We start from the raw sequence: 56,086 nt of genomic DNA on the forward strand, positions 1-56,086 counted from the left end.
CAGCGCCTGCTTCACGCCGTTCAGGTCATAGCGGACCAGCAGCGGCTTGCCGGCGCGCGACAGGTTGTGGACGGTGTCAGCCTCGTACCGTTCGCCGGTGTAGGCGCATTCCAGATGGGTGACGAAGGTCGGGCGCTCGACCGTCAGATTGGAATCGAAGCGCACCGGATTGATGTCTTGGAAAGCCATTTAGCGGACCATGCCCCATTTGCGGACCGTGTGGACCTCGATCCAGCGGAAGACGACGTTCTCGACCAGCAGGCCGATCAGGATGACGGTGACGAGGCCGGCGAAGACCTTGTCGATGTACAGCTCGTTGCGGTTCTGGAAGATGAACCAGCCGAGCCCGCCCTTGCCGGACGACACGCCGAACACCAGCTCCGCCGCGATCAGCGTGCGCCAGGCGAAGGCCCAGCCGACCTTCAGCCCCGTCAGGATCGCCGGGAAGGCGGCGGGGATCAGCAGCGTCACGACATAGCGCAGGCCCCCCAGCCCGTAATTCCGCCCGGCCATCCGCAGCGTCTCCGACACCGAGGTGAAGCCGGCATGGGTGTTCAGCGCCAGCGGCCACAGCACGGCATGGACCAGCACGAAGATCAGGCTGACCTCGCCCAGCCCGAACCACAGCATGGCGATCGGCAGCAAGGCGATGGCCGGCAGCGGATTGAACATGGAGGTCAGTGTGGACAGCAGGTCGTTGCCGATCCGGGTGGAGACGGCGACCGTGGTCAGCAGCACGGCCAGCACCACCGCCACCGCATAGCCCTTCAGCAGCACCGACAGGGACGTCCAGGCCATCGACAGCAGATTGTCGCGGCGGATGCCGTCCCACAGCGCCGCCGCCGTGTCGGTGAAGGTCGGGAACATCAGCGGGTTGTTCTGCCAGACCGCCGCCGCCTGCCACAGCGCCGCGACCGCCGCCAGGACCAGCAGACGGCGCAGGACCGTGACGTTGCGGAGCCGCTCCCACGGGGACAGCGGGCGGGCGACGTCGCCGATCGGGCCGGTTGCGGTGACGGCGCGCTCGTATTCGGGGCGCCGCGGCGGCTCGCGCCGGACGCCGGGGCGAAGGGGGCGCGGGGAGAAGGACAGGTCGGTCATGCGTCCGGTCCCTTTCCGCTTCCTTCCACATCCTCGGCGAACAGCATGGTGTGGATGCGGCCGGCGAGGGCCTGGAACTCCGCCCCGCCGACGGCGCCATGGTCGTAGCCGTCGCAGTTGACCTCCGCCTTGACCTGTCCGGGATGGGGCGACAGCACCAGGATGCGCGAACCGACGACCAGCGCCTCCTCGATGGAATGGGTGACGAACAGCACGGTGAAGCGCAGGTCGTCCCACAGCTGCAGCAGTTCCTCCTGCATCTTGCGCCGGGTCAGCGCGTCGAGCGCCGCGAAGGGCTCGTCCATCAGCAGGATGTCGGGCTCCATCGCCATGGCGCGGGCGATGGCGACGCGCTGCTTCATGCCGCCGGACAGCATGTGCGGGTGGACGTCGGCGAATTTCGACAGGTTGACGCGGGCGATGCAGTCGAGCGCCTTTTCCTCCGCCTCGCGCCGCTTGGCCTTGCCGCTGGCGAGCAGGGGGAACATGACGTTCTCCTTGACCGTCTTCCAGGGCGGAAGCTGGTCGAATTCCTGGAACACCATCATGCAGTCGGGGCCGGGCTTCGTCACCGCGCGGCCGTTCAGCCGGATCGTTCCCTCCACCGGCTGGAGGAATCCGCCAACCGCCTTCAGCAGGGAGGACTTGCCGCAGCCCGACGGCCCCAGCAGGACGTAGCGTTCGGCCTGGAACACCTGGAAATCGACGCGGTAGGTCGCGGTGACCAGATGCCGGGGCGTCTTGTACTGCAGCGTGACGCCGGAGACGTCCAGCAGCGGCCGTTCGGACAGGCCGTCGCCGTCGATGCTGTGCGGGTAGGTCAGGGCGTTCATCCGCTCAGCTCCCGGCGCCGTCATGCAGGTCGTCGAAGAAATAGTCCTTCCAGGAGGCCGGCTTGTTCTTGATCGCACCGACCTTGTGCATGAAGTCGGCGAAGGCCTCCGTCCGGTTCGGCGTGACGGTGAAGCGGATGTCGGGGTCCTTCAGCAGGCGCAGAATATAGGCCTTGTCCAGGCTGCCCTTGTTCTGCGCCAGATAGGCGTCCGCCGCCGCCTCATGGTCGGCGTTGATGCTGTCCATCGCCTCGCGGAGCGCGTTCAGGAAGGCCCGGTAGGTCTTCGGGTTCTCGTCGCGGAAGGACTGCTTGCTCCAGATCAGGTTGAAGCTGTGCGGCCCGCCCAGCACGTCGTAGGAGCTGACGACCTTGCGGATCTTCGGGTCGTCCAGCTGCTGGTACTGGAAGGGCGGGCTGGAGATATGGGCGGTGATGCCGCCGCTGCCCGACAGCAGGGCGGCCGTGGCGTCGGGGTGCGGCATCGACACGGTCAGCTTGTCGAGCGCGTCGTATCGGCCCGCACCCAGCTCCTTCTCCGCCGCCATCTGCAGGATGCGGGCCTGCACGCCGACCTTCACCGCAGGCAGCGCGATCCTGTCGGCGTCGGTGAAGTCCTTGAGCGATTTGACCTTCGGGTTGCTGGTGGTCAGGAACAGAGGCATGTCGTTCAGCGATGCGATCGCCTTGACGTTGGCGCTGCCCCTGGTGCGGTCCCAGATGGTCAGCAGCGGCCCGACACCGGCCGAGCCAAGATCGATGCTGCCGGACAGCAGCGCGTCGTTCATCGCCGCCCCGCCGGACAGCTGGACCCATTCGACGGCGATGTCGAGGCCCAGCGCCTTGCCGTGCTTCTCGATCAGCTGGTTGTGGCGCAGCACATGCAGCGGCAGATAACCGAGCCCATATTGCTCGGCGATGCGGATGCGCCCTTCGGCAGCCGCCGGAGCCGCGATTGCCGACGTCATCAGCAGCCCCATCACCGATGCGGCGATGGCCGCGAAGGCGCGGCGGCTGGGGCGTCCTGACTGTCGCATGGTGGTGCTCCCCTTATCTCCGTAACTCTAGTAGGATTTAGGGGAACATGATTCCGCTGTGGCGTCAATGTTGTAAAATATTAGCGATCTTTCCTGAAATTGCACATCTTATTTATGTAATTTTATTAGGCGCGTCCTCCAACAGGCCTCAGGCGGCGGGACTCGCCCGTCAGTTCAGCTGCGCATCGCGCACGCCCTGGACGACCTCGGCAATCCTGTCCGGATCCATCGTCTCCCGCCGCGCGCCACCCCGGCACAGGGCGCCGCGAAAACCGAGGATCGATGGTCCGAGCGCCGCCAGGGGAGCGATGTCGGCGATCCTCAGCGAGCCTGCCAACCCTGCCCACAATCCGGCATCGCGCGCCTGCCCGATGAAGCCTGCCAAAGCGTCGGCCGGCAGATGATCGCGCAAGCTGCGGCCGTCCTTCAGGCCGGTGTCCAGCATCACGCCTTTGAATCCGGCGTCGGACATGGCGCGGACCAGTTCGGGAGCGGGGCCAGTCAGGTCGACCAGGATGACGCCGACCAGCGGAACGGTGCCGCCCGCCCCCGAAGCGGCGGCGATGCATGCTTGCGGATCGCCGCCGGCGAGGATCCCCATCTTCACGATGTCGACACCCGCGGCCGCCATCCCGGAAACCGCGGCCGCCACCGTGGCGGGGTCCATCGGCAGGTCGCCGATGGTGGCGCTGACCGGCTTCCGTCCGGAGACCGCCGCCAGACAGGCGCGGATCGTGCCGGCCGGCAATGCGCCCAGCGCGCCGTCGCTGGGGTTCTTCAGGTCGATCAGGTCGGCCCCGGCCTTCACCGCAAGGTCGGCCTCTTCCGGATTGGTCACGCTGGCGAGCATGCGGATCATGAGAGCACCTGCGGCTTGGCCATGTCTGGAACTAGGGGTTCCGTCTTGGACCCTTCGGCCCGGAAGGCCGCCACGCGGTCGCACAGCCAGCCCCAGGCTTCCCGCTCGCGCGGTCCGGCGGTCTTCTCGATGGCGATGGCAAGGTAGGCCATTTCCCGCTCCACCTTCTCCCACGGCAGCAGGTGCAGGCGGCTGCACAGGATCGCCGCCTCGATCACGGCGGCGGCGGCGCGGTTGTGGCCGGCGAAGGGCCGGTGCGTTTCCTCATGGACGCTCCGGCAATGGAAGCGCGGGCGCACCGGATCGGCCTCGACCCGGACCACCTCCAGCTCCCAGTGGGCGAGGCTGTCGGCCAGACGCACGCCGTCGATGGCGGTTGCCGGGACCAGCGGCCAGTCCCGCCGTCCGGTCAGGCAACCGGCGAATAGCTGGGCGTCGTCGGTGAGGTTGACCACGGCTCGGCCGGTCGCCTCCAGCGCGTTGAGCGTGACGGAGGGGCGGAAGGGCGCGATCACCAGATCGTCCCCGGTCCGGGTGATGCCGAAGGGGGCGATGTGCGGGGTGCCGTCGGCGCCCAGCGTGGTGACGATGGTTTCAAGGATCATGATGCCTTCCCGCAGACCCGGCGGCGCTCCTGCAAGGTCGTGCCCGCCGTCTTGAAACCGTGCGCGTCGCTTTCCTGTCCGGCCGCAGCCTCCACGGCACAGCCCCAGGAAAGATCCTCGTCCTGGACATAGCGTTTGCCGAGCTGCCAGGCGAGGAAGGCCTTCTGCAGTTCCACCCCCATGTAGAAGGCATGGCCGCCGTCCTCCGCCAGCCCGAGCAGGGGGTAGAGGCGGTAGGGATCGGTCGCCACATGGTGGCCGTCGCGGTTGTAGACATGGACGCCGTCCTCCGCCACCTCCACCCGGAAGGAGGGGTCGCGGATGCTGCGGGCGGTCTCCGCGATTTCGGCCGGGGTGCCGGCGAAGGGGCGGCGGTCGCGCAGGGCCATCAGCCCGTCGTCGATGCCCTTGGGCAGGCTGCCGCTTTCCGCCGCGGCATGCATGATCCGCCGCGCCCGGTCGGCCTCGCGCACCGCGGTGCGGGCGTGCGGGCTGACCTGAAGGGTGAGGACGGCGCCGATCGACAGTTCCGACACCATGCCCATCAGCAGCGCCGTGGTGCCGGTGGTGTCGGCGTCGGTCAGTTCGGTCAGGTTGCCGATCCCCATCAGGATTTCGATGTCGGGATAGCGCCGGCGCAGGGCGTGATAGCGCACCACCGAGTCCGTGAAGCCGTAATGGATGGGGTCGAGCACCGGATCGGCCAGGAAGCGGCGGCCGGTGGCCTTCAGCCGGTCGACGGCGCGGCACAGGGAGTCCAGGTCGCGCGGCTTGGCCGGGATCAGGATCGGGGTCGCGTCCGTCCGGTCCAGCACCCACAGCGTATCCTCGCTGAGGCTGAGCAGGTAGGAGGCGCCGGCGGACGCGCCGCGCAGCAGCTCCTCCGGATCGGCGCTGTCGACGCTGACGGTGTGGCCGGCGGCGACCAAGGCGGCGACCGCAAGCTCCAGCCCATCGAACCGTTCGCCTGGGTGGCAGCCGATGTCGATCACGTCGGCACCGTCGCGGCGCAGCCTCGCGGCGGTCTCCAGCAGATTGTCGACGGAGCGGTGGGGGGCATCGACGATCTCGGCGAAGATCGTCACCGCATGGCCGGACAGGTCGGTCCGTGCCGTCCGCCCGCCGAGATAGGCGGGGATGTCGCGCAGCTCTTCCGGCCCGCGTTCGAAGGCGACACCGAAATGCCCGGACAAGGACGCCAGATCGCAACGGGTCCGGCCGGGCAGGATCACCCGCGATCCCGGCGGCGGCGGCGGAAGGCGGCGGCGGATCAGCTCCTCGGTCATCAGGGCGGCGACGCTGACGCCGATCTGCACCACCTCGGCGCTGAAGGGGGAGGACGCCATCCCGTCGAGCACCGCCCGCAGGCGCGGCTCCGCCAGCTTTCCGGTCACGAAGACGAGGTGGTCAGGCATTCGAGACGCGCCTTCAGCGCCGCTTCGAGTTCGGGAACGGTTTCGACGACGGTCGTCGCCTCGAACCCGCGCAGCCGTTCGACATTCTCCAGGTCGATGCGCCGGGGATAGACCGGCACCATGCCGTGCGGCGCCTCGGTCATCATCTCCGGCGCGGTGTCGCAGGCGAAGACGATGCAGGGCACCCGGCATTTGCCGGCCTGGGCGAAGGCGTTGGTCGGCAGCGTGTCGGAGATGCCCTGCACGCATTTGGCGACCGTGTTCGAGGTGGCCGGACCCACCACCAGCGTGTGGTATTCGCCGAAATAGAACCGCCCGATCTGCGGCGCGCTGGCGGCACGGTCGCGGAACAGGCGGGTGCCGGGAGGAAGTTGCCGTCGCGGCGGCGGTACATGCGCATGACCTCCTCGGCCGCCTTGCTGAGGAAGACGTCGAGCGGTGCGAACCGCGCCATCAGGTCGAGCGTCTCCTTGATGTAATGGCCGGATCCGGTCAGCGCCCAGGCAAGCCGCGGCGGGGCGGGAGGACGAGCGATTTCGTTCATGCCCGCACGCTCATGCCCGCACGCTGGGCAGAGGTTCGGCCTCCGGGCAGCGCAGCAGGGCGCAGCCGGGAGTGCCGCGGCCGGCCAGCGCCTCCGCCATCAGGATGTGGTTGTCGCGATGGATGCACCAGCTCTCGCCGGCGAAGCGCGCGCGCCAGAGCGGGAAGGCCGCGTCGACCAGACCGTCGCGGGCCAGCGCCGCCGCGTCGGTCGCAACGCAGGGGCAGGGTCCCGACTTGACCAGCACCAGCGCCGCCGCGTCCAGCTCCACCGCCAGCCAGGCCGCGAGGCTGTCGGAGGTGACGTCCCAGCTTTCGGCGATCTCGGGCTGGTCGAGCGCCATGGCGGACGGCAGCCAGACCGCCGGCATCCGCGCCCGGATCAGCGAGCGCAGCCGCTCCCGCGTCGCCGCCGTCTGCAGGGCCGGGCAGATGCCGTGCAGCATCAGCCCGAACTGCTCCATCGCCAGCAGGGCCATGCGGTGGGCGAGCCGGTCGTCGAAGCGCCAGTTGTCCTGGGCGTCGCGCACGGCATCGGCGAAGGGTCCGCCGCCCGGCACGATGACCAGCGGGTGGAGATGGCCGGGGCGGGCGATCAGATCGAGCCAAGTTCCCAGCCGGTGCCAGTCCGACAGGCTGCCGCCGATCTTGATGACCCAGGGCCGCGCCGCGACGTTCCCTGCGGTATTCCCTGCAGGGTCCGGCGATCCGTCTTCAGGCGATGCGTTGGCCGCCATCGGGTCAGATCCGCCGGTCGGCCATGCGGTCGGTCATGACCATCAGGCGGCGCGACGCCGGCAGGGACGGCCCGGACAGCTGGTCGCGCGTGCGCTCCAGCCGGATGCCGGGAACGGCGACGCCGTCATAGATGTCCAACTTCGCCACCGACACGCGGGCCGACTGCACCTGTTCGTGGGCGAGGCACATGCGGGCGATCTTCTCCGCCAGCATCTCGACCAGATTGGTGTGCTCGTCCATCAGGATGCGCTTCAGCCCCGACAGCAGGTCGTCGTAGGACAGCACGTCGCCGATGTCGTCGGAGAACTGCGCCCCGTCCTGGCGCACCTGCAGCAGCAGGTCGATGCGCACCCGCTGGGGCGCGTCGCGCTCGTAATCGAAGACGCCGATCCGGCAGGGCAGGACGACATTCTCCAGGAACAGCTCGTACAGGCCGGCGGGGATGGCGGACAGCCCGGTATCGGCGGCCGTGCCGCGAGCGCATTGGGCGGAAAGGATCGTTTCGAGCATCGGTGCCGTCCTCCTGGCTGTTCTCCGGCGGGGCCGGACGCGGATCGGTGTCAGGCAGGCCGTTTTGTACCTTACCGGCATCCCGGAGGCGGCACCTGTTTGGATGCGACACCGATTTGGCGATTTCCGCCGCCCCCCGCATGGTGCCCTGCCGCCGCTGCCCTCCGCCACCTTTTCGGCAGGTGCCGTTTCAGCTCAGGCTGGCGAACTCGTGCGCGGCGGCCAGCGGGCTGTGCCGCTGGTTCTGCCGGTCGCTGCGCGGGGCGATGCCGAAATGGTCGCGGTAGCATTTGCTGAAATGGGTCGCGGAGATGAAGCCGCAGCTGATCGACACCTCCATCACCGACATGCGGGTCTGGCACAGCAGCTGCCGGGCCCGCTTCATCCGGAGGCCGAGATAATACTTGGCCGGCGAGCAGTTCATGTATTTGCGGAACAGCCGCTCCAGGTTGCGCCGGGACTGGCCCAGCTCCTCGGCCAGCGTCAGCAGATCCAGCGGCTCCTCGATGTTGGCCTGCATCACCGCCACGGCGGCATTGAGATCCTCGTGGTCCAGCACCGGGTTGGACTGCAGCTCCTCCTGCTGGCGGATGCTGCCGGCGCGGATCTTGGTGTGCAGCAGTTGCTCGGCGATGTCCATCGCCAGCTTCTCGCCATGGCGGGCGGCGATCAGGTGCAGCATCATGTCGGTGGCGGCGGTGCCGCCCGCGCAGGTGAAGCGGTTGCGGTCGATGGTGAACAGCTCGCCGGTCGCCTCGATCTCGGGGAAGGTCTCGGCGAACCCGGCCATGTTCTCCCAATGGATGGTGCAGCGGTAGCCGTTCAGCAGGCCGGCGCGCGCCAGGATGTGGCTGGCTGTGCACAGGGCGCCGAAGGCGATCCCCTGGGCGGCCGAACGCCGCATCCACGAGAACATCGCCCGGTCCTCGTACCAGTGGCCTCCGACGCCGCTGCACACCATCACGGTCGACAGCGGGGGAGCGTCGGCGATGGCATGGTCGACGCAGACCCCGATGCCGTTGCTGGCCCGCTGGACGCCGCCATTCGGGGAGATCAGCACCCAGCGATAGAGTTCCTTGCCGCTGATGTGATTGGCAAGACGGAGAGGCTCCACCGCCGCGGTGAAGGCGATCATGGAGAAATCGGGAACCAGGAGAAAGCCGATGGTGTCGATCCTGGAAACGCCGGATTGCTGTTCATTGCACTTCATTGTCCCGTGCCCCTCTTCCGCTTTCCTGCTCGTGTCTTCGTGGGTCGCGAATGGTCGGCGAACACGCTGTTTTCCCGCGGCCTTGTTTGTTTCGGCGGCCGCGTTCGGATGGGCGGGCGGTCGTTCCATTTCCGCACCATCAAGTTTTTATGACAAGCAGCCTACGCAGGATGCGGCCCGGTCACATTGAACAAAGCGGACATAATTCTTGAAGGAGCGCGACGTTGATCGAGTCGGGATTGTTTTTGGGGCGGATCATCCGGTTGCGCGGACGATATCCTCATCCCGATGGGGTAGCCCCGCAGCCCACCTGTGGTGGGCTTTCGGATCAATTCGGGGGCGGGAGCTTTCAAAGACAGGCCAGCAGCTCGCCGCGTCCGCCGAAGCCGCGGTCGCCCAGCCAGCGGCGCGCCCGCCCGGTCATGCCCCGGCAGGCGGGTGGAACCCCGTCCAGTTCGGACAGGTGGTTGTCGAGAAGCGACAGGAAGGGCAGCTGGTTGAGGCCGCAGTCGGCGAACCCCGGCAACGGATCGATCTCGCCGCGGAACAGGATGGTGCCGTTCCGCATGCCGTGGCCGGTGGCCGCCCCCGGCTTGCCGCCGATCAGCAGGCTGCCGGCGTTCATGTGCAGGGCGGCATAGGCGCCGGCATCGCCGCCGACGGCGATCAGCCCGCGGCGCATGCGTTCGCCGGCGCGTTCGCCGCAACTGCCCCGGACCATGATCCGCCCGCCGGTCATCCCGGTCCGTTCGCCGGGCAGGGCGCCGCCCAGCCCGTCGCCGGCATCGCCGCCGATGGCCAGGACCCCGCCGCGCATGGCGGCACCCGCCGCCAGCCCGGCCGATCCTTCCACCAGCAGGGACCCGCCGCTCATGCCGGTGCCGGCGCGGTGGCCGACGGGGCCGGCGACCCGGACGGTGCCGCCGGCCAGTCCCGCCCCGATGAAGTCGAGCCGCTCGTCGCCCTCGATCTCGACGGTGTCGCCGGGGCTGCCCGACAGGTCGAACAGCTCGCCGACCGCGACATGGCCGCGGCCGAGCCGCAGCGGCAGGGCGGCGATCTCCGCCGCGGTCAGCGCCGCCAGCCGGTGCGGCAGCAGGGGAGAGGCGTCGACGCGGCCGGTCAGCGGGCCTTTCAGACGGAAGCTCAGCACGCTCATGGCAGCAGCTCGTGAAGGTGGAAATGGTGGCGGCCCAGCTTGCCGCCGTAATTGCCGGCGGTGACGCCCCAGACGCCGGAGCCGCGGCCGCGCTCGATCAGGCATTTCAGCCCGGCCGTGGTGGCCGCGGCGACGTCGGCGGCGGTCAGCCCGTCGATGACGATCTCCAGCACCGATTCGACCTCCGCCGGCAGGCGGGAGCGGGGCAGGCCGCGCAGGGTCGGGCAATAGGCGTCGTTGGTGGAGGCCGGCATCCCCTTGTACTTCGCCCCCACCTTGGAGCCGGAACGGACGACCCCGCCGGGGAAGGGCAGCACGACGTTGGGCACGGCGCGCATGGCGTCCGCCGCCGCTTCCGCCGACTCCAGCGCCGCCATCCGGGCATCGGCCAGGATCAGCAGGTTGCCGCCGCCGACCGCCGGGACGCTCCAGCTCGATTCCTCGCACAGGAACTCGCCGTCCATCACCGGGATGCGCCAGTAGCGCCGGCCGCCCAGCAGCTTCGACATCTGCTGCCCGTCGCCGAAATAGCGCAGCTTCCGGCCCAGCGGGATCAGATCCTCCTTGGCCCCGCGCGGCACGCCGGAGAAGCAGGCGGTGCCGGGACAGGTCAGGATGCATTGGCCGAGCCGGGTCTCCACCTGCTTGCCCAGCACCGTGCGTCCGGTGGCGAAGAACAGCAGGGACACGCCGGGGCGCCCGTCCGGGGTTTCCTCCGGCGCCAGCTCCCGCTCGATGCCGGATTCGCAGCCGCAGGCGATGACCGAGGTGGCGAAGCCGGTGGCCGCCATGCCGGCATGGCGCGCCCAGGCCAGCGTGTCGGCGGTGACGATCAGCCGGGTCGCCTTCATGTCGAAGGCCTCGGCATAGGTGTTCTCGATATGGATGCCGTTCAGAAGCATGAGTCGGACGCCGTCAGGGTCGGAACGATGGACAGCCCGCCGCGGCCATGGTCGAGGATCTCGCCGTCGGCGATGCGGAAATTGCCGAGCCGCACGGTCTGGTGATCCTCGAACCACGGCTTCAGCCGCCGTTCGATGGCGGGATCGAAGTCCGGCCGGACGACGATGGTGTCGCCCCAGCCGGTGGCGGTCAGCCGCCCGTTGCGCGCCACCAGCCGGCCGTTCTTGAACACCAGGGCGGGGGCGGCGAACATCGCCTCGCGGTCGGGCAGGTCGTCATACACCACCACGTCGGCGACGGCGCCGGGACGAAGGTGCCCGCGGTCGCGCAGCCCCAGCACGCGGGCGGGGCCGGCGCGGGTCATGATGGCGATCTCCTCAAGCGTGTATTCGCGGTCGATGGAGCCGAGCCGGCTGTGCGCCGCCACGTCGGGGTTGATCCGCGCCAGCTGCTCGTTGCGGAAGCTGCGGTCCATCAGCAGCCGGATCAGGTGCGGGTAGCTGGTGAAGGGGCCGCCGTTCGGATGGTCGGTGGTCAGATACACCCGCCAGGGGTCGTCGATCAGCAGGAACAGCTCCAGCCCGATCGCCCATTGCAGGGCGTTGACGAAGGCTTTGTCACGATAGCGGAACGGCACCAGCCCGCAGCCGCCGTCGCATTCGATGTCGGTGCACAGCCATTTGCGCGGGCTGGCGAGGCCGCTGTTGCGGAACTGCGACATGATGTCGGCCGACGCGGTGATGGTCTGGCCGAAGACGATCTGGCCGACATCGACCGAGATGTTCGGGCTGCGGTTGACCGACTCCGCGATCTCGGCGGCGGCGGAGGAGAAGCGGCGATCGCCCTCCGTCCCATAGCTGTGGAATTGAAGGTGGGTCAGGTGGGCGGGCAGCCCGTCGAGTGCGGCGATGGTGTCGCGCGTCACCGATTCGTTGCCGGGGATGCCCAGGTTGTTGCAGTGGATGTGCAGCGGGTGCGGCACCCGCAGGTCGGACAGCGCGGTGGCCAGCGTGGTCAGGATGCGGCGCGGCGTGATCCCGTAATGGGGATGTGCCTCGTCCAGGTCGAGCCGGCGCTGGTTGAACTTGAAGGCGCTGATGCCGCCGGGATTCACCACCTTGACGCCGACCGCCTGGGTGGCGTGCAGGATCCAGGCGACATAGTCGTTGACCTCCGACTGCGTCGCCCCGGCGGCCAGCCGTTCCAGCAGGAAATCGTCGTTGCCGAGGACGGCGTAGCAGCCCTTGTCGATGATCGGGACGTCGGCCAGTTCCAGATGGGTGTGGCGCGCGTTGGAGGGCAGCATCGCCGGCTCAAACGCCGCCGTGTAGCCCATCTCGGCATAGCGGTAGCCGGAGACGAAGCTGGACGGGGTGAACAGGCCGCTGCCCGACCGGCGCAGGCCGTCCGGGCCGCTGCCGTGTTCGCGATGTTCTTCAGGAAGCAGCAGGCGGGCGAGGTTCACCTTGCCGCCGCCGATGTGGCTGTGGATGTCGATGGCGCCGGCCATGACGATGCGGCCGTCGAGGTCGATGACCTCGCCGATGCGGGCATCCTCCCGAGGTGCTGCGGCGATGCGGCCGTCCTTCAGGTAGAGGTCGCGCAATTCGCCGCCGTCCGCGGTGCCGGTGGGATCGCAGACGCGGCCGCCGCGCAGCAGGGTGTAGGCGTCAGACATGCGCTGTCTCCCGAACCAGGGCGGGAAGGGGGAAGGCGGGAAGCCGGTCGTGCAGGGCGGTCAGCACCGCCGCTGCCGTCGGCAGGGCGGCGGCGGTCGATGGCGGGGAGTGCCGCAGCCGACGCAGTGGCAGGGCGGCGACGCCGTCGCCGCGGTGGATGCTGCCGGCATGGTCGAGGCCGGGGATGGCGACCGGGATCAGCACGTCGGGGTCGTAGGGCAGGGGCTGCCCCGGGCGGGCCAGCACGATCATCGGCGTTCGCGTGTCCGGCACCTCCGCACCGTTCAGCGCCGACAGCCAGACCAGCGCGTCGATCTCGCCCCCGGCCAGCAGGCTTTTCAGCCGATAGCGCAGGGGATCATGCTCCGGCGGGCCGGCCCCGAGGCGGGAGCGCAGCGGCACGCCATACTGCCAGGCGCACACGTAATTGGCGCCCAGCGCGTTGCCCTTGCCGCCAAGGGACAAGCCGGCGCAGCGGGTGGCGGCGTTGGCGGTCACGACCAGCCGGTTGATGGCCTCAATGGCGATGTCGCCGGCCGCCGGGTCCAGCGTGGCGGCGATCCAGCCGATGACGCCGAATTTCGCTTCGCGCAACGCCGTGGCGACGCGGGCGAGATCCTCCATCGCGATGCCGCCGACCCGGTCGCCACGCGGCCTTTCGCCGGCAACCAGCTGCGACAGGGCGGCGGCGATGGCGGGGGCATGGACCAGGTCGGCGGTCAGCCGCTCGAACCCCTCCGGCGCCAGGCCGTCGCCGGGACCGATGAGGAAGCCGCGCGCGGCGCCGGCATCGCGGAACAGCGCCGACGGCGGATGGACGATGCGGTCGAACAGGCGGGGGGCATGGCGATCGAACTCCGTCCCGAACAGCACGAACAGGTCGGCGCGGTTGCGCAGCTCGCCGAAGGTGGCGGTCATGGCGCCGGTCACCTGCAGGGAGCGCAGGCCGTGGAACAGGCTGTCCGACGCGGCGTGGTCGACCACCGCACCCAGCCGTTCCGCCAGCGCCAGCGCCGCCGAAATCCCTGCGGTATCGGCGGCAAGCCCCCGACGGCCGGAGAGGCGGCGTTCCGCAGCAGCGCAGCCGCCGCGTCCAGCGCCGCGTCGAGCGGAACGGCGCGGCCTTTTATGAAGCAGTGGGCCGGCAATGCCGGAAGGGCGAACAGGGTGCGCGCCCGTGCACATCCGTTGGCGGTCACCCTGAGCTGGCCGGCCCGGTCGCGTGCAACCGTCAGGTCGTCGCAGGCCATTGCGCAGAACGGGCAAACGACATCGCTCATGAGAGGCGGAAGATCGCTCCCGCCGAGTTCGCTGTCCATGTCCTATACCCCGCGCGTGATGTCAAGAAAGAGGAGTGCCACAGAAAGCTCATAGAAAAACGCGTCCCAATTCATCGGATGAATGAGATTATCGGGTCGGTAAAAGCGATAGTTATTTGGTTTATGTAAATTTTTATTTTTGAACTCGTTGATTTTATCGCCGTCGATTTTATTATGTCCGAAAGGCGGCTGGTCGCCTTGGCTTTTGCGACAGGTAGGCCATGATTTGCGGCGAACAGCGAATGACGGTCGACGCGGTGCGGGTGGAGGTGCCCGCCCGGCTGCATCTTGGATTCCTCGATATGGAGGGCGGGCTCGGCCGGCGCTTCGGCAGCCTGGGTCTGACGCTCGACGGGCTGGGGACGGAACTGACGCTGATGCGGGGCGACCCGGCGGGCGACGGTCCGGACCGCCCGACCGACCGGGCGCGGGGGTATCTCGACCGGTTGTGCGGTGCGCTGGGTCTGGAGGACCGGTATTCCCTGCGCCTGGGCCGGACGATCCCCTCCCATTCCGGGCTGGGGTCGGGCACCCAGCTGGCCCTGGCCGTCGGGGCCGCGTTGTCGGCGATGACCGGCCGCCCGCTGCCGCCGCGCCGGGTCGCCAGCCTGCTGGACCGCGGGGCGCGGTCGGGCATCGGGGTCGGTGCCTTCGAACAGGGCGGCGTCATCCTGGACGGCGGCAAGGGCGCGCTGGATGAGCCGCCGCCGGTCATCAGCCGGATGGCCCTGCCGGACGCGTGGCGGATGCTGCTTGTGTTCGACGACGCCAACCGCGGCCTGTCCGGCACGGCCGAGACGGTCGCCTTCCGCGACCTGCCGCCCTTTCCGGCGGACAAGGCGGCCTATCTGTGCCGGCTGGCTTTGATGGTCGGGCTGCCCGCGCTGGCGGAGGGGGACGCGATGCGCTTCGGTGCTGCCGTGACGGAACTGCAGAGCGTGGTCGGCGACCATTTCGCCCCGGCGCAGGGCGGGCGCTTCAGCAGTCCGGATGTGGCGGAGGTGCTGCGGTGGCTGCCGTCGGTCGGCGCCGCCGGCGTCGGGCAGAGTTCCTGGGGGCCGACCGGCTTCGCCATCTTCGGCGACCCCGGATCGGCGGAGCGGGCGGCGGAGGGCGCACGGGCTCGCTGGCGGACGCGGACCAACCTGCGCTTCGTCGTCTGCCGGGGGCGGAACCGCGGTGCGGTGGTGGAGACTTTCTCCGGAAGAAGCGCGGTCGCTGCCGGATATGAAACAGTCGCAAAAAAGACAGCGTGAGCGTGTGAGGTGAAACACAGTGCCATGAAGCGAACCAAGGACTTCGTTTCATGGAAAAGCCCTATATCATTCACGCCATTACTCCGGTAAAGGCGGTCAGTCCATTCGACATCAACATGGCTTGCGATGCCGGATACGGCGTTGTCGTGCCGTATACCAATGTCGAGACTGGCGAAGTTCCGGGTCTTGTCCAGGACATGATCTTCTCCCGCGCCCCGGGCGATGCCAAGCGGACCGGCCTGTTCATCGCCGGGCGTGACATCCTGAAGGCGCTGGACATGCTGGAGGAGGCGCGCCGGGCCATGGTGCCGCCGTTCGAAATCTCGGTCTTCGCCGACCCGTCGGGCGCCTACACCACCGCCGCGGCGATGATCGCGAAGGTCGAGGCCCAGCTTGAGAAGTCCGGGATGGCTCTGGCCGGGGCGCGGGTCGCGGTGTTCGGCGGCAAGGGGCCGGTCGGCGGCGTCGCGGCGGTGCTGGCCGCGCGTGCCGGCGCGTCGGTGCGGCTGGTCGGCCATGACGGCGCCGCCTCCGTCGCCGAGCGGGCGGAGTCCTACCGTCAGCGGTTCGGCGTGACCTTGGGTGCGGTGGACGGTTCGACCGACGCGCACAAGGCGGCCATCCTGGCGGAGACCGACGTGGTTCTGGCCGTCGCCCGTGCCGGCGTGCAGGTGCTGAGCCGCGCGCAGATCGCCGCCGCCCCCTCGGTGCGGGTGGTGGCCGACGTCAATGCGGTGCCGCCGGCCGGGGTGGAGGGGGTGGACGCCTTCAGCGACGGCGCTGCCATCGAGGGGACCGATGCGGTCGGCATCGGCGCGCTCGCCATCGGAAACGTGAAGTTCAAGACCCAGCATGGCCTGTTCAAGGCGATGCGCGAGGCGGCGAAGCCGGTCTATCTGGCCTTCGACGACGCCTTCGCCCTGGCCCGCGCGCAATGCCGGAAAGCGGCGTGATCCTGGTCGCCGCCCTGTCGGGCCGCGCCATCGCCCAGGCGGTGTCGCGCACCGGGGCCGCCGCGGCGACGCTGGACCAGTTCGGCGACGCCGACCTGCCGATGACCGCACGCCGCGTGGCGGGCGATCCGGTCGCCGGCTTCGACGCGCAGGCGCTGATCGCCGCCGCCCGCGCGCTGGTTCCGCCGGGCAGCGGTCTGGTCGTCGGATCGGGGTTCGAGCAGGCGCCCGAGCTGTTGGCCGCCCTGATGCGGGCCGGTCCCTACCGCCTGCTCGGCAACGGGCCGGAGGTGGTGCGGGCGGTGAAGGACCCGATGGGGTTTGCCGCGCGGCTGGCGACGCTGGGGCTGGAGGAGTTGGGCATCGGCCATCCGGAAACGCGGACGGCGGTTCCCGGCGATGCAGTTCCGGGGGACTGGCTGGTCAAGCGGGTGGGGGCCGCCGGTGGCTGGCACATCACCCCTTGGACCGGCGCTCCGCTGCCGGGCGGTCATTGCCTGCAACGGCGGGCGGCGGGCCGGGCGATGTCCGTCGCCTTCATCGCCGACCGAACCGGCCGGTGCGAGACGGTGGCGATCAGCCGGCAATGGGCCGATCCGGCGGCGGAAGCACCCTTCCGCTACGGCGGGGCGGTCCTGCCGGCGGCGGTGCCGACCTCACTGGCCGACCGGCTGGCGGAGGCGGCACGCCGCATCGCCGCGGCTTTCGGGCTGGTCGGGCTGAACAGCCTGGACCTTCTGGTCGATGGAGACTCCGCGACGGTGCTGGAGGTCAACCCGCGTCCGGGCGCCACGCTCGACCTGCTCGAACGTCACCGGCCGGGCGGGGTGATGCGCGCCCATCTCGACGCGGCGGCCGGTCTCATCTGGAGCCTGGGGGCGCCGCGTCCGGGCGTCATCGCCGGGGCGGTGGCCTATGCCGCCGCCGCGATGACGATGCCCACAGGGTTCGTCTGGCCCCCCTGGTGCGCCGACCTGCCCCGCGCCGGCAGCGTCCTGGAGGCCGGACACCCGCTGTGCAGCGTCACCGCCTGGGGCGGGGACGAGGGGGAGGCGCGGCGCCGTCTGTCCAGCCGTATCGAACGCATCGTCGCGGACTGCGCGCGGCGGGCTTGCCAATCGGAGAAAACCGGCGATGTCGTCCCTTCCCTTCAGTGTTAACCGGCTTGCCGCCCCCCTGGTCCACGCGCTGGTGGCCGACGCCGCCATGCTGCGGATCGGGGTGGAACAGCATCCCGCCGGCTGCACCGTGATCGATGCCGGCATCGACCGGCCCGGCAGCCTGGAGGGCGGGCGCCGCATCGCCGAGATCTGCCTGGGCGGCGCCGGCAGCGTGCGCATCGCCATGGACTCCCCTTCGCCCATTGGCCGGCGCAGGTGACGGTGGGTGCGGCCGATCCGGTCCTGGCCTGCCTGGGCAGCCAATATGCCGGCTGGAGCCTGTCGGGCGAGAAATTCTCTGCCCTTGGCTCCGGCCCCGGCCGCGCCCTGGCGGTGAAGGAACCGCTGTTCGCCGAACTCGGCTATCGCGACATGGCCGACCGCGCCGTGCTGGTGCTGGAGACGGACAAGCGGCCGCCGGCTTCGGTGGTGGAGAAGGTGGCGCGCGATTGCGGCGTGCCGGCGGAGCGCGTGACCCTGATCCTGACGCCGACCCGCAGCCCGGCCGGCATCGTCCAGATCGTCGCCCGCGTGCTGGAGGTGGGGCTGCACAAGCTGCACGCCCTGCATTTCCCGCTGGAGCGGGTGCGCGACGGCGTCGGCTGTGCCCCGCTGCCGCCGCCGGGCCGCGACTTCGTCCAGGCGATGGGACGGACCAACGACGCCATCCTGTTCGGCGGCAGCGTCCATCTGCTGGTCGACGGGCCGGACGACGATGCGGCCGATCTGGCGGCCCGCCTGCCCAGCTCGGCCTCCGCCGATTACGGCCGCCCCTTCGCCGACCTGTTCGCGGCGAGCGGCTACGACTTCTTCAAGATCGACCCGATGCTGTTCAGCCCGGCCCGCGTGATCGTCACCGCCTTCGAGAGCGGCCGGAGCTTCAGCGGCGGGGCGCTGGCCCCGGCGCTGCTCGACCGTTCCTTCGGCATCGGCGGCTAGGGGCGCGGCCATGGGACGCAACCGCATCGCCATCTTCGTGGACGGCGCCGACTGGCACACCCGGCGGCTGACCGCCGCCTTTGCCCGCCGCGGTGCCAAGGCGGTGGCGGTGTCGCTCAGCGCCTGCGGTTTCGGCCCGGACGGGCCGGTGGTTCCAGGCTTCGAAGGCCCTGGTTCCGATGGCGGAGTGCCCGACGCCTGTCTGGTCCGCACCATCTCCGCCGGCAGTTTCGAACAGGTGACGCTGCGGCTGGGCGTGCTGCATGCGCTGGTCCATGGCGGGGTGCCGGTGGCCAACAATCCGGCCGCCATCGAACGCTGCGTCGACAAGAGCGCCACCGCCTTCCGGCTGGCCGCTGCCGGAGTCCCGACCCCGCGCACCTGGACCGTCGCCGATCCGGTCCAGGCCTCCGCCATCCTGGCCGCCCTCCATGCCGAGGGCCGTGCCGCGGTGCTGAAGCCGCTGTTCGGGTCGCAGGGCAAGGGGCTGCGGCGGCTCGATCCCGGCATGGCTCTGCCCGGACCGGACGAGGTGGCCGGCGTCTATCACCTGCAGGAGTATGTCGGCGCTGCGGATGGCGGCTGGTTCGACTGGCGTGTCTTCGTGGTGGACGGGCGCCCGCTGGCCGCCATGGTCCGTCAGGGCGACCATTGGATTACCAACGTCAAGCAGGGGGCGCGCTGCCATCCGGCCAGTCCGGCGGGCGTTCTGGGCGATCTGGCGGTGGCCGCCGCCGCCGCTGTCGGCGCCGACTATGCCGGGGTGGACGTGATCCGCGCGCCGGACGGCCGGTTCCTGGTGCTGGAGGTCAACAGCATGCCGGCCTGGCGCGGCCTTCAGGCGGTGACGCCGGTGGACGTGGCGCAGGCGCTGGCCGATCTGGTCCTGGACCGTCTGGCCCCGCAAGTGCCGGCTCAGGCGCGGAGGGCGGGATGAGCGCCCTGCTGCCGACCCCGGGTCACGATTGCCGGGCCCTGGTGGAGGAGGCGGTGTTCACCGCCTGCCGGCTGGAGCTGATGGCGCTGAAGCCCGGCAACGTCCACATCCATGCCGAAGGCCATGGCATGAGCGTGACGCAGTTCCTGGACAGCGCCGCCGCCATTGCCCCGATCCTCGCCACGCCGGGCCGCCGGGTGGGGGAGGCGATCCTGCACGCCGTCGCGGCGACGCGGGATGTCGCCGGCTGCAACACCAATCTCGGCATCGTCCTGCTGCTGGCCCCGCTCGCCGCCGCCGCGCTGTGCCGGGACAAGGGCGAGCCGCTGCGGCTTCGGCTGGCGCGGGTGCTCGACGGGCTGAGCGTCGCCGATGCCGCCGACGCCTTCGCGGCCATCCGCCTTGCGCTGCCCGCCGGGTTGGGAGAGGCGCCACAGCATGACGTGGCCGCGGCGCCCCGCATCGACCTGCGGGCGGCCATGGCGGTTGCCGCCGACCGCGACCTGATCGCGCGGCAGTATGCCACCGCCTTCGCCGACGTCTTCGCCTTCGGCGTGGCCCGCGGCCGCTCGGCCCTGCGGCGCGGCGCCAGCGCTGCGGAGACGGCGAGCGCCGTCCATCTGGGATTCATGGCGCTGCACCCCGACACCCACATCGCCCGCAAGCATGGCGCGGCGGTGGCGGAGCGGGTGCGGGAGCAGGCCTTCCGGCTGGAGCGGCGCCTTTCGACCGGCCCGACGTTCGGCGGCCATTCGGGTGCCGCCCGCCGGCTTCTCGCTTTCGACCGTGCGCTGAAGCGCCGCGGCCTCAATCCGGGCACGTCCGCCGACCTGACGGTGGCCTGCCTGTTCGTGCTTCGGCTGGCCGGCGATCTGCCGGCCGGACCGTGGCCGCCGGACGATTTCCGGCGGAGCCCCCTGCAACCAACCCTCACGAAACCAACCACCGCAAGGGATGCGCAATGCCTAAGATCGACAAGGTTCTGGTCGGCGAAGCTCTGGTGGGCGACGGCAACGAAGTCGCTCACATCGATCTCATCATCGGTCCGCGCGGCAGTGCCGCCGAGACCGCCTTCTGCCAGACCCTGACCAACCAGAAGGAAGGCGTGAACGGCCTGCTGGCCGTGCTGGCGCCGAACCTGATGGTCAAGCCGTCCACGGTCATGTTCAACAAGGTGACGATCAAGAACGCCAAGCAGGCCGTGCAGATGTTCGGCCCGGCCCAGCGCGCCGTCGCCCTGGCGGTCGCCGAGTGCGTCGAGGACGGCACCATCCCGGCGGACGAGGCCGACGACCTGTTCATCTCCGTCGGCGTCTTCATCCATTGGCAGGCGGAGGACGACCGCAAGATCCAGGACTACAACCATGAAGCCACCAAGCTGGCGTTGAAGCGCGCGATTGCCGGCAGCCCGACCGCCAAGGAGATGCTGGACGGCATGGCCGCCGCGGTTCACCCCTTCGCCGCCTCCTGACCGGAGGCGGAGCGGGCGAGGGTCCGGACCCTCGCCCGAGCCGGCGGTGCCGCGACGGCGACGCTGCCGGCGCGGAAGGGTTGCGGCGCCGGCGGTGCCGCCGCGATATCCTGGGATGCCGATCCTGCGGTCGGGACGCATCCGATGGCGCGTCAGCGCCCCCGCTCCCCCGCTTTGCATGAACCGCCTGCCCGCCCGGCAGGTCGATGACGGGAACGACGTCCATGGAGAACAGCCTTCGTCGGGTTCTGGTCTGCGAATATGTCACCGGCGGCGCGCTGTGCAACGGGCCGCTGCCGACCGACCTGATGGCGGAAGCCAACGCGATGGTCGCGGCGCTGGCCGGCGATCTGGCCGCGCTGGATGGAACGCACGTCACCCTGTGCCGGGACAGCCGCCTTCCTCCGCCGTCCCTGCCGCCCGACCGGGTCACCCTGTTCCCGGTGGCGCCCGGCGAGGATCCGCAGGCGCGCTGGCGCGCGGCCGCCGCCCTGTGCGACGTGGTCTGGCCGATCGCGCCGGAAAGCGACGGGCTGGCGGGGCAGGTGGCCGCCCTGTTCCGGGGCACCGGCCGGCCGGTGGTCGCCTGCGCCGCCGAGGCCATCGCGCTCGCGTCGTCGAAGACGGCAACGGCGGCGCGGCTGGCCGCCCACGGCATCGCGGCCATTCCCACCGTCCCCTTCGGCGCCCCGCCGCCGCCCGCCGCCCGCCATGTGGTGAAACCGGACGACGGCGCCGGCTGCCTCGACACCTTCATCGTTGACGATATCGCCGGTTGGACGCCGCCCCATCCCGGCCGCTGGATCGTCCAGCCGCTGGTGGAGGGGGAGGCGTGCAGCCTGTCCATGCTGGTCGATGCCGCCGGCGGGGTGCGGCTGCTCGGCTGCAACCGCCAAAGGGTGGAGCGGGGGGCCGGAAGCTTCTACTTCCATGGCGTGGAGGTCGGGGCGATGGAGCACCGCCGTGCCGCCTGGGAACCGCTGGCCCGCGCCGTCGCCGCCGCGATCCCGGGCCTGCGCGGCTATGTCGCCGTCGACCTCATCGACCGGCCGGAGGACCCCGAGTCCAATGGCCCGGTGGTGGTGGAGGTGAACCCGCGCCTTTCCGTCGGCTATGTCGGGCTGTCGCGGGTGCTGGGCTGGAACCCGGCGGGCGACATCCTGGAGCTGTTCCACACCGGATCGGCCGGCACCGGCCTGGAGACCGCGCATGTCTGACACCCGTGGAGGATCGACCGTGATCGGCTGGGACATCGGCGGCGCCCACCTGAAGGCCGCTTGGACGGAGGAGGGCCGGCTGCGCGATGCGGTGCAGGTGCCCTGCCGGCTTTGGCAAGGCTTGGCGGAACTGGACGCAGCACTTGCCACCGTGCTGGAGCGCCTGCCGGCGGGCGCCGACCATGTGGTGACGATGACCGGCGAACTGGTCGACCTGTTCGACGACCGCACCCAGGGCGTCCACACGCTGATCGAGCGGATGGAGGCCGCCCTGCCGCCGGGGCGGCTGCGCGTCTATGCCGGCCGGCGCGGGCTGCTGTCACCGCAGGACGCACGCGGGCAGGTGATGGAGGTGGCCTCGGCCAACTGGATGGCGACCGCCGCCGTGGTCGCCCGGCGCCTGCCGGCGGCGCTGCTGGTGGACATGGGCAGCACCACAACGGACATCGTGCCGGTGCGCGGCGGCGAGGTGGTGGCGCGCGGCGTCACCGATCATGAACGGATGGCGGTGGAGGAACTGCTCTATACCGGGCTGACCCGCACGGCGGTGATGGCGATGGAGCGCACCGCCCTGGTCGCGGGCGAGCGGCTGCCGATGATGGCCGAGTATTTCGCCACCAGCGCCGACCTCTATCGCGTGCTGGGCCGGCTGGACGAGGCCGCGGACCAGCATCCCGCCGCCGACAACGGGGCGAAGACGGTCGAGGCCAGCCTGCGCCGTCTGGCGCGCATGGTCGGGCACGATGCCGGCGACTATGATCCGGCGGTCTGGCGGGCGATGGCCGGCGATCTGACCGAGCGTCAGCTGCGCCGCATCCACGATGCCGCCGCGCGGGTGCTGTCGGCCGGAACGCCGCCCCTGCCGGACGATGCGCCGGTGGTCGGGGCCGGCGTCGGCCGTGCCGTCGTCAAGGAGGTTGCTGTCCGGCTTGGCCGCCCCTACCGGGATTTCAGCGACGTGGTGGGCGCCCCCGGTCAGGGCTGGGTGGCGAGCTGTGCCCCCGCCGCCGCCATGGCGCTGCTCGGCTGAGGGCGCCGCCATGAGCCGGGCCTTCGTCAAGGAAAGCGATGCCGAAACCGAGGGGCCGCTGCCGCAGGTCAGCGGTCCCCTGCATGTGTCCGCCGCCACCGTCGCCGCCTGGCAGGAGGAGCTTGCGGCGGCCGATGCCGATGTCGCGAGACTGCGCGGTTCCGATGCGCCGGAGGACCGGCAGGCGATGAGCAGCGCCAAGCGGCGCGCCGACCTGCTGCGCGCCCGGCTGGCCGCCGCCGTGGTCATGCGTCCGGCCGGCCCGGCGGAAGAGGCCGGCTTCGGCTCCGTCGTCGTCGCCGAGGATGAGACCGGCCGGAGATGGACATTCACGCTGGTTGGCGGCGAGGAGGCCGATCCCGCCGCCGGCCGGATCAGCTGGCAATCCCCGTTGGGTGAGGCGCTGACCGGCGGTCGGTTGGGCGACGTGGTGGAATGGCCGCGCCGGAACGGCGCGCTGTCGCTTCGGATCCTTTCAGTGTCGGCATCCTGAATCCGGCGATCAAGCGACGACGCTGCGCTTCGAAAGCCCTTCTCCCGCAGGGGGAGAGGGGCTTTCGCGGCGAACCGCATCCAAATGTGATTGCACTGTGTTAAGGCGGATCGCTACTGGACCGCGGGCAGCCGGGCGGGCTACTGTGCCGGCTTGATTCATGGTTTGATCCTGGTTTGGACCCGATGCAATCCGACACCCCGACCGACGAGCAGAACCGCGCCATCCAGGCGATCGACGCTTGGTACATGGACGATAAGGCGCCGCAGGTCTTCTGGCTCGCCGGGGAGGCCGGAACGGGAAAGAGCAAGACCACCGCCTTCGTGCTGGAGCATCTGCAGGACCGCCGCCGGCTGAGCGATTACGTGGTCGGCGCGCCGACCGGCAAGGCCGCGCAGGTTCTGCGCCAGAAGGGGATCGAAGGGGCGGCGACCCTGCATTCGCTGCTCTACGCCCCGCGCAAGGACGGCGACACCGGCGAGCTGTTCTTCGCCCGCCGCAGCGACGGCCCGATGGCCGATGCCGACCTGATCGTCTGCGACGAGGGGTCGATGATCGGCGACGACGTGGCCCGCGACCTGCTGCGCACCGGCAAGAAGATCCTGGTGATCGCCGACGATTACCAGCTGCCACCGGTCTCCGGCCAGGGACTGTTCACCAGCGGCGAGCCCGATTTCCGCCTGACCGAGCCGCACCGCACCGCGCGGGAAAGCCCGGTGATTCGGCTCGCCCACCTGCTGCGCCGGCAGGAGATGCCACGCCGTTTCGGCGCCGTCGGCAAGGTCCATGTCCTGCCTCTGGAACGCAGCACCCAGTCGCTGGTGATGCGCCCCTCGTCGCAGGCGATCTGCGGCACCCACCGCGTCCGCACCACCTACACCAAGCGGATGCGTTCGCTGCTCGGCCACGAGTCGGTGATGCCGCAGGCGGGGGAGCGCGTCATCTGCCGGCGCAACCAGAAGGACGAGGGGCTGTACAACGGCATGATCGGCGCGCTGACCCGCCCGGCGGCCGAGGCCCAGGGCCGCGACGCCGGCCTGTGGTCGCTCGGCGTGCAGATGGAGGACGAGGTGCGGTCGCGCGGCAAGCTGATCGTCCATCCCTGGATGTTCCAGGCCCATTATACCGAGGGCATGGTCCAGCCGCGGGTGGGTAAGGACATCCAGCTCTATGACTGGGCCTGGCTGATCACCTGCCACGCGGCCCAAGGGTCGGAGTTTCCGTCGGTCACGGTGGTGGACGATTCCGCCGCCTTCCGGGAACACCGCTGGCGCTGGCTCTACACGGCGGTCACCCGGTCGCGCGACGAGCTGGTGCTTCTGCTGCGCAACGCCGCGCTCGGCGGGCCGTGGCAACTGCCGGATTTCGAGGATTGCCTGCCGGACCGAGCGGGCGCTCGATAAGTTGAAGTGATCGAACGCATCATTTCTTTGCGTTGGATGTGATCGGTCGTGGTCTCCATAGTCCCTGTATCGAAGCGGCCCCGCCCCCTGCGGCACCGCCTTTGGAGACCCCTTCCATGCCCCCTGACGCCATGGCACCCGCAAGGCCGGTGCCGGGACGCTCCGTCCTTTCCCAAATCCGCACCGTTCTGCCCGGCGTCGCCCTGTGCGCCGCGGTCACAGCACTTGCCTTCGCCGCCGGCTGGGGAGGCGCGGCTGTTCGGCGAGCCCTGGATCGAGGCGCTGGTGCTGGCGATCCTGATCGGCACCGCGCTGCGCACCATGTGGACTCCGTTGACGCTCTGGCGGCCGGGCATCGCCTTTTCCGCCAAGGTCCTGCTGGAGGTGGCGGTCGTGCTGCTCGGCGCGACGGTCAGCGCCGCCACCATCCTGTCGGCGGGACCGGCGCTTCTGTTCGGCATCGCCGCGGTGGTCCTGGTGGCGGTGGCGGCGGGGTTCGGGATCGGACGGCTGCTCGGCCTGCCGCCGCGCATGGCGCTGCTGGTGGCCTGCGGCAACGCCATCTGCGGCAACTCGGCCATCGCCGCGGTGGCGCCGGTGATCAATGCGCACAGCGACGACGTCGCCGCCTCCATCGCCTTCACCGCCGTGCTGGGGGTGGCCGTCGTGCTGGGGCTGCCGCTGATCGGCCTGGGGCTGCAACTGAGCGGAGTGCAGTACGGCGCGCTGGCGGGGCTGACCGTCTATGCCGTGCCGCAGGTGATCGCCGCCGCCGCCCCGCTGGGCACCACGGCGGTGCAGGTCGGCACGCTGGTCAAGCTGGTGCGCGTGCTTATGCTGGGGCCGGTGTGCCTGATTTTGTCGCTGCTGGCGCCGAGGCTCGACGGGACTACGCGCGGCGCCCGCCGCCCTGGGACGCCGCCGGTCCATCATCTGGTGCCGTGGTTCATCCAGGGCTTCCTGGCGATGATCGCCCTGCGGTCCCTCGACCTGATCCCGCAGGCGGCCCTGGCGCCGATGGGGCATGCGGCGACCTTGCTGACCGTGGTGTCGATGGCGGCGCTCGGGCTGGGGGTCGATGTGCGGACGGTGGCGCGGGCGGGGGGACGGGTGACCGCGGCGGTCGTCCTCTGCCTTCTCATGCTGGGTGCGGTCAGCCTTGGCCTGATCCATGCGATCGGCCTGACCTGAAAACGGGCGGGAGTCTACATCCGGCAACCGACGGCCGCATTGACCCAGATTAATGCATGATTCTGCCGATGTGCGATCCTGGCCTCATCAAGTCCCCGCCACCCCAAGAGCCCTTCAGCGGCACCGGGGTCGGCGCCGGGCCCCGCGGGAGAGCGGCCGTCCAGGCCGGTCCCGCGCGCCGAACAAGGAGTATGGACATGCGTCAACCGTTGCAGATCGCCTTCCGCAACATCGACCCGTCTCCCGCCCTGGAGCATCTGATCCGCGAGCATGCCGAAAAGCTCGACCGTTTCTTCGGCCGCATCCTGTCCAAGCGTGTGGTCTTCGAGGTTCCGCACCGCCACCAGCATCAGGGCAAGCAGTTCACCGTCCAGGTCGCCCTGACCGTCCCCGGAGAGGAACTGGTCGTTCACAGCGACAAGTCCGGCGGTCATGGCCACGAAACCGCCGATGCGGCCATCCGCGATGCCTTCGACGCCGCCCGCCGTGTGCTGGAACGCTTCGCCGAGCGGCACCGGAACGAGGTGAAGTCCCACGCTCCGACCCCCGACGCCGCCCTGCCGTAACGGCCGCGTCCGTCCCATCCGCGTCGATCCGCCCAGCGCCACGCCCGTCCGACCATCCCGGACGGGCGTGGCGTTTTTGTCGTTGGGATCACTGCAGCACAATATACAAGCAGAAAAAGTTATTTTGTGGGTTCTATCCAATAAAATAACACAAAACGACGTCAATACCCTACTTGATAAATAGGCAAACCTGGTGTTCAATCATACCGACTCCCGTCGGGCGCGGTCCGTGTCGCCCGTCATTCCTGTTGCAGGAGCATGAACCCATGACGATCGGCAGCGCCGCGCAAACCGCCCCTCAAACGTCTCCCCATGCGTCCATCGACCAGATGGTCGGGGTGATCGGCGACAATCTGCGCGGCTTCCGCCGCCGCCAGGGACTGTCGGTGGACGGGCTGGCGCAGCTGTCCGGAACGGACCCGGCGCTGCTGACCGCCATTGAGGAGGGGCGCCACCGCCCCGACATCGGCACCTTGTGGACGGTCGCCAAGGCGCTGGACCTGTCCTTCTCCAGCCTGATCAGTTCCGGCGGCGACGCCGGGACCACGGTGATCCGGCGGGCGGAGCAGCGCAGCCTGACCTCCCGTGACGGCCGTTTCACCTCGCGCGCGCTGTTCCCGCTGAAGGGCGAGCGGCAGGTGGAGTTCTACGAGCTTCGCCTGTCGCCCGGCGCCGACGAGTCCTCCGACGGCCATTCCTCCGGCACGGTCGAGAACATCCTGGTCGGCCGCGGCCAAGTCGAGATCACCACCGCCGACGGCGAGCACCGGCTGGAGGAAGGCGACTCGATCCTGTTCGAGGCCGACGTTCCCCACCGCTACCGCAACGCCGGCGATGGCGAGGCGGTGCTGTATCTCGTGATGTCCTACATCCTGTGAGGCTGGGGAGATCTCGGATGCCCGACACCCTGCTGCCGCTTCACCGCGACCTGCTCGACCCCCAGGTCGCCGAACTGGGCGAACTGGCCGCCCGCGCCGGGCTGGTGGCGGCCGACCCGCTGCGCCTGCCGCTGGCCGAGGCGCGCGCCGCGGCGGAACGCTATCACCTCTTCCTCAACGGCCCGGCGCTGCCGGCCGATGTGCGGGAGGTCGAGGCCGCCGGCCCCGCCGGTCCGCTGCGCCTGCGCCTGATCCGGCCGCCTACCACCGATGGTCTCCGTGCTGCCGATCCCCTGCCGGTGCTGATCTATTTCCACGGCGGCGGCTTCGTCCTGAACTCCATCGACACCCACGACCGGCTGCTGCGGCTGCTCGCCCGGCACAGCGGTGTCGTGGTCTGCGCCGTCGCCTACGGCCTCGCCCCGGAACGGCGCTTTCCCCATCAGCGGGGAGGCGCTGGCCGCCCTGCGCTGGGTGGTGAGGCATGGCGCCGGCCAGGGGCTGGACCCGGAGCGGATCGCCGTCGGCGGCGACTCGGCGGGGGCCAATCTCGCGCTCGGGCTGGCGCTCGACGCGCGGGATGAACCCGGACCGCCGCTGTCCTTCGGCATGCTGCTCTACGGCATGTTCGCCCATGATTTCGACACGGAGTCGCACCGGCTGTTCGGCGACGGACGCTATGGCCTGACGACGGAGCGGATGCGCTGGTACTGGCGGCAGTATCTCGGCCATGGCGGGATCACCCGCGACCCGGCCGCCGCCCCGCTGCTCGCCGATCTGCAGGGACTGCCGCCGCTGCATGTGGCGGCCGCCGGGCTGGACTGCCTGCGCGACGACAGCCTGCGCCTCGCCCGGCGGCTGGAGGCGGCGCGGATCCCGCACCGTCTGGTGCTGCACGACACGCTTCCCCATTCCTTCGCCAGCATGACCCGCCATGTCCGGAAGGCGGAAGCGGCGGTTGTCCAGGCTGCGGAGGAGGTCCGCCTTCACCTGTCGCGGTGAACCACCCTTCGGATGGGCTGTTGTCTGCTTGAGGCGCCTGCATGCAGCGGGGCGTCGATGCCAAGGGAGAGCAGACCATGACGACCACCCGATGCCGCCGTGTCCTGGCACCTTGCGCCGCGGCGCTGGCTCTGATCGCCGGCACCGCCCTGGCCCAGCCAGCCAGTCAGTCCAGTGGCCAGCCCGGACATGACCGCACGCAGGGCCACGCCCAAGGTCATGCCATGCCCCCCGATCACCTGCCGCAGGACCAGTTGACCAGGGACCCGGCCTCGCACGCCTATATGGACGGCATGCGCAAGATGAACCGCGAGATGCGCAAGCCGATGACCGGCGACCCCGACCAGGATTTCGCGCGCATGATGCTGCCCCACCACCGCGGGGCCGTCGACATGGCGAAGGTGCAGCTGAAATACGGCAAGGATCCCGAACTCCGGGCCATGGCCCAGAAGATCGTCGACGACCAGACCCGGGAGATCGGGCAGCTGCAGGACTGGCTGAAACGGCACCCGGCCAAAGCGGCACAGAATGAAGGGGCTGCTGCGAGCGCGCCGAAATGAGGTGAGTCCCGCCGGACGAGACGTTCCTGCTTGCGCGTGCGATGCACAGTATGGTTGCATTCGTAATCGTCTTGAGCAGGCCATCCGAAGATGATCGAAAGCGGCAGCGCGGTCCTGGAACGCCACAACGTCACCGTCGTCGGGTCGGTTGAGGAGACGATGGTTCTCATTCCCGGATTCGGCACCGACCAGTCCGCCTGGCGCCATATCGTGGATGCCTTCAAGGATCGCTGCCGCATCGTGCTGTTCGATCTGGCGGGGGTGGGACCGGCCAACCAGATCCACTACGATCACGCCCGCTACGGCACGCTGGACGCCTACGCCCGCGACGTGGTCGCGGTCCTCGGCGCCCTGAAGGTGGAGCGCTGCGTCTGCGTCGGCCATTCGGTCGCGGGCATGGTGGCGGCGCTTGCCTCGGTCAAGGCCCCCTATCAGTTCCGCAAGCTGGTCCTGGTGGGGGCGTCGGCCTGCTACCGCAACACCGGCGGCTATCGCGGCGGCTTCGAGCCGGCGGACATCGACGGCCTGATCGACGGCGCCACCCGCGATTACCTGCGCTGGACCGCACAGTTCGGACAGATGGTGGTGTCCGCCCCGGCGGAGGATCCGACCGTGCAGGAATTCGTCGCCGCGCTGAGGGCGATGCGTCCGGACATGGCCCTGTCGCTGCTGCTGACCATCCTGCAGAGCGACCTGCGCAGCCGTCTGCCGGAGGTGACGGTGCCGGCGGTCATCCTCCAGACCCGCGAGGACTCCGCGGTTACCCGTGAAGCGGCGGAGTATCTGCACGACCATCTGTCAGGCAGCGTCCTGGAGGTGCTCGACGCATCCGGACATCTGCCGCACATGTCGGCGCCGGGGACGGTGATCGACGCGCTGAACCGCCACGTGCCGTAAGGCAAGGCTTGCCCGGCGGGATCGTCACCCTGCGACGGGCAGGGTGAAGGTGAACCGGCTGCCGCCGCCATCCCCGCCGCCGCTCCCGCTGTCCGCCGACAGCGACCCGCCATGGGCGGACATGACCGAGCGGCAGATGGACAGGCCCATCCCCATGCCGCTGTCCTTGGTGGTGAAGAAGGGATCGAAGATCCGTGCCAGGATGTCGGCGGAAATGCCGCTGCCGGTGTCGGCGACGCTGACCGCGATCACGCCGTCCGTCACCCGGCTCTCCACAAGAAGCTCGCGCTGTCCGCCATGGCCGGCCATCGAATCCAGCGCGTTGGTGACGAGGTTCAGCACTACCTGCTGCAGCTGGGTGCGGTCGCCCCGCACCTGGACGCCGCCGCTGCGCAGGTCGGCGGTCAGGCGGACGCCGCGCTTGCCGATCTCATCGGCGGTCAGGGTCAGCACCTCCTCCACCAGGGGATCGACGGACAGCGGCTCCAGCACCAGGGGCGCCTGCTTCGCGAGCGACCGCAGCGCGCGCAGGATGTCGGCGACGCGCAGGCCGGCGGTGCGGATGTCCTCCAGGTTCGACAGGGCTTCCGCCACGTCTGGGGTCGCGGCCTTCAGCCAACGCAGGCTGGCCCCGGCGCTGGCGACGATGCCGGCGAGCGGCTGGCTGATCTCGTGGGTGATGGAGGCCGCCAGTTCCCCCATGACCGTCAGGTGGCTCGCCCGCGCCAGATCGGCGCGCGCGACGCGAAGCGCCGCCTCCATCTCCTGGCGGCGGCGGTTCTCCAGCATCAGGTCGGTGTAAAGCCGGGCCGCCTCCAGCGCATTCGCCGCCTGCGGGGCCAGCACCTCCAGCATCGCCGCCTTGCGCGGGGTGAAGACGTTCAGCGCAAGATCGTTTTCCAGATAAAGGACGCCGACCAGCCGGCCCTGCTTGACCAGCGGCTGGCAAAGGAAGGAACCCGCCGTTCCGCCGGCCGTCGCCGCATCGCCGGAGGAAAGCGTCCGCCGGGTGCGCAGCACGGTGTGCAGGACGGCAGCCGGCACCTGATCCTCCGCCGAGACGTCGGCGGCCAGCCGCACCACGATGTCGCTGTCGATCACGGTCGCGGTCGCCTCCACCCGCGGTTCGTCCCCGCGCATCAGCAGCAGGGCGCCGCGTCGGGCGCCGGCATGGACGATCATGTCGACCATCAGCCGTTCGACCAGCCGGTCCAGCAGGATCTCCTCCGACAGGGCATGGGCGGTCTTCAGCACCAGCTCCATGTCCGGATGCTCGATGCCCTGGCGGGCCTCGGCGGGTCCTTCGGCGGCCAGGAAGGGAAATTCCGCCTCCAGCCCCCTCGCCTTGGCCAGCGCCCCCCAGCGCCGGTAGGAGGCCAGCGCCAGCCTCAGCTGGTCGCGGGCAGCGTAGCCGAGCTGCAGCGACAGGGCATGCCGGCCGGCCAGCTCATGGGCCAGCGCCTGCTCGTGGGAGAAGCCGGCGGCGGCCGCCGCGGCCGCGGATTCGTCGTAGAGCCGCATCGCCTCGACATCGCGGCCCTCCAGCCTTGCCGTCTCCGCATCGACCAGGGCCAGCTTGTTGCGGAAGGTCAGGGGGTTGATGCCGGCCCACAGGGCCAGCCTCCGCCGGCACTGCGCCACCTCCTCCCGTGCCGCCGCAGGATCCTCACCGCGGTCCCGGCCGGGGGCCTGGCCGGGGTCCTGACTGTGCAGCACGGCGTTGTAGAAGGTCAGCTCCCCGACGGAGATGTGGGCCGGCGCGGCCCAGGTCATGCCGAAGGCCGGTGTCAGGTTGGCCCGCGCCAGGGCGAAGTCGCGGTGGTACAGGGCGGCCTGTCCGCGCAGTTGCCAGGTCCAGAAATACAGCGCCGCCATCGGCGTGCGGCTTGGCGCTGTCGACGGATCTTCGAAGGCGGCCTCCCAGGCGCCCACCGTCCGGCCCGCATCCTCCTGCAGCGACAGCACATAGTCGCGCTGGGTCGACATCAGATCGACGATGTCGTCGAATCCCGCATCCCGCGCGATGGCGATCAGCGGATCGGTCTCCTCCCGCACCGCGGACAGCCGCTCCCCCATCGCCAGCAGGTCGGAGACGATATGATTGCAGCTGTAGCAGAGCATGCGCAGCTCGGCGCAGCGGTGTCCGACCCTCTTGGCCTCGCGCACTTGCGCAAGGCCGTAGGACAGCGGCTGCGTCCAGGGGCCAACCTGGTCCAGCGCCACCAGGACCGGGGTGCGATAGCGCTCGAAGCCGTGGCGGTCCACCATCTCCATTGCTGCGGAGGCGAAGGCGAACCCTTCCTCGTACTTGTCGAAAACGGTGGCGAGCGACACGCCGAACCACGCGATCCCCTGGGCCGAGGCGGCGGTCACGCCATGCGTCAGCGTCAGCTCCACCATCCTCGCGAAGTGAAGGTGCAGCAGGTCCCCCGCCGGGTAGAAGAAGGCCGCCTCCAGCGCGGTCAGCAGCGCCATGGCGGCTTCCATCCGCGGATTGTCCATCCGCGGCAGGTCGGCCAGGGCCGAGACCGGCCGGTCGTCCAGCAGGCGCATGATCCGGTCGTAGGCGGCGGCGACCGCCCCCGGCGGCGGGTCGGTGGGCAGGTCGATCCCCAGAAGCGCCAGCCCCTCCAGCGCCACCCGCACCGCACCGCGGAAGTCCGACGCCACGGTCAGCCGCGCCGCCTTCAGCCGGTAGGCCTCGGCACCGTCGATGGCGCCGTCCGCATGGCGGAACAGCCTGCCGATGGCGCGGTCCGCCCCGGCGGCGTCGCCGCTCGCCAGCAGGCATTCGGCCGTCAGCACCCCGGCCCGCCATGCCAGCGGATAGGAGCGGGTCCAGCGCTCCTCCCCCAGGATGCGGTCGGCTCCCGCCAGATATGTCAGCGCCTGTCCGGGGGCGGCGGAGGCCACCGCCTGGACCGCGGCGTCGATCAGGGTGCCGGCGAAATCCCCGGTCCGCCCGGCGCGCAGCGGGGCGTCGAGCGACAGCTCGATCTGTGCGGCGATCCGGAACAGCTCCTCCGGGCCGCGGTCGGGCCACAGATCGAGCATGGCCGAGGCGATGGCCGCATGCTGTGCCGGCCGCTCCTCCGCCGGCGTCAGCCCGTAGGCCGCCTCCTGTACGCGGTCATGCACCAGCGCCCAGCCGCCGGCCTCCCCGCGCAGCACCAGCCCCGCCGCCGCCGCGGGGGCGAGCGCCGCCTCCATTGCGGTGGAGGGCAGCCCGGCTACGGATGCCAGCAGCCGGTCGTCGGCGCCGTTGCCGATGCAGGCGAGCAGCCGTAGCGCGTTCCGGCCGGCGGCCGGCAGGCGGCGCAGCCGGGCGACCAGCAGGTCGGTGACGGTGTCGCCGCCCGGCAGCAGGGCCGCCGCGCCGGCCGTCCAGGTCCAGGCCGAACGGCCGGCGTCGTAGCGCAGCGTCCCATCGTCCGCCAGCGTGCGAAGAAGCTGCAGGATGTGCAGCGGGTTGCCGCCGGTCCTCTTGCCGATCAGCCGCAGGAACTCCTCCGCCCGGTCCACCGGCTCGTCCAGCACCGTCCCGACCAGGGCGGCGGTCGCCTGCGGCCCGATCGGCGGCAGGGCGATCCATGACGGCGCTGCGGCACCGTCGTGCACCGTCGACAGGAAGCCGCGGAAGCCCGGCCTGATGTCCGCGCGGGTATCCCGGTAGGCGGCGACCGCCATCACCCCCGGCGGCGGGCTGTCGGCGACGGCGCGGATGAAGGCCAGCGTCGCGTCGTCGGCCCATTGCAGGTCGTCCAGGAACAGCACCACCGGCGCACCGGGGCGGGCGAAGGTCTGCAGGACGCCGGTCAGCATGCGGCGGATGCGCAGCGGCTGCCGGCTGGACGGATCGTCCGGCGCGTGGACGGCCGGCCCGGTCACCGGCTCGAACTCCGGCAGCAGGTGGAGGAGCAGCGCCAGCTGCCCTTCCAGCCGTTCGGCCAGCCGGCCGCGCAACTCCTCCAATTCCTCCAGCGGGCCGGCGACCAGCCCGGCCGCCAGCCGGCGCAGGGCCTGGAGCACGGGGGCATAGGGAACGGCGGGCTGATACTGGTCGGTCTTGCCGGCGGCGATGCGGGCGTCCGCCGGCAGCCGCCGCCGCATGAAGTCGGCGACCAGCGCCGATTTGCCCGATCCTGGGGCGCCGCCGACGAAGACCAGCTGCCCCGCACCGCCCGCCGCGGTGCGGCGATAGGCTTCGTCCAGACGGCCGAGTTCCTCCTCCCGTCCCAGCAGGGAGCCGGGCGGCGCCAGCCGGCGGACGCGGTCGGCCCGCGCCAGTTCGAAGGCAGGGACGTGGCGATGGGCGGTCCACTCGCGCAGGCAGCGCTTCAGGTCGTCGGCCAGCGATGCCGCAGTCTGGTAACGGTCGTCGGGCGCTTTGGCGATCAGCTTCAGGATCAGCGCGTCCACCATCGGCGGAACGTCCGGCCGCAGGCTGCTGGGCGATGGGGGCCGCACCGCCATGTGGGCGTGCAGCCATTGCGCGGCGGATTCGCCCGACAGCGGCAGGCGGCCGGTCAGCAGGCCGAACAGCACGATCCCCAGCGCGTAGAGGTCGCTGCGCTCGTCGCCCGGCCGGCCTTCCGGTCCGGCCGTTTCCGGCGCGGTGTAGGCGGTGGGCCGGCGTCCGGCATCGCTCCCGGCGGCAGGGTCCACCGGCCCCGCCTCGAAGCCGGTCAGGCGGACCCTTCCGTCGGGGCCGAGGATCAGCGCCTGCGGGGTCAGGGCGCCATGCAGCAGATGGTGCCGGTGGGCCTCGGCCAGCGACGTTGCGGCTTGGGCGGCGATCTCCAGAAACCAGGCGAGCGGCGGCCGGTCGGTGCCTGACGCATAGAGGGCGGACAGGGGCTGCCCGCCGTCGTCGGGGTAGAGCAGCACCGGCCCGTCGCGGGTCAGCCGCAGGTCGGCCGGGACCAGCGCCCAGTCCCTGTCCAACAGGGATTTCAGGCTCAGCTCATGGTCCATCTGCCGGCCGGCGGCTTCGTTGGCCCAGCCGGTCCGCGCCGCCAGCCAGCTGGTCCCGTCGGCCCCGGTCAGCCGCAGCAGGCTGCGGTTCCCGTCGCCGGCCAGCAGTTCGGGCCGCGCGTCGTCCAGCCACTCCGCAGCCGGCGCCGCGGCTCGGGCTGGCACAGGCGTTTCCCTGTCCCGGAGAGGATCGATACCCGATGCCATCGGACCTGCCGGCTGAGTGGAATGAGGACTGGAATCGGTGATACATCAGTCGTCGGCGGCCTCATAACCGCCAAACGGCTTATGACATCTCCCGAAAGGCGTGGGCGCCGCACGTCAGGACGCCGCGGTTTCCTTCAGGATCCGGTGCAGAATGGCCTGGAGGTCGTCGGGATCGACGGGCTTCTCCAGGAACATGCGCGCACCTGCCGCCATCGCCCGGTCGCGGATCCGCGGGTCCGGGAAGGCCGTCAGCAGAAGCACCGGCATTGACGGCATCCGGGCCTTGACGGCGACCTGCAGGTCGAGCCCGCTCATTCCCGGCATGGTGATGTCGGAAATCAGGCAGCCGATGCCGTCGGCCGGTGCGTCCAGAAAATCCTCTGCACAGGCGAACAGCGAGATGCGATAGCCGAAGGAGCGGATCAGGCTGCCCAGGCTGTTGCGGACGATGGGGTCGTCCTCGACGATCGCGATGGTCGCGCTGGCGGGGGCCGGTTGCATGGCGGCTAGCGGCCGGCATCCCCAGCCGGACAGGCTGCGGCAGGCAGGGAAGGGAAGGGACGGCTCGAAGCGCTCATGACAGCGGCCTTGCTGACGGGGGAAAATACTCCCTTCAATATGGGCGACCTTGTCGGCCGGCAGAACCATACGTCCACGAGATGGCTGCGAACCTTGGATGGGGGCACCCCATACCAAAGGTTAGGTGCCGCGGGTGGGGGCGCGGTTCATCATGGGGCGCCCCTTCGCACGCCATCCGGACCGCCGGCTGCCCGGGCGTTGGAATTCTGACGCCGCAACAGCGAGTGACCGAAGACCATGCAATCCGCAACGGCCGGCCGGCCGGCCGAGCAGAGCCCGCAGGACCGCAGGATCGTGCTGATCGTCGATGACGATCCGCTGCTGCGCTCGTCGCTCGACAGCCTGTTCCGCTCGGTCGGGCTGGAAACCCGTCTGTTCGCCTCGGCTCAGGACGTGATGGACGCCCAGCTTTCCGACGCGACCTGCTGCATCGTGACCGACATCCGCATGCCGCGGATGAGCGGGCTGGAGTTCCAGGCCCAGCTGAACGCCCGCGGCATCCGCGTGCCGATCATCTTCATCACCGGCCACGGCGACATCCCGATGTCGGTCAAGGCGATGAAGGCGGGCGCCTTCGACTTCATGACCAAGCCGTTCCGTGACCAGGAGATGCTGGACGCGGTGGAGGCGGCGCTGACCCGCGACGGCGAGCGGCGAAGCCAGGACCGGGTGCTGGCCGACGGCCGCGCCCGCTACGACAGCCTGACCCCGCGCGAGAAGGAGGTGATGGCGGGGGTGACCCGCGGCCTTCTGAACAAGCAGGTGGCGGCCGAGTTGGGCATCAGCGAGATTACCGTGAAGCTTCACCGTTCCAGCCTGATGAAGAAGCTGGGGGTGCGGGCGGTTGCCGACCTCGTGCGGCTGGCGGAAGCGCTTGGCCTCAACCGCGGCTGAGACAACGCCGGACCGGCATGCAGGGGGCTTGACGAGGCTTGCCCGTATCTTGCTAATTTAGTTCCGTCTCGGCGGACGGTTTAAGTCGACGGGTAAGAACCTAAACCAAGGTCTAGGGGCGTTCTACCTAAACACTGCCGCGGTTTATCTGTGTCTAGTGGTGTGCGGCATGCCGCCGCGCCTACCCTGTGTGCAGGCAAGTCGGGCGGACAAACGTCCGTTCCGGCATGGCTCACCCGCCGGCCTTCCGGATGACGGAAGCGGCAGCCTGCACGCAAGCCCACGGAGACACCCATGGCCACGGCCTTTCAGAGCAATCTCCATCTGAGCTACGTCCCGATGCCGGAAAAGCCCGAGGTGCTGGTCCTGCGGTCGCCCCGTGGAACGGTGGGGGTCGCGCGGGTCCGTTGCCAGAGCGGCGGCATCGGCCGCTTCCGCAGCCCGGACCCGGAGGACGCCTTCCTGGTCAGCCATCACCTGTCGAACTTCCGGTCCGACGTCTGGGTCGACGGCGTGCCGGTCGAAAAGCCCGGCAACATCGCGGGGCTGACCACCATCCATGATTACCGACGCAGCATCGACTGCCACATGCATTCGGCCTTCGACACGCTGACCTTCCATCTTCCCCTCTCGCTGCTGGAAAGCGTCTGCCCGGATGTCCGCGGCAGCCGGCTGGAGGATCTGGCGATCGAGCCCAGCCGACCGGTGAAGGATCCGACGATCACGGCGCTGGCCTCCGCCATGCTGCCGGCGCTGGCCTTCCCGGAGCAGGTCAGTCTGCTGTTCCACGACCATCTCTGCTCGGCGCTGGCAACCCATCTGGTCACCGCCTATGGCCGCACGAATGAAGTGAGGAGCGGCGGAACGCTGGCGCCCTGGCAGGAAAGGCGGGTGAAGGAGATGATCGCCGCCAACCTTGACGGGGAAATCCGGCTGGCCGACCTTGCCGCCGAATGCCGGCTGTCGGTCGGCCATTTCGTCCGCGCCTTCCGGCGCACCGCCAACACCACCCCCTATCAATGGCTGCTGCAGCGGCGGATCGACCATGCCAAGACGCTGATGCGCGAAGGATCGCACACGCTGGCCGACGTGGCGCTGGCCTGCGGCTTCGCCGACCAGAGCCATTTCACCCGCACCTTCAGCCGCCTCGTCGGCGTCTCCCCCCGCGCCTGGCGGCAGCGCAACGCCGCCGCCGATGCGATGCCGAAGGCTCCGGCACTCTGCCTGATGGCGGGGGCGTCGAATGCCTGAGCCTGCCGGCACCGCACGGAAGCCCTCGATCAGGCGCCATGCCTTGGATGGCGGCGGGCGTTGACGAGGATGTCGGCACCCAACGCGATGGTCAGGGCGACAGTGCCGCACAGGAAGACCGCGGCATAGCTTTCCCCGCTGTGGGAGAACAGATAGGAATAGCCATAACCACCCAGCGCCTGGAACAGGGCGAAAGCGGTGGTGGCCCGGCTCCAGGCCGCGCGCTGTTCCGTCTGGCTGTACGGCAGAAGTTCGTGAATGCGGCCCAATACCAGAGGAACCACACCCGGTGTCAGGGCGCCGACGATCACCGTTGCAATTCCCACCACCAGCGGATGTCCGCTGATCGCCAGGACGGCCACGGCAGCGGCCTGCAGAAGCAGGGCGATGCGATAGGCCGCGGCATAGCCGATGCGGTCGGCCATCGAACCGGCGGCGACGGGGCCGGCCACCGATGCCAAGCCGTAGAGCACCCAATAGAGGGCGCCGACCTCCGCACCTTGATGCAGGCCGCGGGCGACATAATCGACCAGCAGCAACATCACCGGCACCAGCCCCAGCGCGTTGAGCGCGTACTCGCCGTAGAGCGTGCGCAGGATGCCACCCTCATGCCTCGGTGCGTGCGCCACCGGCGGTGTGGCAACGCCCTGCGGCGGGACCGAGGGCGGCCATCCGAACCAGGACAGGGCGGTCAGCAGAAGCGACAGCCCCCCGAGCCCCAGCCATGCTTCTTGCAGCCCCAGCCGCATCAGCGCCGGAACGGCGGTACCCGACGCCGCGATCCCCAGCCCGATGCCCAAGAAGATCATGCCGCTGACGAAGCCGCGCCGTGAAGCCGGGATATGGGGCAGGATGCTGGTCGCGACCAGAACCATGATGGCGCCGCCGGCCAGTCCGGAGACGAAGCGCCACCCGAAGAACCATCCGAGCGACAGAGGATAGGCGCAGGCGATGAAGGCGAGCGAGGTCGCCAGCATCAGCAGCCTCAGCAGTGCGCGGTTCGGCAGCAGCCCGGCCAGCGGCCGGCCGAGCAGGGCGCCCGCCAGATAGCCGGCGAAGTTCGCCGCCCCCAGCGTCACCGCATCGGCGGCGGAAAACCAATGGGCTCCGATCAACGACGGCACCAGGGGCGTATAGGCGAAGCGCGCCAGTCCGATGGCGACGAGGCTTCCCGCCATGCCGGCGAGAGTGGCCATCCAGGCAGTCCGATCCAAGCGCTCTTTCGGGCGCTCCTCAATGGCGGTTGCGGATACCGTGCTCATGGTCGTGAGTCCCTGTTGACGGCGCCGCAACTGCGGCCCGCCCGGTTGACCGGGAGAAATGGGGAAGGAGACGACGGGTGCGCGGCGGTCAGGAGTCCGGCATCTCCGGCAAACCCAGGCTGGCCAGCGCGGCACGCGCCGCCCCTTCCAGCAGGCTGCGTTCCGGGCGGATGCGGGCCAGGACCCGAATGCCCAGAAGGCAGGAGAAAAGCAGGCGGGCTGCATCGTCGGCATCGATGCCGGCGCCGATCTGGCCGCTTTGCCGCCCCTTGACGATGCAGCGGCGGAAGAAGTCCTCGATGGTCGTGAGTTCCGCATTCAGGAATTCGCGCATGTGCGAATTTTCCGGCGTGACTTCCAGGGCGGAATTGACCAGCAGGCAGCCGCGTCGGCACCCGTCGCCGAGCGATCGCTCGATGCTCTCCCGCAGGAAGCCGGCGATGGCGGCTGCCGGGTTTGCCGCGGACTCGTGCCGGGCGATGCGTGACCGCAGAGACCCGTTCAGGTAATGCTCCAAGGCGCGACGGAACAGGGCCTGCTTGTCGCCGAACGCATTGTGGATGCTGGCGAGCGTCATCTGCATGCTTTCCGCCAGCTCACGGGTGGAGGTGGCTTCGTAGCCCTGGGTCCAGAAGCGATCCACGGCTGCGTCCAGTACCGCCGTCTCATCGAATTTCCGTGGCCGCGGCATTGGTCCCGCCTTTCGATCCTTGTTTTAGATCATGTGATCTAAAATAGACGGGCCAGCCCGGCGGTCAAGGAGGATTGTTGCCGCGCAAACGCCGCTCTGCCTTGCGCCAACGCAGCGGTGTCTGGCCGACCGTCCGGCCGAACAGGCGCGTCAGGTGGGCCTGATCGGAAAATCCGCAGGCGAAGGCGATCTGGCAGAGCGGCTCGTCGGTTTCCAGCATCAGGCGCTGGGCCAAGCGTATCCGCCGCCCGATGATGTAGGAGTGGGGCGTCTCGCCGGTGCTGGCCTTGAAAGCGTCGGTGAAGCGTCCGCTGCTGAGCCCGGCGAGTGCGGCCAGCGTCTCCACCTTGATCGGCAACGCGATGTTGGCCTCGATATGCCCGGTCACCTGCCGGAGCTGCCACGCGGCCAGACCGCCGCCGGGCAGCCTTTTCGCCATGGCCCCGTCCACTCGGTCGCGCCGGTCCGGGAGCAGGGAGGCGAGCCTGTCCAGGCAGAGCCGCGCGCCGTCCGGGTCATGGTCCAGCACCGCGAGCGCGCGGGTCACCAGCGTGGCGATCGTCCGGTCGTCGGCAATGGAATCCCGGTCGGGCAGGCTGGCGGGCTGAAGCATCGGGTGACTCCTGCATGGAACGGTATGCAAGGAATCTGGATCGGGTGGGGCGCCGCTGAATCGGACGCTCGGTTCGTCCGCCCCCAGCCATGGCCTTACGGCCGCCATCCCTTGGTATGGTGTTCACTCCATCATAGCGCCCAGGCGGCGCCCATAGGCGGCGATGGCGGCGCCGGCGGGGTGGCGTTCCTCGTGATAGGCCTGCAGGGCGGCCTCCACCTCGCCGTGGGCCGACAGCTGCCGTACAAGCGCCATGGCGTCGCCCGCCGCTTTGGCCACGCCCATGGCAGTGTGTGGGCGCACGACGAAGGCGGCGTCCCCCAGCAGGGCCACCCGGCCCTTCGCCATGGCCGGCGCCTCGTAATCGAAGATGGCCTGCAGGAAGGGGCGGGGCTCCGCCGCGACCGCCGCCGCGAAGGGGGGCGGCAGCAGTTCCGCCGCGTCCCGTCGCAGCCGGTCGGCGGCCGCCTGCGGCACCTGGCCCGGCGCCAGCGAGAAGGGATGGCGGCGACCGTCCGCATCCGTCAGCACTGCCGGCAGATCGGCCGCCTCCACCCGTCGGTACCAGACCCAGTTGTAGCGCCTCGCCCCGACCTCCATTTCCGCAGCCGGGCCGGTCACCAGATAGCCCAGCGTATGGGACCGCGGCATGTCGTAGAAGGCGAAGCGGTCCAGCAGGATGGCGGATTCGGCCGGCAGGGCGCGTTCCGGCACCAGCCCGCGCCAAGCGACATAGCCGGCGTAGCCGTTGGCGGACTGCTTGCCCACAACGGCGCAGCGGACGATGGAGCCCAGACCGTCGGCGCCGATGACCAGATCGGCGTCCTCCCGGCTGCCGTCGTCGAAGCGCAGGCCGGCGGACGTGTCATCCTGCTCCACCCCCAGGACGGTGCGGCCGAGCGCATAGGACTCGTCCGGCACCTTGCTGCGCATCGTGGCATACAGATGGTCCCAGGAGATCTGCATCTGCGGCGTTGCCTGCCGGTGGCGGATTTCGCCGGCGCGGTCGAGGAAGATGCGCTCGTGGGCGACGACGCCGACATGGGCCACATGCTCGCATCCCACGGCGCGCAGCAGGGCGAACAGCTCGCGCTGTCCGACCAGCCCGGCGCCGCGGCCGGCGAGCCCGCCGCCGGAGCGTTCATAGAGGCGGACGTCGTGCCCCTCCTGCCGCAGCAGGGCGGCGGCGAACAGGCCGCCGACGGAACCGCCGACGATCCTCACACGCAAGGTCTTCATGGCTTTTTCCTTCGTATAACGCCCGATCAAATGGGACCGAGCGCGGCCTTGAGCCGTTCGGGGCCGAGCGGCATGTCGCGCAGGCGCACGCCGGTGGCGTCGGCGATGGCGTTGGCCAGGGCGGCGGCGGATGGACCCTGCGCCGCTTCGGCGGTGCCGAGGAAGGGCGCGCCGGGGCGGTCCATCACCACCACCTCGACCGAGCCCGGCACGCTGTCGAAGCGCAGGATCGGGTAGCTGCTCCAGTCGAAGCTGGCGCGGCGGTCGGCGGCGAAGCGCACCGCCTCATGCCCGGTCCAGCTCAGCGACTGCACCAGCCCGCCCTCGATCTGGTTGCGCACGCCGTCGGGGTTGGCGGGCTGGCCGCAATCGACCGCGGCGACGGCGCGGCGGACCAGCGTCCGTCCGGTCTCGCGGTCGATCTCCACCTCCATCGCCACCGCGCAATAGGCACCCAGATTCTTGTAGCGGGCGAAGGCCATGCCGCAGCCGCGCCGGCCGTCGCCTTTCGGTCTTTCCCGCCAGCCGAAGCGGTCGGCCGCCGCCTGCATCACGTCGCGCGCCCGCTCGTCCTTCATATGGTCGAGGCGGATCGCCAGCGGGTCGATGCCGGCCCCGGCCGCCAGCTCGTCCAGCATGCTTTCGATGGAAAAGACGTTCAGATGCGCGCCCAGCGACCGCAGGGCGGAGACGCGCGCCGGCATGTCCTTCAGGAAATGATAGACGACATGGGTGTTGGCGAAGCTGTAGAGCGGGTTGGAGTTGCGGCTGCCGTCGCCTTCCGGCATCGGGATCGGCTTGCCTTCCGGGGCGGGAAAGGGCGGATCGGCCTCCCCGCCGGCCAGCACGCCGCCGGCCCCGACCGGCCGGTTGTTGTGCGGGTTGCTCCAGACCGCATGGCGCCACGAGACGATGCGGTTGTCGGCGCCCAGCGACGCCTCCAGCTCCGTCATCATGCCGGGGCCGAGCGGTTCCCAGCCGAACTCCTGCTCGCGCATCCATTGCAGGCGGATCGGCCGTCCGGGCAGTGCCCTGGCGATGACCGCCGCGTCCGCCGCGACGTCGTCGGCGCCGTTCTGGCCGTAGCAGCCGGCACCCTCGGCATGGATGGCATGGACCTTCTCCGGCGGCAGGCCGAGCAGTTCGGCGACCACGCGATGCACGTCGAAGGTGCCCTGGCTGTGGGTCCAGACCGTCATCGTGCCGTCCACATACTGCGCGATGGCGCAGGACGGACCGATGGAGCCATGGCTGATCCAGGGGCGGGTGTAGCGCGCCTTGACGGTGCGTACTGCCGGACCCGCGGGTTCGCCGGTGTCCATGATCGGGATGTCGCGGGCCGGCAGCGCCTTCAGTGTCGCCGCGACGGCGTCGCCGGTGCCGTCAGCCGGCAGCGGGGCAGGCAAAGGCGATTGCGAGCGGGCATAGGCCGCCCGCTGCAGGTGGCGCAGAGCCTGGATCGCCGTCCATTGCCGTTCCGCCACCACAGCCAGGAAACCGCCCTGCCGGACGACCTTCACCACGCCCGGCATGCGGGCGACGGCGTCCAGGTCGGGCGACAGCAGGCTGGTGCCGACGCTCGGACCGCGGACGACGCGGGCATGCAGCATGCCGGGCAGCCGCATGTCGTGCAGATAGGCGGCACCGCCGGTCAGCTTCGCCGGAATATCCACCCGCGGCAGCGCCCGGCCCAGCGTGCGGTAGTCCGACGGCCGGCGCAGCGGCGCGTCGGGAACGGCCTGCACATGCAGCGACAGCCGTGCCGCGACCTCGCCATAGGGCAGGGACCGGCCGTCCGGCGCCCGCAGCCTGCCGTCGCCGCCGGTGGTCACCCGGTCGGCCGGCAGTCCCCAGCCCCGCGCCGCCTCGGCGGCCAGCAGCATGCGCACATTGGCGGCGGCGTTCTGGATCGCGGTGCCGCTGTCCTGCATCGAATGGCTGCCGGCAGTCAGCCCCTCGTCCGGCGTGCGTTCGGTGTCGGCGGTGACCAGGGTGACGGCGGCGGGCGGGACGTCCAGCTCCTCCGCCGCGACCTGGGTCAGCGCGGTGCGGATGCCCTGGCCCAGCTCCACCTTGCCGGTGAAGACGGTGACCCGGCCGTCGGCGTCGATGCGGATCCAGGCGTCGAGCCAGGGGGTGGATTTCAGGCTGCCCTTCAGGTCGGGCGCCACGACGGCCGGGCCGGCGCCGCCCTCGCCGCCGCCGGCAAGCTGGGCGAAGGCCCTGGGCGCGAGGGCGAAGGACACCACCAGGGCGCCGCCGGTCAGGAAGCCGCGGCGGGAGAGGGGCGGCAGGACGGGGCTCATGGCCGCACCTCCTGCGCCGACTGGACGCCCTTGCGCATGGCGACGGCGCGGCGGATCGCCCGCAGGATGCGCATGTGGGTGCCGCAACGGCAGAGGTTGGTCTGCATGTGGGCGCGGATCTGCGCCTCGTCCGGATCGGGATTGCGGTCCAGCAGGGCCTGGGCGCGCATCAGCATTCCGGCGATGCAGTAGCCGCACTGGGCCGCCTGTTCCTTCTCGAACGCCTGCTGCAGCAGGCCGGGGGCGTCGGCGCTGCCCAACCCCTCCACCGTGCGGATGCGGCGGCCGGCGACGGCGCCGACCGGCGTCAGGCAGGAGAAGGCGGGCTTGCCGTCGATATGGACGGTGCAGGCGCCGCATTGGCCGAGCCCGCAGCCGTACTTGGCCCCGTTCAGTTCCAGGTCGTCGCGCAGCACATAGAGCAGCGGCGTGGCCGGGTCGATGTCCAGCGCATGGTCGGCGCCGTTGACGGTGATGGTGACGGTCATGGCTGGGACTCCTCCTTGCGGACCGTGGCGGATGCCGCCTCCAGCGAGGTCCAGGCCGGGCGGTCGCTGAAGCGGGTTCGCAGATAGGCGGCGAGGTCGGCGACCTGCGCGTCGGTCAGGCTGGCGGCGAAGGGCGGCATCGTCGGGCCGGCCGGCCCGGTGGGCGGATGGATGCCCTGCAGGATGGTGCGGATCGCGTTGTCGGGCTGGTCGAGCTGCAGGGCGGTCACCGTCGACAGGCCGGGACGGCCCTGGGTCATCATCGGCGCGCCGCCCTCGTGGCAGCCGGCGCAGGCCCCGGCGAACAGGGTGGCACCGGCGGGATTGGCCCTGGCCGCTTCATCGGCACGGTCGGGAGGAAGGGGAGCGGCCGTGTTCGCCGCGGCACCGGCGCGGTCTGCCGACAGCGAGGCGATGTATCTGGCGATGGCGCGCACATCGGCTTCCGGCGCGCGGGACAGACCGTGCACCACCGGACCCATCGGCCCGGCGGCGGCACCATGGCGGCCGTCCACGCCGGTGCGCAGATAGGTGTACAGGCTGTCCGCCGTCCACGGCACGGCGGCCGGGCTGGAGCCGTTCAGCGCCGGCGCCACCCATCCCTCTGCCACGCCGCCGGAATAGGCGCCGTCGCCCGTCTTCTCGGCGCCGGCCAGGTTGCGCGGGCTGTGGCAGCTGCTGCAATGGCCCAGCCCCTCGGCCAGATAGGCGCCGCGGTTCCACTCCGCATCGCGGTCCGGCCGCGGCGTGAACTCCTCCTGGTGCAGGAACAGCAGCTTCCAGCCGGCCAGCAGCGGGCGGAAGCCCAGCGGGAAGAGCAGGTCGTTCGCCTTGGCCGGCGCCGCGACCGCCGGGCGGGTCATCAGGAAGGCGTAGATCGCATCCAGGTCGCCGTCATGCACCCGGCGGTAATGGTCGTAGGGCAGGGCCGGGTAAAGATGGTGGCCGTCGCGCGACACCCCGTCGCGCATGGCCCGCTTGAAGGCTTCCTTCGACCAGCCGCCGATGCCGGTCTCCGGGTCCGGCGTGATGTTGGTGGAATAGAGCGTGCCGAACGGCGTCGCCAAGGCCCGGCCGCCGGCATAGGCGGCGCCCCCGTCGGCGGTGTGGCAGACGATGCAGTCGCCGATGGTGGCGAGCGTGGCGCCGCGGGACACCAGCTCCGCCGGGAAGTCGGCGGCCTTGGGCGTGGGAACGGTGGGCAGACCGCTCCGGTGGGCGATGCCCAGGAACACGCCGGCGCCGACTAGGCACGCCAGGGCGCCGCCGGCCACCCATCTGCCTGCCGACCATCTGCCTACCGCCCCTCGGGCCCATCGGTTTGGTTTCATGCTGCACCTCCTCTGAACCGCCGCAAGCAAGGTCGGCGGGCGGACAAGTCCAGGGAGGGTGCCGCACTGCGCGGCGGTGCTATTGAAGAATGGAAGCAGGATTTTTGAACGAAACCCGCGCGCGCCTACGCCGTTAGTCCAGCGGCTTCAGTTCCCCCAGCAGGGTCGGCAGCAGTTCGGCGACGGTGGGGTGGATGTGGACGGCGCGCTGCAGGACGGTGTAGGGCGCCTTGGCGTACATCATGTCCAGGACGCCGTGGATCGCCTCGTCGCCGCCGGGACCGAGGATGGCGGCGCCCAGGATCTCCTTGCTGTCGGCATCGACGGTGATCCGCATGAAGCCCTGCGCCTCGCCCTTCTCGACCGCGCGCCCGACCCGGGTCATCGCCCGCTGGCCCACCAGCGCCCGCCGGCCGGAGCGGCGCACCGCCTCGTCGGTCATGCCGACGCGGGCGAGCGGCGGGTCGGTGTAGAGCGCATAGGCCTGGATGCGGTCGTCCACGCTGCGCGGGTCGTCGTCCAGCAGGTTCGCCGCGACGATCTCGAAATCATTGTAGGCGGTGTGGGTGAAGGCGCCGCGCCCGTTGCAGTCGCCCATCGCCCAGATGCTCGGCACGCTGGTGCGCAGCCTGTCGTCCACGGTGACGTAGCCGCGGGCATCCGTCGCCACGCCGGCCAGGTCGAGCCCCAGATCGTCGGTGTTGGGCCTGCGCCCGACCGCCAGCAGCACATGGCTTCCCACCACCGACGGATCGCCGGAGGCGCAGTTCACCCCGACCTCGACGCCGTCGGCATGGGGGGCGAAGCGGATGCAGTCGGCCGACAGGCGGACCTTGACGCCTTCCTTCTCCAGCAGCTCCATGACCGCATCGGAAACGTCGGGGTCCTCGCGCGATATCAGCCGCTCCCCCTTCTCCACCACCGTCACCTCGGCGCCGAAGCGGCGGTACATCTGGGCGAATTCCAGGCCGATGTAGCTGCCGCCGACCACCACCAGATGCCGCGGCACATGGTCGAGGTCGAGGATCGTGCCGCTTGTGAGAAGCTCAACATCGCGCACGCCCGGCATGTCCGGCACCGCGGCGCGGGCGCCGACATTGAGGAAGATGCGCTCCGCCGTCAGCAGCTCATCGCCGACGCGCACGCTGTTCGGGGACTCGAAACGGGCATGGCCCTGCAGGACGCGGCAGCCGGGCATGCCGCGCAGCCAGGCTTCGACATTCCGGCGCGACCGGCCGGAGACGGCGTCCTTGCGTGCCTTGACCTTCGCCATGTCGATGCGCACCGGCCCGTCCAGCGTCACGCCGTATTCGGCCGCCCGCCGGGCCATCTGCGCCACGCGGGCGCTGGCGATCAGCGTCTTCGTCGGGGTGCAGCCGGTGTTGACGCAGGTGCCGCCGAACAGCTTGCGTTCGATGACCGCCACGGTCATGCCGGCGGCGGTGAGGCGCTGGGCAAGCGGCGGTCCGGCCTGGCCGGCTCCGATGATGATGGCGTCGACCATGGCGGGCTCCTGCAGCCGGATGTGTCAGTCGGGGAAAATCCTGTGGGGCAGGATGGTAATGCCGCTGCCGGGCGTCTTCCAAGCAAACCAAGGTATGACTGGCGGCGGCCGGTTCAGATCCGTCAAATCATCGGCAGAATCGTCAAGAAGCGGGCGCAGCCCGCCGCTAGGCTGACGGAAACGCAACGGCACAGCGCGGGGGTTGGAAGCGGGCGCATGGGAGCGAGCGGAGGAGCAGGCGCCGTGCCGGGCAGTTTGCATACGGCCGGTCGGCCGAACGAGCGCCGGATCGGCGTGCTTGCGATTCCGCTGGCGCTTGCGGTGTTCGTAATCGACACCTTCACCGACATCGAGAGCGCCATCGCCGTCCTCTATGTCCTGGTGCTCCTCCTGGCCGCCACCGCGCTGTCGCGGCGTGGGATCCTGCGGGTGGCCGCCGGCTGCGCCGTGCTGGCGGTGCTGTCCTTCCTGCTGTCCCACTGGCACGACATGGACCTGTCGGCGGTGCTGCGCTGTGGCGTGTCGCTGTCGGCCATCCTCATCACCGGCGCGCTGCTGGTGCGCGACCATGAGTCCCGGGCGCTGCTGGTGCGGGCCAACGGGGCGCTGGCGCGCAGCGAGAAACGCTACCGCAGCATGTTCGAGCAGGCGCGCGTTTCCCTGTGGGAACAGGACTTTACCGCCGTGACAGCGGCGCTCGACGCCCTGCGGGCCGACGGCGTGACCGACCTTGCCGCCCACGCGCAGGCCAATCCCGGCTGGGCGCGGGAGATGGGGGCGCTGGTCGTCACCACCAACGTCAACGACGCCACCCTCGAACTGCTGGGCGCCGCCGACCGGGCGGAGGTGCTGGGGCCGCTCGAACGCTTTCTTCCCGCCGACGACCCGGCGATGCCGCAGGTTCTCCTGGCGCTCTGGGAGGGGCGCGACCGGTACGAGGGGCGGGCGCAGCTGATCGCCGCCGACGGGCGCACCCTGACGGTGCTGCTCGGCATCAGCTTCCCGGACGACGGGATCGGCTTCGATCAGGTGGTGGTCGGCATCGTTGACATCACCCAGCGCGAACGCACGCAGGAGGCGCTGCTGGCCGCCCAGGCCGAACTCGCCCGCGCCGCGCGCGCCGCGACGCTGGGCGCCCTGTCCGCCTCGATCGCCCATGAGCTGAACCAGCCGCTGGGCGCCATCGTGCTGAACGCGCAGACCTGTCTGCGCTGGCTGCGCCGCGACCCGCCCGACATCGAAACCGCCGCCAGGGCGGTGGAGCGGATGGTCCGCGACGGCAAGCGGGCCGCCGACATCGTGCAGCGGACGCGCGGCATGCTGGTCAAGGACGCCCGTTGCGACGAGACCATCGACCTGCCCCGGCTGGTGGAGGAAGTGGCGCTGCTGCTGGAGCGCGAGCTGTCGGCCGCCGGTGCCGTCCTGTCCACCGATTTCGCCGCGGGCGTCCCGCCGGTGCGGGGAAGCCGGGTGGGGCTGCAGCAGGTGCTGGTCAACCTCGTCACCAACGGCCTGCACGCCATGGCGGAGGCCGGCAGCCCCCGGCGCGAACTGACGGTGACCGTCGACAGCCCGGAGGACATCCAGGGCATGGCGCAGGTGCGGGTGTCCGTGCGCGACCGCGGCCGGGGCATCGACGAGGGCAGCCGCGCCCGCCTGTTCGACCCCTTCTTCACCACCCGGCCGGACGGCATGGGGATGGGGCTCTCCATCTGCCGCTCCACCGTCGAGTCCTGCGGCGGCACGCTGAGCGTCCACAACCATGCTGAAGGCGGCGCGGTGTTCGAGTTCACCATTCCCGCGGCGTTGCCCGCCCAATCCGATCAATCGCCATCCACCCCTTCGCCGGCCATCCCATCGCAAATCGCTTCGCCGGCTTCGGCACGAGAGGACTGACCGCCATGCCGCCGACCTCCGCCCCGCAACAGCCCCCGTCATCAGCCAAGGACGATCCGCTGGTTCTCATCGTGGACGACGACGGCGGCATGAGGGAGGCGGTGGTCGACCTGTTGCGGTCCGTCGGCATTGAAAGCCGCGCCTTCGGCAGCACGGCCGAACTGCTGGCGGCGGCGGTTCCCGACCGGCCGGGCTGCCTGATCCTCGACGTACGGCTTCCCGGTCTGGGCGGTCTGGAGTTCCAGACGAGGCTCGAAAGCCTGGGCATCGCGCTGCCCATCGTCTTCATGACCGGTTTTGCCGACGTACCTATGTCGGTGCGGGCGATGAAGGCGGGGGCGACGGATTTCCTGATCAAGCCCTTCCGCGACCAGGACATGCTGGACGCGGTGGAGGCCGCCATCCTCCGCGACCGCGCCCGGCGGCGGGAGCGGACCGCCGCCCTGACGGTCGAGACCCAGGCCGCGACCCTGACCCCGCGGGAGCGCGAGGTGATGGCCGCGGTGGTCAAGGGCCGGCTGAACAAGCAGATCGCCGGCGATCTCGGCATCAGCGAGGTGACGGTGAAGCTCCACCGCGGCAAGGTGATGCGGAAGATGCAGGTCCGCTCCGTCGCCGACCTCGTCCGCAAGGCGGAGATGCTGAACCCGGAGGAGTGACGGCGGTCGCCCGAGGTCAGAAGCTCATCGAGAAGGCCAGCTCGGCCGAGCGCGGGCGGCCCAGCACCCAGCTGTTCGCGCTGCCGGCCACCGCATAGACCTCGTCGAACAGGTTGAAGGCGCGCAGGCTGAGCTTGGTGTCGGCGGTCGGCCGGTAGTCCAGCCCGGCGTTGACCACGGTGTAGGCGGGCCGGACGCTGGTGTTAGCGGCGTCGGCGTAGGTCTTGCCGACATACTGCACGCCGGCGCGCACCTCCCAATCCGGCAGGAAGGCCCAGCTCGCCCAGGCGTTGGCGGTGCGCTGCGGCACGCCGGTCGGCACGTTGCCGGCATAGGACACCGCGCGGCCCGAGACGGACTGGGTGAAGTCGTCATACCTTGCCCGCAGCAGCGCGCCGTTGACGTCCACCCGCACGCCCTCCCACAGGCCGAGCGACAGCGACGCCTCCAGCCCCCGCGACGATTGCCGGCCGACCTGCATCGTCACCCCCGGCCGGTTGGGATCGGTGGTGAGCAGCTTATCCTTGACGATGCGGTAGGCGGCCAGCGTCCACTCGCCGCGCCCCTCCAGGAAGGACTGCTTGACGCCGATCTCCACCTGCCGGCCGGTGGACAGGTCGAAATCCTTCTGCGTCGGCGACAGCGAGATCAGGTTCCCGACCGGATCGACCGCGGTGGCGTATTGGCCGTAGAGGGCAAGGCCGGGCATCACCTCGTACACCGCGCCGGTCCGCCAGCTGGTGGCGCGGAAGTCCTTGGTGTAGCTGGTTCCCGTCACCAGATCCCAGCGCTCCACCGTCGGCGCGTCGTAGCGGATGCCGCCGACCAGCGACAGCTGCGGCGTCACCGACAGACGGTCCTCGGCGAACAGGGAATATTGGCGGGTGCGCGACCGGCTGCGCGGGGTGGTGCCGGCACTGTTGAGGAACAGGCCGGGTGCCGGGTCGAAGGGATCGACACTGCTCGATCCGCCATAGGGCGCGTTGTTGGTGTGCTTGAACTCGATCCGGTTCAGGTCGAAGCCGCCGACCATCTCGTTCTTCATGCCGAAGAGGCTGCCGCGCCACGTCGCGTCGAAGCGGTCGCCCACCTGCCGCTGGTCATGATAGATCTCGATGTAGCTGTCGCGCATCACCCGCCGGCTGGCGGCGTTCCAGGCGTAGCTTTCCACGTCCTTCCAATGGCGGTGGCTGGTCAGGTGATAGGCGGTGTTGCGCAGGGTCAGCGCGTCCGACACCGCCCATTCGGCCTTCAGCTGGGTCCAGTTGTCGCGATAGCGGATCTCGCTGTCGGCGACGTTGAAGTTGCGATGCCGCAGCGCGCGGTCGAGGTTGCCGGCGATCAGCGGCGTCCCGAAATACTCCTGGGGCTGCTGGTCGCCGTAATCGTTGGACAGGGTGACGGCGAGGTCAGGCGTCGCCTGCAGCTTCACGGCGCCGGAGACGGCGAGCGACTTGCTGTCGCCGCGGTCGACCCAGCCGTCGGAGCGGTTGCCGCTGACGTCCAGCCGGTAGGACAGCTTCTCGCCGACCGGACCGCCGCTGCCGATGGCGGCGCGCCGGGTGCCGTCGGTGCCGATGGCGGCCATCGCCTCGTTGCGGAACGCGGTCGTCGGGCGCTTGGGCACCACATTGACGACACCGCCGATGGCCCCCTCGCCATAGAGGACGGAGGCGGGGCCGCGCAGCACCTCGATCCGCTCCGTCGACCATGTGTCGAAGGGGAAGGTGACGGTCCCCGACCCGACATAGAGCCGCGTGCCGTCATAGAGCTGCATCACCGAGCCATGGCCGGCGAAGCCGCGCGTCGCCAGCGACGACCCGCCATTGCCGGGTGCCGCCAGCGTGGTGAAGCCGGTGGCGTTCTGGGTGACGGCCTCCGTCACGCTGGTCTGGCCGCGGTCGCGGACGGTCCGGCCGGAGATCACCTCGATGCTTGCCGGGGTCTCCAGCGGGGTCAGGTCCAGCCGGCTGCCGCCGCTGTTCGGCCGGTCGAGCGCCAGACCGGCGGGGGCCGCGTCCGCCGAGCGCCCGGTCACGGTGACGGGTGACAGGGTGAGCGGCGCGTCGCCCTCCTCGGCACTTGCGGCCGTGGGCGCGACGGCGGCGGCGACCAGGAACAGCGTTGCCAGCGGGGCCGGGCGGCGGCTGGGGCGGGAAGGGGCGGGCGGCATCGATGATCCTCCTGGGTGGCTTTGAAAAGGACATGGAAAGGCGTTCCGCGAAGGCGGTCTTCGCGGGGGTGGTCGGGTCCGGTTGTCGTGAGAAGGCGTCCCGGATTTCACCGGGCGGTGCGGGGCGGCGGCGTCAGCCCATCGGGGCGTCCTCCGCCGGCCGGTTGCTGTGAAGGATGTCCGCGGCGTCCGGGCTGTCGGCCAGCAGATGTTCGCCGACGATGCGGTCGATCCGCTCCGGCGTCAGTTCGCCATACCAGACCGCATCCGGCTGGATCACCAGCAAGGGCCCGCGGTTGCAGGGATAGAGGCAGCTGGTCCGCGCGCACATCACCCGGCGGGGACCGGCGTTCAGCGCGCGGTGGGGCTTCATCGCGGCGCGCAGATGCTGGTACAGCGCGTCGGCGCCGCGATGCAGGCAGCGCGCGCCGGTGCAGAAGAACAGCTGCCGGCCATGCTCGGGCATCTCCGACCAGCCGGGCTTGCCGAGGCTGGGCTCGACGCCGTGCACATCGTCCATGCTGTCGGACGGGCCACCGGCGATGCGGTCGAGGGCCGCCGGCAGGTCCAACGCGCTCTCTACCGGAGGCGCCAGCCGAACCGTCATCCGCGCCTCGCGCGCGGCGGTCCAATGGCTGAGCGCGCCCGGCAGCCAGGCCGACAGGCTGGGGTCGGCCGGCACCATGCTGGGGATCACCAGGGCGTCCGCAATGCCGGCGCGTTCCAGCTCCGCCAGCACGGCGGGCAGGGCCGGGCCGGACAGATCGGCATAGGCGGTCGCCACCGTCGCGGGAACGCCGCGCGCGGCCTGAAGGACGGCCAGGGCCGCGGCCAGCGCCTTCAGGTTCTGCCCATGGTCGAAGGAGGCCCGTCCGTAGAGCACGATGGCGCGCGACGGCGAATGAAGGGTGGGAGTCATCGGTTTCCGGCTTTCGTCAGGCCGGCGCGCGGCGGCGCATCAGCCACAGGAAGAAGGCGCCGCCGACCAGGGCCGTGGCCACGCCGACGGGGATCTCGCGCGGAGCGAACAGGGTGCGGGCGGCGACATCCACCCACAGCAGCAGCAAGGCCCCGCCGAGTGCCGCCACCGGCAGCAGCATCCGCAGATGCCCGCCCACCAGCATGCGCGCGATGTGCGGCAGCACCAGCCCGACGAAGCCGATGCCGCCGCAGGCCGACACCAGCGCGCCGGTCATCAGCGCGGTGACGACGAACAGCTCCAGCCGCAGCCGCTGCGGATCGGTGCCGAGCGAGCGGGCCGCATCGTCGCCGAGCGCCAGCGTGTTGACCGTCTCCGCCCGCAGCCACAGCCAGCCGAGCCCGCACAGTGTCAGCAGGGCGGGGGCGGGCAGGACGCTCCAGCGCGCGGTGCCGAAGCCGCCCATCATCCAGAACAGCGCCGCGTCGGCGCTGCGGTCCGCCGTCGCGACGATCAGGGCGTTGGTGACGGCGTGCAGGATGAAGGCGACCGCGACGCCGGTCAGCACCAGCCGCTCGCTGGTCACGCTGCCGTCGCGCCCGCGCGCGGCGGCGAAGACGATCAGCATGGCGGCGAGCGCGCCGAGGAAGGCGGCGGCGGGCAGGCTCAGCGTTCCGGCCACCACGCCGGCGAACAGGATGACGCTCACCGCCCCGACCGAGGCGCCGGCCGATACGCCGAACAGATAGGGGTCGGCCAGCGGGTTGCGCGTCACCACCTGCAGCACCGCACCCACTGCGGCCAGCCCGGCGCCGGCCAGCGCGCCCAGCAGAACGCGCGGCAGCCGCAATTCCCAGACGATGTTGCGTTCCGCCCGGCTGAAGCCGTCCGCCGGAAAGGCTGCCGGCCAAAGCTCGTGCGAGATGACCGACCAGACGGTGGGAAGGGGGATGCGGGCGGCGCCGAAGCCGACCGCGGCGAACAGCGACAGGATCAGGGCGGCGGCCAGCACCAGGCACAGACGCAGCGGGCGGGCGCGGCTCATGGCGTGAACAGCTCCGGGTGCAGGGTGCGGGCCATCCGTTCCAGCGCATCGACGTTGCGCGTCGAGGGGGTCTGCTCGGCATAGGTCAGGACGATGAACTGACGCTTGCGCACCGCCTCCACGTCGGCCAGCTGGGGGGCGGACAGCAGGTGGCGGATGGCGGCTTCGGCCGGGACGCGGTGGTCACTGACGATGATCCATTGCGGGTCGCGCCGCGCCATCTCCTCCCAGCTGACCCGGACATAGCTGTTGGCGATGTCGTCGAAGATGTTGCGGCCGCCGGCCAGCTCCATCAGCAGGCTGGTCATGCCTTCGCGCCCCACCGACAGCGGGGCGGCGTCGGTGTGGCAGTCGTCGCAGTACATCACGCGCGGTCGCCGGGCGGCGGTGCCGGTCAGCCGGGTCACCGCGGCGACGCGGCGGCGGAAATCGGCGACCATGGCCTCCGCCCGGTCGGCGATGGCGAAGATCCGGCCCAGCGCTAGCAGGTCGGCATAGAGCGTGTCCATGCTGATCGGTTCGCGCGGGCCGATGCGGATGCAGCTTTCCCGCAGCGTGTAGGTGGCGACCCCCATCTCGGCGAGACGGGCGGGGGTGAGTCCGCGGGCCTCGTTGAAGCCATAGCTCCAGCCCGCGAACAGGAAATCCGGGTCGGCGGTCAGCACCGCTTCCAGCGTCGGGGCGCGGTCGGGCAGTTGGGGCAGGGCGGCGACCGCGCCAGGCGGTGCGATCAGGTGGCGTTCGGCCCCGGCGATGCCGGAGACCGCGACCAGCCGGTCGGCCAGCCCGAGATCGAGCATGGTCTGCGTCATGTTGACGTCATGGACCATCGGCCGCTTGGGAGGCGCGTCGAAGCGGGCGGTCTGGAAGCAGTTCGGCACCTCGACCGGATAGCTCTGGGCATGGGCATGGGCATGGGCGGGGGCGAAAGGGGCGGGGGCGAAAGGCAGCGCAAAACCGGCGGCCAGCAGGGCACCGGGGACAAGCTTGCGGAAAAGGGCCGAAATCATGCCGGATCCAGTCGATGGTTCGTCAGCGGCGACAGGTCGATGCGCAGACGGCCGTCGCTCGGGCGGCGGTCCACGGCGGCGGCGACCCGGTAGACGGCGGTGAGCCGCTCCGCCGTCAGCGCCTCTGCGGGGGCGGCGTCGGCCTGCAGCCGGCCGTCCTTCAGCAGCAGCAGGCGGTCGCACCAGCGCGCCGCCAGCTCGATGTCGTGCAGCGTCATCACCACGGTGATGCCCAGCGAGCGCACCAGATCGAGGACGGCGAAGCGGTGCTGGATGTCCAGATGGTTGGTCGGCTCGTCCAGCAGCAGGATGCGCGGGCGCTGGGCCAGGGCGCGGGCGATCATCACCCGCTGCCGCTCGCCGCCCGACAGCTGTTCGACCGGGCGTTCGGCCAAAGCCTCCAGCTCCAGCCGGGCCAGCGCATCCTCGACGATGGCGCGATCCTCCGCCCCGCTTGCGGAGAAGACGGAGCGGCGGTGGACCAGCCGCCCCATGCCCACCACATCGCGCACGGTGAAGCCGAGTGCGGCGGCGGAATCCTGCGCCTGGAGCGCCAGACGGCGGGCAAGCTCCGCCGGGCGCAGGGCGCGCGGATCGGCGCCGTCGATGCGGATCCGCCCGGCCGAGGGCGCCTGCAGGCCGGCGAGGCAGCGCAGCAGCGTCGTCTTGCCCGAGCCGTTGGGCCCGAGAATGCCGAGGATCGCCCCGTCGGGAACGGTGAAGCCGACATCCGACAGGACCTTGCGGCCGGCCAGCAGGCAACTCAGCCCCTCCACCGCGACGGCGGGGGTGTGGCGGGGGTGGGGAACCCCTGTGGGGGAAGGCGCTGGCGTCATCCGTGCATCCTGCCTTTTCGGGCGGGAGGATCGGGGCGGACGCATTGCGAAAGGTGCTGCGGCTCCGATGCGGAGTCCGGACGCACGCAGGCAAGCGTTCCACCGGGACACCCCGCCCGAGGACGTTTCGTTGTGGTGCTGGCAGGTCTCCTGGCTTGCGGGTCGACACCGGTCCGTCCGGCCTTCCCAGCGCCCTTGGGCGCCAGTGGCAGGAAAATGACGGAACGGCTCACCGCTCACAGTTGCGGGGACAGCTCCGGTCTCGCCGCGCGATGCGGCTCACCGGATTCCCTCTTAGCTTCCGGCGGCGACCGCCGGAAGAACCAGTACCGGGGCCATTCATGAG

At 70.4% G+C, this 56,086-nt stretch carries 49 protein-coding genes, 3 pseudogenes and 1 riboswitch (1 of these 53 running past the window's edge); of the genes and pseudogenes, 22 read left to right on the plus strand and 30 right to left on the minus strand.

What is annotated here, in order from left to right; genetic code table 11:
• From AB8P05_RS16615 to AB8P05_RS16685, 15 genes and pseudogenes are all read right to left on the minus strand, one after another.
• Window positions 1-189 carry the 5' end (the start) of a threonine synthase gene (locus AB8P05_RS16615; protein WP_472759391.1) on the minus strand. 1,092 nt of this gene lie to the left of the window's left edge, so 189 of the gene's 1,281 nt are visible here — the first part of the coding sequence; the start codon lies at window positions 187-189; the stop codon falls past the left edge of the window.
• Window positions 190-1,101 (minus strand): ABC transporter permease, encoded by a 912-nt coding sequence (locus AB8P05_RS16620; RefSeq protein WP_472759392.1) that lies wholly within the window; start codon window positions 1,099-1,101, stop codon window positions 190-192.
• Complete coding sequence (locus tag AB8P05_RS16625; protein ID WP_472759393.1) at window positions 1,098-1,934, minus strand: ABC transporter ATP-binding protein; 837 nt, start codon at window positions 1,932-1,934, stop codon at window positions 1,098-1,100. The genes AB8P05_RS16620 and AB8P05_RS16625 overlap by 4 nt, the downstream gene beginning before the upstream one ends.
• Before the next feature lie 4 nt (window positions 1,935-1,938).
• Complete coding sequence (locus AB8P05_RS16630; protein ID WP_472759394.1) at window positions 1,939-2,970, minus strand: ABC transporter substrate-binding protein; 1,032 nt, start codon at window positions 2,968-2,970, stop codon at window positions 1,939-1,941.
• A 169-nt stretch (window positions 2,971-3,139) separates the two neighbouring features.
• On the minus strand, window positions 3,140-3,829 hold the full coding sequence (locus AB8P05_RS16635) for a (5-formylfuran-3-yl)methyl phosphate synthase (RefSeq protein ID WP_472759395.1): 690 nt from the start codon (window positions 3,827-3,829) through the stop codon (window positions 3,140-3,142).
• The gene (locus tag AB8P05_RS16640) at window positions 3,826-4,434 is read right to left on the minus strand and encodes a DUF447 domain-containing protein (protein ID WP_472759396.1); all 609 of its coding nucleotides are present in this window, start codon (window positions 4,432-4,434) and stop codon (window positions 3,826-3,828) included. The genes AB8P05_RS16635 and AB8P05_RS16640 overlap by 4 nt, the downstream gene beginning before the upstream one ends.
• A complete protein-coding gene (locus AB8P05_RS16645) occupies window positions 4,431-5,849 on the minus strand; it encodes a DUF6513 domain-containing protein (protein WP_472759397.1) in 1,419 nt (472 codons plus the stop codon). Before AB8P05_RS16645 ends, AB8P05_RS16640 begins: the two co-directional genes overlap by 4 nt.
• A pseudogene (locus tag AB8P05_RS16650) lies at window positions 5,825-6,393 on the minus strand (flavoprotein). Before AB8P05_RS16650 ends, AB8P05_RS16645 begins: the two are co-directional and overlap by 25 nt.
• 10 nt (window positions 6,394-6,403) lie before the next feature.
• Complete coding sequence (locus tag AB8P05_RS16655; RefSeq protein ID WP_472759398.1) at window positions 6,404-7,129, minus strand: amino acid kinase family protein; 726 nt, start codon at window positions 7,127-7,129, stop codon at window positions 6,404-6,406.
• Window positions 7,130-7,133: 4 nt separating this feature from the next.
• Window positions 7,134-7,640: a dihydroneopterin aldolase gene (locus AB8P05_RS16660; protein WP_472759399.1), complete on the minus strand. Its 507-nt coding sequence runs from the start codon at window positions 7,638-7,640 to the stop codon at window positions 7,134-7,136.
• Between the two features lie 190 nt (window positions 7,641-7,830).
• The gene (locus AB8P05_RS16665) at window positions 7,831-8,850 is read right to left on the minus strand and encodes a GlxA family transcriptional regulator (RefSeq protein WP_472759400.1); all 1,020 of its coding nucleotides are present in this window, start codon (window positions 8,848-8,850) and stop codon (window positions 7,831-7,833) included.
• Window positions 8,851-9,199: 349 nt separating this feature from the next.
• A complete protein-coding gene (locus AB8P05_RS16670; protein ID WP_472759401.1) occupies window positions 9,200-10,009 on the minus strand; it encodes a formylmethanofuran dehydrogenase subunit C in 810 nt (269 codons plus the stop codon).
• Window positions 10,006-10,911, minus strand: a complete 906-nt coding sequence (gene fhcD / locus AB8P05_RS16675) for a formylmethanofuran--tetrahydromethanopterin N-formyltransferase (RefSeq protein ID WP_472759402.1) — start codon at window positions 10,909-10,911, stop codon at window positions 10,006-10,008. Before fhcD ends, AB8P05_RS16670 begins: the two co-directional genes overlap by 4 nt.
• Window positions 10,902-12,590, minus strand: a complete 1,689-nt coding sequence (locus AB8P05_RS16680; RefSeq protein WP_472759403.1) for a formylmethanofuran dehydrogenase subunit A — start codon at window positions 12,588-12,590, stop codon at window positions 10,902-10,904. Before AB8P05_RS16680 ends, fhcD begins: the two co-directional genes overlap by 10 nt.
• Window positions 12,583-13,575: a formylmethanofuran dehydrogenase gene (locus AB8P05_RS16685; protein WP_472759404.1), complete on the minus strand. Its 993-nt coding sequence runs from the start codon at window positions 13,573-13,575 to the stop codon at window positions 12,583-12,585. Before AB8P05_RS16685 ends, AB8P05_RS16680 begins: the two co-directional genes overlap by 8 nt.
• Window positions 13,576-14,152: 577 nt before the next feature.
• On the opposite strand from AB8P05_RS16685, the gene AB8P05_RS16690 reads away from it, so the two are divergent.
• The 18 genes and pseudogenes from AB8P05_RS16690 to AB8P05_RS16775 all read left to right on the plus strand — a co-directional run bounded on the left by AB8P05_RS16690 (window position 14,153) and on the right by AB8P05_RS16775 (window position 29,863).
• The gene (locus tag AB8P05_RS16690) at window positions 14,153-15,166 is read left to right on the plus strand and encodes a beta-ribofuranosylaminobenzene 5'-phosphate synthase family protein (protein ID WP_472759405.1); all 1,014 of its coding nucleotides are present in this window, start codon (window positions 14,153-14,155) and stop codon (window positions 15,164-15,166) included.
• Window positions 15,167-15,216: 50 nt separating this feature from the next.
• Entirely contained in the window at window positions 15,217-16,119 is a 903-nt protein-coding gene (locus AB8P05_RS16695) for an NAD(P)-dependent methylenetetrahydromethanopterin dehydrogenase (protein ID WP_472759406.1), read from the plus strand.
• Complete coding sequence (locus AB8P05_RS16700) at window positions 16,116-17,279, plus strand: ATP-grasp domain-containing protein (protein WP_472759407.1); 1,164 nt, start codon at window positions 16,116-16,118, stop codon at window positions 17,277-17,279. The genes AB8P05_RS16695 and AB8P05_RS16700 overlap by 4 nt, the downstream gene beginning before the upstream one ends.
• Window positions 17,254-18,218: pseudogene (gene mch, locus AB8P05_RS16705) on the plus strand (methenyltetrahydromethanopterin cyclohydrolase). The gene AB8P05_RS16700 and the pseudogene mch overlap by 26 nt, the downstream one beginning before the upstream one ends.
• Window positions 18,219-18,228: 10 nt before the next feature.
• Entirely contained in the window at window positions 18,229-19,155 is a 927-nt protein-coding gene (locus AB8P05_RS16710) for an ATP-grasp domain-containing protein (protein WP_472759408.1), read from the plus strand.
• A complete protein-coding gene (locus AB8P05_RS16715; protein WP_472759409.1) occupies window positions 19,152-20,243 on the plus strand; it encodes a triphosphoribosyl-dephospho-CoA synthase in 1,092 nt (363 codons plus the stop codon). The genes AB8P05_RS16710 and AB8P05_RS16715 overlap by 4 nt, the downstream gene beginning before the upstream one ends.
• Window positions 20,126-20,626 carry a formaldehyde-activating enzyme gene (gene fae / locus AB8P05_RS16720; protein ID WP_455173973.1) on the plus strand — a complete coding sequence of 167 codons (501 nt, stop codon included), beginning with the start codon at window positions 20,126-20,128 and terminating at the stop codon, window positions 20,624-20,626. The genes AB8P05_RS16715 and fae overlap by 118 nt, the downstream gene beginning before the upstream one ends.
• A gap of 224 nt (window positions 20,627-20,850) precedes the next feature.
• Window positions 20,851-21,843, plus strand: a complete 993-nt coding sequence (locus AB8P05_RS16725) for an ATP-grasp domain-containing protein (protein ID WP_472759410.1) — start codon at window positions 20,851-20,853, stop codon at window positions 21,841-21,843.
• Entirely contained in the window at window positions 21,836-22,873 is a 1,038-nt protein-coding gene (locus tag AB8P05_RS16730) for a hydantoinase/oxoprolinase family protein (RefSeq protein WP_472759411.1), read from the plus strand. Before AB8P05_RS16725 ends, AB8P05_RS16730 begins: the two co-directional genes overlap by 8 nt.
• 10 nt (window positions 22,874-22,883) lie before the next feature.
• Window positions 22,884-23,366 (plus strand): GreA/GreB family elongation factor, encoded by a 483-nt coding sequence (locus AB8P05_RS16735; protein ID WP_472759412.1) that lies wholly within the window; start codon window positions 22,884-22,886, stop codon window positions 23,364-23,366.
• A gap of 185 nt (window positions 23,367-23,551) precedes the next feature.
• Complete coding sequence (locus tag AB8P05_RS16740; protein ID WP_472759413.1) at window positions 23,552-24,769, plus strand: ATP-dependent DNA helicase; 1,218 nt, start codon at window positions 23,552-23,554, stop codon at window positions 24,767-24,769.
• Between the two features lie 116 nt (window positions 24,770-24,885).
• Window positions 24,886-25,960 (plus strand): annotated as a pseudogene (locus AB8P05_RS16745) (YeiH family protein).
• Between the two features lie 197 nt (window positions 25,961-26,157).
• Window positions 26,158-26,526: an HPF/RaiA family ribosome-associated protein gene (locus AB8P05_RS16750; protein WP_472759414.1), complete on the plus strand. Its 369-nt coding sequence runs from the start codon at window positions 26,158-26,160 to the stop codon at window positions 26,524-26,526.
• Between the two features lie 266 nt (window positions 26,527-26,792).
• Window positions 26,793-27,404 (plus strand): helix-turn-helix domain-containing protein, encoded by a 612-nt coding sequence (locus AB8P05_RS16755; RefSeq protein ID WP_472759415.1) that lies wholly within the window; start codon window positions 26,793-26,795, stop codon window positions 27,402-27,404.
• A gap of 17 nt (window positions 27,405-27,421) precedes the next feature.
• Complete coding sequence (locus tag AB8P05_RS16760; RefSeq protein ID WP_472759416.1) at window positions 27,422-27,988, plus strand: alpha/beta hydrolase fold domain-containing protein; 567 nt, start codon at window positions 27,422-27,424, stop codon at window positions 27,986-27,988.
• Complete coding sequence (locus AB8P05_RS16765; protein WP_472759417.1) at window positions 27,882-28,406, plus strand: alpha/beta hydrolase fold domain-containing protein; 525 nt, start codon at window positions 27,882-27,884, stop codon at window positions 28,404-28,406. Before AB8P05_RS16760 ends, AB8P05_RS16765 begins: the two co-directional genes overlap by 107 nt.
• A gap of 41 nt (window positions 28,407-28,447) precedes the next feature.
• Window positions 28,448-28,966, plus strand: coding sequence for a CopM family metallochaperone (gene copM, locus AB8P05_RS16770; RefSeq protein WP_472759418.1), 519 nt, complete (start codon window positions 28,448-28,450; stop codon window positions 28,964-28,966).
• Window positions 28,967-29,056: 90 nt separating this feature from the next.
• Window positions 29,057-29,863: an alpha/beta fold hydrolase gene (locus AB8P05_RS16775; RefSeq protein ID WP_472759419.1), complete on the plus strand. Its 807-nt coding sequence runs from the start codon at window positions 29,057-29,059 to the stop codon at window positions 29,861-29,863.
• A 24-nt stretch (window positions 29,864-29,887) separates the two neighbouring features.
• On the opposite strand, the gene AB8P05_RS16780 is transcribed toward AB8P05_RS16775, so the two are convergent.
• Window positions 29,888-35,002: a trifunctional serine/threonine-protein kinase/ATP-binding protein/sensor histidine kinase gene (locus AB8P05_RS16780; protein WP_472759420.1), complete on the minus strand. Its 5,115-nt coding sequence runs from the start codon at window positions 35,000-35,002 to the stop codon at window positions 29,888-29,890.
• A gap of 156 nt (window positions 35,003-35,158) precedes the next feature.
• Window positions 35,159-35,545, minus strand: coding sequence for a response regulator transcription factor (locus AB8P05_RS16785; RefSeq protein ID WP_455173568.1), 387 nt, complete (start codon window positions 35,543-35,545; stop codon window positions 35,159-35,161).
• 315 nt (window positions 35,546-35,860) lie between these two features.
• Here AB8P05_RS16785 and AB8P05_RS16790 point away from each other — a divergent pair, with 315 nt between their 5' ends.
• Window positions 35,861-36,517 carry a response regulator transcription factor gene (locus AB8P05_RS16790; protein ID WP_472759421.1) on the plus strand — a complete coding sequence of 219 codons (657 nt, stop codon included), beginning with the start codon at window positions 35,861-35,863 and terminating at the stop codon, window positions 36,515-36,517.
• A 294-nt stretch (window positions 36,518-36,811) separates the two neighbouring features.
• A complete protein-coding gene (locus AB8P05_RS16795; protein WP_472759422.1) occupies window positions 36,812-37,768 on the plus strand; it encodes a helix-turn-helix domain-containing protein in 957 nt (318 codons plus the stop codon).
• A 29-nt stretch (window positions 37,769-37,797) separates the two neighbouring features.
• On the opposite strand, the gene AB8P05_RS16800 is transcribed toward AB8P05_RS16795, so the two are convergent.
• The 8 genes from AB8P05_RS16800 to AB8P05_RS16835 all read right to left on the minus strand — a co-directional run bounded on the left by AB8P05_RS16800 (window position 37,798) and on the right by AB8P05_RS16835 (window position 47,202).
• On the minus strand, window positions 37,798-39,030 hold the full coding sequence (locus tag AB8P05_RS16800; RefSeq protein ID WP_472759423.1) for a YbfB/YjiJ family MFS transporter: 1,233 nt from the start codon (window positions 39,028-39,030) through the stop codon (window positions 37,798-37,800).
• Window positions 39,031-39,118: 88 nt separating this feature from the next.
• Window positions 39,119-39,673, minus strand: coding sequence for a TetR/AcrR family transcriptional regulator (locus tag AB8P05_RS16805; RefSeq protein ID WP_472759424.1), 555 nt, complete (start codon window positions 39,671-39,673; stop codon window positions 39,119-39,121).
• Between the two features lie 112 nt (window positions 39,674-39,785).
• On the minus strand, window positions 39,786-40,334 hold the full coding sequence (locus AB8P05_RS16810; RefSeq protein WP_472759425.1) for a helix-turn-helix domain-containing protein: 549 nt from the start codon (window positions 40,332-40,334) through the stop codon (window positions 39,786-39,788).
• A 123-nt stretch (window positions 40,335-40,457) separates the two neighbouring features.
• The gene (locus AB8P05_RS16815) at window positions 40,458-41,573 is read right to left on the minus strand and encodes an FAD binding domain-containing protein (protein WP_472759426.1); all 1,116 of its coding nucleotides are present in this window, start codon (window positions 41,571-41,573) and stop codon (window positions 40,458-40,460) included.
• Window positions 41,574-41,599: 26 nt separating this feature from the next.
• The gene (locus tag AB8P05_RS16820; protein ID WP_472759427.1) at window positions 41,600-43,879 is read right to left on the minus strand and encodes a xanthine dehydrogenase family protein molybdopterin-binding subunit; all 2,280 of its coding nucleotides are present in this window, start codon (window positions 43,877-43,879) and stop codon (window positions 41,600-41,602) included.
• Complete coding sequence (locus tag AB8P05_RS16825) at window positions 43,876-44,367, minus strand: (2Fe-2S)-binding protein (RefSeq protein WP_472759428.1); 492 nt, start codon at window positions 44,365-44,367, stop codon at window positions 43,876-43,878. The genes AB8P05_RS16820 and AB8P05_RS16825 overlap by 4 nt, the downstream gene beginning before the upstream one ends.
• Window positions 44,364-45,698 carry a c-type cytochrome gene (locus AB8P05_RS16830; protein WP_472759429.1) on the minus strand — a complete coding sequence of 445 codons (1,335 nt, stop codon included), beginning with the start codon at window positions 45,696-45,698 and terminating at the stop codon, window positions 44,364-44,366. Before AB8P05_RS16830 ends, AB8P05_RS16825 begins: the two co-directional genes overlap by 4 nt.
• Window positions 45,699-45,831: 133 nt before the next feature.
• The gene (locus AB8P05_RS16835) at window positions 45,832-47,202 is read right to left on the minus strand and encodes an FAD-containing oxidoreductase (RefSeq protein WP_472759430.1); all 1,371 of its coding nucleotides are present in this window, start codon (window positions 47,200-47,202) and stop codon (window positions 45,832-45,834) included.
• Window positions 47,203-47,445: 243 nt separating this feature from the next.
• Between AB8P05_RS16835 and AB8P05_RS16840 the strand changes: the two genes are divergently transcribed.
• Window positions 47,446-49,098, plus strand: a complete 1,653-nt coding sequence (locus AB8P05_RS16840; RefSeq protein WP_472759431.1) for a sensor histidine kinase — start codon at window positions 47,446-47,448, stop codon at window positions 49,096-49,098.
• A 5-nt stretch (window positions 49,099-49,103) separates the two neighbouring features.
• Complete coding sequence (locus AB8P05_RS16845) at window positions 49,104-49,757, plus strand: response regulator transcription factor (RefSeq protein WP_472759432.1); 654 nt, start codon at window positions 49,104-49,106, stop codon at window positions 49,755-49,757.
• 16 nt (window positions 49,758-49,773) lie between these two features.
• On the opposite strand, the gene AB8P05_RS16850 is transcribed toward AB8P05_RS16845, so the two are convergent.
• From AB8P05_RS16850 to AB8P05_RS16870, 5 genes are all read right to left on the minus strand, one after another.
• A complete protein-coding gene (locus AB8P05_RS16850; RefSeq protein WP_472759433.1) occupies window positions 49,774-51,930 on the minus strand; it encodes a TonB-dependent receptor in 2,157 nt (718 codons plus the stop codon).
• 133 nt (window positions 51,931-52,063) lie between these two features.
• Window positions 52,064-52,849 carry a (2Fe-2S) ferredoxin domain-containing protein gene (locus tag AB8P05_RS16855; RefSeq protein WP_472759434.1) on the minus strand — a complete coding sequence of 262 codons (786 nt, stop codon included), beginning with the start codon at window positions 52,847-52,849 and terminating at the stop codon, window positions 52,064-52,066.
• Window positions 52,850-52,865: 16 nt separating this feature from the next.
• On the minus strand, window positions 52,866-53,894 hold the full coding sequence (locus AB8P05_RS16860) for a FecCD family ABC transporter permease (protein WP_472759435.1): 1,029 nt from the start codon (window positions 53,892-53,894) through the stop codon (window positions 52,866-52,868).
• The gene (locus AB8P05_RS16865) at window positions 53,891-54,904 is read right to left on the minus strand and encodes an ABC transporter substrate-binding protein (RefSeq protein WP_472759436.1); all 1,014 of its coding nucleotides are present in this window, start codon (window positions 54,902-54,904) and stop codon (window positions 53,891-53,893) included. Before AB8P05_RS16865 ends, AB8P05_RS16860 begins: the two co-directional genes overlap by 4 nt.
• On the minus strand, window positions 54,901-55,740 hold the full coding sequence (locus AB8P05_RS16870) for an ABC transporter ATP-binding protein (protein WP_472759437.1): 840 nt from the start codon (window positions 55,738-55,740) through the stop codon (window positions 54,901-54,903). Before AB8P05_RS16870 ends, AB8P05_RS16865 begins: the two co-directional genes overlap by 4 nt.
• Window positions 55,741-55,863: 123 nt before the next feature.
• Window positions 55,864-56,083, minus strand: a riboswitch (cobalamin riboswitch).
• Window positions 56,084-56,086 lie beyond the last annotated feature (3 nt).

This window comes from Azospirillum sp. VT-I1, from assembly GCF_055698305.1.

Bases quoted from the DNA above. Each gene is read 5' to 3' on its own strand.
- AB8P05_RS16620 (WP_472759392.1), bottom strand. From the start codon at position 1,101: ATGACCGACCTGTCCTTCTCCCCGCGCCCCCTTCGCCCCGGCGTCCGG.
- AB8P05_RS16625 (WP_472759393.1), bottom strand. From the start codon at position 1,934: ATGAACGCCCTGACCTACCCGCACAGCATCGACGGCGACGGCCTGTCC.
- AB8P05_RS16630 (WP_472759394.1), bottom strand. From the start codon at position 2,970: ATGCGACAGTCAGGACGCCCCAGCCGCCGCGCCTTCGCGGCCATCGCC.
- AB8P05_RS16635 (WP_472759395.1), bottom strand. From the start codon at position 3,829: ATGATCCGCATGCTCGCCAGCGTGACCAATCCGGAAGAGGCCGACCTT.
- AB8P05_RS16640 (WP_472759396.1), bottom strand. From the start codon at position 4,434: ATGATCCTTGAAACCATCGTCACCACGCTGGGCGCCGACGGCACCCCG.
- AB8P05_RS16645 (WP_472759397.1), bottom strand. From the start codon at position 5,849: ATGCCTGACCACCTCGTCTTCGTGACCGGAAAGCTGGCGGAGCCGCGC.
- AB8P05_RS16655 (WP_472759398.1), bottom strand. From the start codon at position 7,129: ATGGCGGCCAACGCATCGCCTGAAGACGGATCGCCGGACCCTGCAGGG.
- AB8P05_RS16660 (WP_472759399.1), bottom strand. From the start codon at position 7,640: ATGCTCGAAACGATCCTTTCCGCCCAATGCGCTCGCGGCACGGCCGCC.
- AB8P05_RS16665 (WP_472759400.1), bottom strand. From the start codon at position 8,850: ATGAAGTGCAATGAACAGCAATCCGGCGTTTCCAGGATCGACACCATC.
- AB8P05_RS16670 (WP_472759401.1), bottom strand. From the start codon at position 10,009: ATGAGCGTGCTGAGCTTCCGTCTGAAAGGCCCGCTGACCGGCCGCGTC.
- fhcD (WP_472759402.1), bottom strand. From the start codon at position 10,911: ATGCTTCTGAACGGCATCCATATCGAGAACACCTATGCCGAGGCCTTC.
- AB8P05_RS16680 (WP_472759403.1), bottom strand. From the start codon at position 12,590: ATGTCTGACGCCTACACCCTGCTGCGCGGCGGCCGCGTCTGCGATCCC.
- AB8P05_RS16690 (WP_472759405.1), top strand. From the start codon at position 14,153: ATGACGGTCGACGCGGTGCGGGTGGAGGTGCCCGCCCGGCTGCATCTT.
- AB8P05_RS16695 (WP_472759406.1), top strand. From the start codon at position 15,217: ATGGAAAAGCCCTATATCATTCACGCCATTACTCCGGTAAAGGCGGTC.
- AB8P05_RS16710 (WP_472759408.1), top strand. From the start codon at position 18,229: ATGGGACGCAACCGCATCGCCATCTTCGTGGACGGCGCCGACTGGCAC.
- AB8P05_RS16715 (WP_472759409.1), top strand. From the start codon at position 19,152: ATGAGCGCCCTGCTGCCGACCCCGGGTCACGATTGCCGGGCCCTGGTG.
- AB8P05_RS16725 (WP_472759410.1), top strand. From the start codon at position 20,851: ATGGAGAACAGCCTTCGTCGGGTTCTGGTCTGCGAATATGTCACCGGC.
- AB8P05_RS16730 (WP_472759411.1), top strand. From the start codon at position 21,836: ATGTCTGACACCCGTGGAGGATCGACCGTGATCGGCTGGGACATCGGC.
- AB8P05_RS16735 (WP_472759412.1), top strand. From the start codon at position 22,884: ATGAGCCGGGCCTTCGTCAAGGAAAGCGATGCCGAAACCGAGGGGCCG.
- AB8P05_RS16740 (WP_472759413.1), top strand. From the start codon at position 23,552: ATGCAATCCGACACCCCGACCGACGAGCAGAACCGCGCCATCCAGGCG.
- AB8P05_RS16750 (WP_472759414.1), top strand. From the start codon at position 26,158: ATGCGTCAACCGTTGCAGATCGCCTTCCGCAACATCGACCCGTCTCCC.
- AB8P05_RS16755 (WP_472759415.1), top strand. From the start codon at position 26,793: ATGACGATCGGCAGCGCCGCGCAAACCGCCCCTCAAACGTCTCCCCAT.
- AB8P05_RS16760 (WP_472759416.1), top strand. From the start codon at position 27,422: ATGCCCGACACCCTGCTGCCGCTTCACCGCGACCTGCTCGACCCCCAG.
- copM (WP_472759418.1), top strand. From the start codon at position 28,448: ATGCAGCGGGGCGTCGATGCCAAGGGAGAGCAGACCATGACGACCACC.
- AB8P05_RS16775 (WP_472759419.1), top strand. From the start codon at position 29,057: ATGATCGAAAGCGGCAGCGCGGTCCTGGAACGCCACAACGTCACCGTC.
- AB8P05_RS16785 (WP_455173568.1), bottom strand. From the start codon at position 35,545: ATGCAACCGGCCCCCGCCAGCGCGACCATCGCGATCGTCGAGGACGAC.
- AB8P05_RS16790 (WP_472759421.1), top strand. From the start codon at position 35,861: ATGCAATCCGCAACGGCCGGCCGGCCGGCCGAGCAGAGCCCGCAGGAC.
- AB8P05_RS16795 (WP_472759422.1), top strand. From the start codon at position 36,812: ATGGCCACGGCCTTTCAGAGCAATCTCCATCTGAGCTACGTCCCGATG.
- AB8P05_RS16800 (WP_472759423.1), bottom strand. From the start codon at position 39,030: ATGAGCACGGTATCCGCAACCGCCATTGAGGAGCGCCCGAAAGAGCGC.
- AB8P05_RS16810 (WP_472759425.1), bottom strand. From the start codon at position 40,334: ATGCTTCAGCCCGCCAGCCTGCCCGACCGGGATTCCATTGCCGACGAC.
- AB8P05_RS16815 (WP_472759426.1), bottom strand. From the start codon at position 41,573: ATGAAGACCTTGCGTGTGAGGATCGTCGGCGGTTCCGTCGGCGGCCTG.
- AB8P05_RS16820 (WP_472759427.1), bottom strand. From the start codon at position 43,879: ATGAGCCCCGTCCTGCCGCCCCTCTCCCGCCGCGGCTTCCTGACCGGC.
- AB8P05_RS16825 (WP_472759428.1), bottom strand. From the start codon at position 44,367: ATGACCGTCACCATCACCGTCAACGGCGCCGACCATGCGCTGGACATC.
- AB8P05_RS16830 (WP_472759429.1), bottom strand. From the start codon at position 45,698: ATGAAACCAAACCGATGGGCCCGAGGGGCGGTAGGCAGATGGTCGGCA.
- AB8P05_RS16835 (WP_472759430.1), bottom strand. From the start codon at position 47,202: ATGGTCGACGCCATCATCATCGGAGCCGGCCAGGCCGGACCGCCGCTT.
- AB8P05_RS16845 (WP_472759432.1), top strand. From the start codon at position 49,104: ATGCCGCCGACCTCCGCCCCGCAACAGCCCCCGTCATCAGCCAAGGAC.
- AB8P05_RS16850 (WP_472759433.1), bottom strand. From the start codon at position 51,930: ATGCCGCCCGCCCCTTCCCGCCCCAGCCGCCGCCCGGCCCCGCTGGCA.
- AB8P05_RS16855 (WP_472759434.1), bottom strand. From the start codon at position 52,849: ATGACTCCCACCCTTCATTCGCCGTCGCGCGCCATCGTGCTCTACGGA.
- AB8P05_RS16860 (WP_472759435.1), bottom strand. From the start codon at position 53,894: ATGAGCCGCGCCCGCCCGCTGCGTCTGTGCCTGGTGCTGGCCGCCGCC.
- AB8P05_RS16865 (WP_472759436.1), bottom strand. From the start codon at position 54,904: ATGATTTCGGCCCTTTTCCGCAAGCTTGTCCCCGGTGCCCTGCTGGCC.
- AB8P05_RS16870 (WP_472759437.1), bottom strand. From the start codon at position 55,740: ATGACGCCAGCGCCTTCCCCCACAGGGGTTCCCCACCCCCGCCACACC.